48 protein-coding genes and 1 riboswitch (1 of these 49 only partly in view) are annotated in these 56,812 nt (G+C 67.0%); of the genes, 22 read left to right on the top strand and 26 right to left on the bottom strand.

The genetic code is table 11. From position 1 onward, the window contains the following. Positions 1-146: 146 nt before the first annotated feature. Positions 147-584 carry a GNAT family acetyltransferase gene (locus AC1RVY_RS19400; protein WP_492807831.1) on the bottom strand — a complete coding sequence of 146 codons (438 nt, stop codon included), beginning with the start codon at positions 582-584 and terminating at the stop codon, positions 147-149. A 34-nt stretch (positions 585-618) separates the two neighbouring features. Beyond that, complete coding sequence (locus AC1RVY_RS19405) at positions 619-3,342, bottom strand: DUF349 domain-containing protein (protein ID WP_492807765.1); 2,724 nt, start codon at positions 3,340-3,342, stop codon at positions 619-621. 945 nt (positions 3,343-4,287) lie between these two features. On the opposite strand from AC1RVY_RS19405, the gene AC1RVY_RS19410 reads away from it, so the two are divergent. From AC1RVY_RS19410 to AC1RVY_RS19425, 4 genes are all read left to right on the top strand, one after another. Beyond that, complete coding sequence (locus AC1RVY_RS19410) at positions 4,288-5,130, top strand: lytic transglycosylase domain-containing protein (protein ID WP_218297713.1); 843 nt, start codon at positions 4,288-4,290, stop codon at positions 5,128-5,130. Positions 5,131-5,226: 96 nt separating this feature from the next. After that, positions 5,227-5,382, top strand: a riboswitch (ZMP/ZTP riboswitch). 35 nt (positions 5,383-5,417) lie between these two features. After that, positions 5,418-6,662 carry a serine hydroxymethyltransferase gene (gene glyA, locus AC1RVY_RS19415; RefSeq protein WP_218297714.1) on the top strand — a complete coding sequence of 415 codons (1,245 nt, stop codon included), beginning with the start codon at positions 5,418-5,420 and terminating at the stop codon, positions 6,660-6,662. 21 nt (positions 6,663-6,683) lie between these two features. Then, entirely contained in the window at positions 6,684-7,133 is a 450-nt protein-coding gene (nrdR, locus tag AC1RVY_RS19420) for a transcriptional regulator NrdR (RefSeq protein WP_218297715.1), read from the top strand. Positions 7,134-7,329: 196 nt separating this feature from the next. Further along, complete coding sequence (locus AC1RVY_RS19425; RefSeq protein ID WP_218341573.1) at positions 7,330-8,232, top strand: DMT family transporter; 903 nt, start codon at positions 7,330-7,332, stop codon at positions 8,230-8,232. 10 nt (positions 8,233-8,242) lie between these two features. Here AC1RVY_RS19425 and AC1RVY_RS19430 read toward each other — a convergent pair whose 3' ends face one another. Continuing rightward, on the bottom strand, positions 8,243-10,069 hold the full coding sequence (locus tag AC1RVY_RS19430) for a bifunctional metallophosphatase/5'-nucleotidase (protein ID WP_492807768.1): 1,827 nt from the start codon (positions 10,067-10,069) through the stop codon (positions 8,243-8,245). Positions 10,070-10,179: 110 nt separating this feature from the next. After that, complete coding sequence (aroC, locus tag AC1RVY_RS19435) at positions 10,180-11,277, bottom strand: chorismate synthase (RefSeq protein ID WP_218297718.1); 1,098 nt, start codon at positions 11,275-11,277, stop codon at positions 10,180-10,182. 222 nt (positions 11,278-11,499) lie between these two features. On the opposite strand from aroC, the gene AC1RVY_RS19440 reads away from it, so the two are divergent. After that, positions 11,500-13,692, top strand: a complete 2,193-nt coding sequence (locus AC1RVY_RS19440; RefSeq protein ID WP_492807770.1) for a sensor domain-containing protein — start codon at positions 11,500-11,502, stop codon at positions 13,690-13,692. A 23-nt stretch (positions 13,693-13,715) separates the two neighbouring features. On the opposite strand, the gene AC1RVY_RS19445 is transcribed toward AC1RVY_RS19440, so the two are convergent. Further along, the gene (locus tag AC1RVY_RS19445; protein WP_218297720.1) at positions 13,716-14,168 is read right to left on the bottom strand and encodes a CBS domain-containing protein; all 453 of its coding nucleotides are present in this window, start codon (positions 14,166-14,168) and stop codon (positions 13,716-13,718) included. 111 nt (positions 14,169-14,279) lie between these two features. Here AC1RVY_RS19445 and AC1RVY_RS19450 point away from each other — a divergent pair, with 111 nt between their 5' ends. From AC1RVY_RS19450 to AC1RVY_RS19460, 3 genes are all read left to right on the top strand, one after another. Continuing rightward, the gene (locus AC1RVY_RS19450) at positions 14,280-15,587 is read left to right on the top strand and encodes an O-acetylhomoserine aminocarboxypropyltransferase (protein WP_492807833.1); all 1,308 of its coding nucleotides are present in this window, start codon (positions 14,280-14,282) and stop codon (positions 15,585-15,587) included. A 31-nt stretch (positions 15,588-15,618) separates the two neighbouring features. Beyond that, a complete protein-coding gene (locus AC1RVY_RS19455) occupies positions 15,619-17,127 on the top strand; it encodes a DUF4303 domain-containing protein (protein WP_492807772.1) in 1,509 nt (502 codons plus the stop codon). A 66-nt stretch (positions 17,128-17,193) separates the two neighbouring features. Further along, positions 17,194-18,012 (top strand): alpha/beta fold hydrolase, encoded by an 819-nt coding sequence (locus AC1RVY_RS19460; RefSeq protein ID WP_369642806.1) that lies wholly within the window; start codon positions 17,194-17,196, stop codon positions 18,010-18,012. A 60-nt stretch (positions 18,013-18,072) separates the two neighbouring features. Here AC1RVY_RS19460 and AC1RVY_RS19465 read toward each other — a convergent pair whose 3' ends face one another. Both AC1RVY_RS19465 and AC1RVY_RS19470 read right to left on the bottom strand, forming a co-directional pair. Further along, positions 18,073-19,320: a DUF418 domain-containing protein gene (locus AC1RVY_RS19465; RefSeq protein WP_492253508.1), complete on the bottom strand. Its 1,248-nt coding sequence runs from the start codon at positions 19,318-19,320 to the stop codon at positions 18,073-18,075. 20 nt (positions 19,321-19,340) lie between these two features. Further along, positions 19,341-19,940: a TetR/AcrR family transcriptional regulator gene (locus AC1RVY_RS19470; RefSeq protein WP_492253509.1), complete on the bottom strand. Its 600-nt coding sequence runs from the start codon at positions 19,938-19,940 to the stop codon at positions 19,341-19,343. 135 nt (positions 19,941-20,075) lie between these two features. Between AC1RVY_RS19470 and AC1RVY_RS19475 the strand changes: the two genes are divergently transcribed. Continuing rightward, positions 20,076-20,408: an Mpo1-like protein gene (locus AC1RVY_RS19475; RefSeq protein WP_218297726.1), complete on the top strand. Its 333-nt coding sequence runs from the start codon at positions 20,076-20,078 to the stop codon at positions 20,406-20,408. 98 nt (positions 20,409-20,506) lie between these two features. Here AC1RVY_RS19475 and AC1RVY_RS19480 read toward each other — a convergent pair whose 3' ends face one another. After that, positions 20,507-21,757, bottom strand: a complete 1,251-nt coding sequence (locus AC1RVY_RS19480; protein ID WP_218297727.1) for a YihY family inner membrane protein — start codon at positions 21,755-21,757, stop codon at positions 20,507-20,509. A gap of 21 nt (positions 21,758-21,778) precedes the next feature. Between AC1RVY_RS19480 and AC1RVY_RS19485 the strand changes: the two genes are divergently transcribed. The 5 genes from AC1RVY_RS19485 to AC1RVY_RS19505 all read left to right on the top strand — a co-directional run bounded on the left by AC1RVY_RS19485 (position 21,779) and on the right by AC1RVY_RS19505 (position 25,776). Next, positions 21,779-22,207 (top strand): DUF2069 domain-containing protein, encoded by a 429-nt coding sequence (locus AC1RVY_RS19485; protein WP_218297728.1) that lies wholly within the window; start codon positions 21,779-21,781, stop codon positions 22,205-22,207. Between the two features lie 55 nt (positions 22,208-22,262). Beyond that, positions 22,263-23,681 (top strand): FAD-binding oxidoreductase, encoded by a 1,419-nt coding sequence (locus AC1RVY_RS19490; protein WP_492807774.1) that lies wholly within the window; start codon positions 22,263-22,265, stop codon positions 23,679-23,681. Positions 23,682-23,711: 30 nt separating this feature from the next. Further along, complete coding sequence (locus AC1RVY_RS19495) at positions 23,712-24,179, top strand: GNAT family N-acetyltransferase (protein ID WP_369642809.1); 468 nt, start codon at positions 23,712-23,714, stop codon at positions 24,177-24,179. 183 nt (positions 24,180-24,362) lie between these two features. After that, positions 24,363-25,118 carry a DNA/RNA non-specific endonuclease gene (locus AC1RVY_RS19500; protein WP_492807835.1) on the top strand — a complete coding sequence of 252 codons (756 nt, stop codon included), beginning with the start codon at positions 24,363-24,365 and terminating at the stop codon, positions 25,116-25,118. Positions 25,119-25,182: 64 nt separating this feature from the next. Continuing rightward, complete coding sequence (locus AC1RVY_RS19505) at positions 25,183-25,776, top strand: GNAT family N-acetyltransferase (protein WP_492807775.1); 594 nt, start codon at positions 25,183-25,185, stop codon at positions 25,774-25,776. Between the two features lie 92 nt (positions 25,777-25,868). Here AC1RVY_RS19505 and AC1RVY_RS19510 read toward each other — a convergent pair whose 3' ends face one another. The 5 genes from AC1RVY_RS19510 to AC1RVY_RS19530 form a co-directional block, all read right to left on the bottom strand. Continuing rightward, positions 25,869-27,722 carry a methyl-accepting chemotaxis protein gene (locus AC1RVY_RS19510; RefSeq protein ID WP_492807777.1) on the bottom strand — a complete coding sequence of 618 codons (1,854 nt, stop codon included), beginning with the start codon at positions 27,720-27,722 and terminating at the stop codon, positions 25,869-25,871. A 212-nt stretch (positions 27,723-27,934) separates the two neighbouring features. Further along, positions 27,935-29,065 carry a 2-aminoethylphosphonate--pyruvate transaminase gene (locus AC1RVY_RS19515; protein ID WP_369642812.1) on the bottom strand — a complete coding sequence of 377 codons (1,131 nt, stop codon included), beginning with the start codon at positions 29,063-29,065 and terminating at the stop codon, positions 27,935-27,937. A gap of 46 nt (positions 29,066-29,111) precedes the next feature. Continuing rightward, positions 29,112-30,815, bottom strand: coding sequence for a putative 2-aminoethylphosphonate ABC transporter permease subunit (locus tag AC1RVY_RS19520; RefSeq protein ID WP_369642813.1), 1,704 nt, complete (start codon positions 30,813-30,815; stop codon positions 29,112-29,114). Positions 30,816-30,841: 26 nt separating this feature from the next. After that, a complete protein-coding gene (locus AC1RVY_RS19525; protein ID WP_492807779.1) occupies positions 30,842-31,978 on the bottom strand; it encodes a putative 2-aminoethylphosphonate ABC transporter ATP-binding protein in 1,137 nt (378 codons plus the stop codon). 74 nt (positions 31,979-32,052) lie between these two features. Then, positions 32,053-33,090 carry a putative 2-aminoethylphosphonate ABC transporter substrate-binding protein gene (locus tag AC1RVY_RS19530; RefSeq protein ID WP_369642815.1) on the bottom strand — a complete coding sequence of 346 codons (1,038 nt, stop codon included), beginning with the start codon at positions 33,088-33,090 and terminating at the stop codon, positions 32,053-32,055. 158 nt (positions 33,091-33,248) lie between these two features. Here AC1RVY_RS19530 and AC1RVY_RS19535 point away from each other — a divergent pair, with 158 nt between their 5' ends. The 6 genes from AC1RVY_RS19535 to AC1RVY_RS19560 all read left to right on the top strand — a co-directional run bounded on the left by AC1RVY_RS19535 (position 33,249) and on the right by AC1RVY_RS19560 (position 39,853). Next, positions 33,249-33,977, top strand: a complete 729-nt coding sequence (locus AC1RVY_RS19535; RefSeq protein WP_369642816.1) for a phosphonate utilization associated transcriptional regulator — start codon at positions 33,249-33,251, stop codon at positions 33,975-33,977. A gap of 1 nt (position 33,978) precedes the next feature. After that, on the top strand, positions 33,979-35,205 hold the full coding sequence (phnA, locus tag AC1RVY_RS19540) for a phosphonoacetate hydrolase (protein WP_492807781.1): 1,227 nt from the start codon (positions 33,979-33,981) through the stop codon (positions 35,203-35,205). A gap of 19 nt (positions 35,206-35,224) precedes the next feature. Beyond that, on the top strand, positions 35,225-36,673 hold the full coding sequence (gene phnY / locus AC1RVY_RS19545; RefSeq protein ID WP_492807783.1) for a phosphonoacetaldehyde dehydrogenase: 1,449 nt from the start codon (positions 35,225-35,227) through the stop codon (positions 36,671-36,673). 117 nt (positions 36,674-36,790) lie between these two features. After that, positions 36,791-37,819 carry a phosphate/phosphite/phosphonate ABC transporter substrate-binding protein gene (phnD, locus tag AC1RVY_RS19550; RefSeq protein ID WP_492807785.1) on the top strand — a complete coding sequence of 343 codons (1,029 nt, stop codon included), beginning with the start codon at positions 36,791-36,793 and terminating at the stop codon, positions 37,817-37,819. 67 nt (positions 37,820-37,886) lie between these two features. Next, positions 37,887-38,456, top strand: a complete 570-nt coding sequence (locus AC1RVY_RS19555; protein WP_369642820.1) for a phosphonate degradation HD-domain oxygenase — start codon at positions 37,887-37,889, stop codon at positions 38,454-38,456. A gap of 8 nt (positions 38,457-38,464) precedes the next feature. After that, positions 38,465-39,853 (top strand): FAD-dependent oxidoreductase, encoded by a 1,389-nt coding sequence (locus tag AC1RVY_RS19560; RefSeq protein ID WP_492807787.1) that lies wholly within the window; start codon positions 38,465-38,467, stop codon positions 39,851-39,853. A 37-nt stretch (positions 39,854-39,890) separates the two neighbouring features. Here the strand turns inward: AC1RVY_RS19560 and AC1RVY_RS19565 are convergent, their stop codons facing one another. The 13 genes from AC1RVY_RS19565 to AC1RVY_RS19625 all read right to left on the bottom strand — a co-directional run bounded on the left by AC1RVY_RS19565 (position 39,891) and on the right by AC1RVY_RS19625 (position 55,273). Next, positions 39,891-40,919, bottom strand: coding sequence for a carbohydrate kinase family protein (locus AC1RVY_RS19565; protein WP_492807788.1), 1,029 nt, complete (start codon positions 40,917-40,919; stop codon positions 39,891-39,893). Between the two features lie 34 nt (positions 40,920-40,953). Then, positions 40,954-42,426, bottom strand: coding sequence for a xylulokinase (gene xylB / locus AC1RVY_RS19570; RefSeq protein WP_492807789.1), 1,473 nt, complete (start codon positions 42,424-42,426; stop codon positions 40,954-40,956). Positions 42,427-42,458: 32 nt separating this feature from the next. Then, complete coding sequence (locus tag AC1RVY_RS19575) at positions 42,459-43,397, bottom strand: AraC family transcriptional regulator (RefSeq protein ID WP_492807790.1); 939 nt, start codon at positions 43,395-43,397, stop codon at positions 42,459-42,461. A 30-nt stretch (positions 43,398-43,427) separates the two neighbouring features. Next, positions 43,428-44,831 (bottom strand): D-arabinitol 4-dehydrogenase, encoded by a 1,404-nt coding sequence (gene dalD, locus AC1RVY_RS19580; RefSeq protein WP_218341562.1) that lies wholly within the window; start codon positions 44,829-44,831, stop codon positions 43,428-43,430. Between the two features lie 19 nt (positions 44,832-44,850). Continuing rightward, on the bottom strand, positions 44,851-45,585 hold the full coding sequence (locus AC1RVY_RS19585) for an SDR family oxidoreductase (protein ID WP_218341561.1): 735 nt from the start codon (positions 45,583-45,585) through the stop codon (positions 44,851-44,853). A 5-nt stretch (positions 45,586-45,590) separates the two neighbouring features. Continuing rightward, complete coding sequence (locus AC1RVY_RS19590; protein WP_369642825.1) at positions 45,591-46,634, bottom strand: ABC transporter ATP-binding protein; 1,044 nt, start codon at positions 46,632-46,634, stop codon at positions 45,591-45,593. 52 nt (positions 46,635-46,686) lie between these two features. Continuing rightward, positions 46,687-47,526, bottom strand: coding sequence for a carbohydrate ABC transporter permease (locus AC1RVY_RS19595; protein ID WP_492807791.1), 840 nt, complete (start codon positions 47,524-47,526; stop codon positions 46,687-46,689). Between the two features lie 13 nt (positions 47,527-47,539). Beyond that, the gene (locus AC1RVY_RS19600) at positions 47,540-48,403 is read right to left on the bottom strand and encodes a carbohydrate ABC transporter permease (protein ID WP_369642826.1); all 864 of its coding nucleotides are present in this window, start codon (positions 48,401-48,403) and stop codon (positions 47,540-47,542) included. Between the two features lie 114 nt (positions 48,404-48,517). After that, entirely contained in the window at positions 48,518-49,852 is a 1,335-nt protein-coding gene (locus AC1RVY_RS19605) for an ABC transporter substrate-binding protein (protein WP_492807793.1), read from the bottom strand. Positions 49,853-50,247: 395 nt separating this feature from the next. Next, positions 50,248-52,731, bottom strand: coding sequence for a TonB-dependent siderophore receptor (locus AC1RVY_RS19610; RefSeq protein WP_492807795.1), 2,484 nt, complete (start codon positions 52,729-52,731; stop codon positions 50,248-50,250). Between the two features lie 330 nt (positions 52,732-53,061). Further along, complete coding sequence (locus tag AC1RVY_RS19615) at positions 53,062-54,147, bottom strand: FecR domain-containing protein (RefSeq protein ID WP_492807796.1); 1,086 nt, start codon at positions 54,145-54,147, stop codon at positions 53,062-53,064. Next, positions 54,144-54,656, bottom strand: a complete 513-nt coding sequence (locus AC1RVY_RS19620) for a sigma-70 family RNA polymerase sigma factor (RefSeq protein ID WP_492253516.1) — start codon at positions 54,654-54,656, stop codon at positions 54,144-54,146. Before AC1RVY_RS19620 ends, AC1RVY_RS19615 begins: the two co-directional genes overlap by 4 nt. Before the next feature lie 95 nt (positions 54,657-54,751). Continuing rightward, a complete protein-coding gene (locus tag AC1RVY_RS19625) occupies positions 54,752-55,273 on the bottom strand; it encodes an Ivy family c-type lysozyme inhibitor (protein WP_218297743.1) in 522 nt (173 codons plus the stop codon). 110 nt (positions 55,274-55,383) lie between these two features. Between AC1RVY_RS19625 and AC1RVY_RS19630 the strand changes: the two genes are divergently transcribed. Both AC1RVY_RS19630 and AC1RVY_RS19635 read left to right on the top strand, forming a co-directional pair. Then, a complete protein-coding gene (locus AC1RVY_RS19630; protein WP_218297744.1) occupies positions 55,384-56,223 on the top strand; it encodes a thymidylate synthase in 840 nt (279 codons plus the stop codon). 106 nt (positions 56,224-56,329) lie between these two features. Beyond that, on the top strand, positions 56,330-56,812 hold the 5' portion of the coding sequence (locus tag AC1RVY_RS19635; RefSeq protein ID WP_218297745.1) for a DUF4337 domain-containing protein. It continues 129 nt past the right edge of the window; the window shows 483 of its 612 coding nt (coding positions 1-483); the start codon lies at positions 56,330-56,332; its stop codon lies beyond the right edge, outside the window.

Consider the following 56,812-nt stretch of genomic DNA (forward strand, 5'->3'; position numbering starts at 1 on the left):
GGGCACCAAACAATAAAAAAGCCGTTGCAACCGCAACGGCTTTTTTTATTCCTGCCCCGCCCTCGACAGGCGGGCAACGGGCGGCTCTTCGTGGCCATCAATGCCCTGCGCAGTCCACGCTCCGGACAAGCCCTCCCCGGCCCTGCTCAAAGATCAGGTATCAACCGCTTTCCCAGTGAAAACGCCTCGTCGCGCGCATAGCCGAGGGCATCGTAGAAATGCAGGACCCGGGCATTGCTGGTACGCACCAGCACATTGACCTTGGGACACCCGAGCCGCAGCAAGTGCAGCTCCACCTCCGCCATGAGACGGCGCCCCAGCGCCAGCCGCTGATGCCCCGGTGCCACCGCGAGGTAGTACACGGAGCCCCGGTGGCCGTCATAGCCCGCCATGGCGGTGCCCACGAGCCGTTCCGCCATGCCGTCTCGCGCCGGCACCACCGCCACCAGAAAAAGTTCTGGCTGCACCAGAAGCTTGCGGGCGATGTCCTTGTGAGGATCGTTCCAGGGGCGGACGAGCCCGCAGTCGTGCCACAGCGCCACCGCGGCAGCCTCATCGGCCGCCCCGAAAGGCCGGATGTGCACCGGCAACCCGCCAGCCATCGCTTCTTTGGCCCTCTTACTTGCGCAGCAGTGCCTTGAGCGCGTTCTGAAGGCGGCGCGCATTGGCCGCGTCGCTGGCGCTGGCCAGCACGCGGGCCGCGTCCTGCCCCCAGGTCTGCGCTGGCGCGGGATCGTTGCGGCGCGTGAGCAGTTGCAGCTGCAGCATGCGCCGGGCGGCGATGTGCTCCGCGGGCGTGGGCGCCTCTGCGGCCATCTCCAGGCGCAGCAGCGCTTCCGAGGCATCGCCCTTCGGCGCCGCCGACAGGGCCTGCGCCCAGGCGTTGCGCACCGATGCCGTCACACCCGCTCCGAGATCCTGCGTGCTGGGCACCAGGCCCGCGTCGCGCTTTTCCCACGCGGTCAGCAATTGCGTCAGTGCCTCGCCGTGGGCTTGCGCCGCCAGTTTTTTCAGGGCCAGCTGGGCATGCTCCATGGCTTCGCGCTGCGCGCGGAAAGCGGTGTCTCCCAGGCGCGGGCCCCGGTCTTCCTGCGCAGGACGGTCGCCGAAACGGCCACCCCGGTCATTGCGGTCGCCAAAACGGCCGTCTGGACGCGGGCCGCCACGGCCGGCATCACGGTCGCCAGGGCGGCCATCCCGGCGGTCGCCGGGGCGCGCACCACGGCCCGGCGCAGCAGGCGCATCCTTCTTCATGCCGGGCCGGTCGTCACCGCGCACGGCCACCACGGGCCGCGCCACGGGCTTGGGTGCCACCGGCTCCGCCTCCACACCCTCGGCCACCGGATCCGCCGAAGCTTCCGAAGCGGATTCAGCCGCCACGGTGGACTGGCTCTGCTCGTCCTTCTGCGCCGAGGCCACGGCCTGCGCGGCCTGCGCCTGACCGCGCAGCGCGGCCTCCAGCGCCTGCATGGCAGAGCGGATCTGCTGCGCATCCCCCGTCGCATTGGCGGCTTCCAGGGACTTGGAGGCCTCCAGCACCACGCGGTCGCGGGCGCTCAATTCGGTGACTGCGCGCTCACGGTCTGCGGACTTGCGGTTGAAAGCCTCGTCGATGGGCTTGCGGAACGCATCCCACAGCTTTTGCTCGTGCTTGCGGTCCAGCGGCACCGTCTGCGCCTCGGCCTGCCAGCGCTGCTGGAGCGCCTTGACCGCATCGATGCGCAGCGCGGGCGCAGCCCCCAATGCGGTGGCTTCGTCGATCATGGCGTGGCGACGCGCCAGGCTCTCCTTCTGGGCTGCTTCCAGCGGGGCCGCCGCCGAGGCGATGGCCTGCTTCCACAAGGGCTGCAGCTCGGCAAAGATCTTCTCGCCCACATGACCACCTTCGCGCCAGCGGTCGCCAAACTGGTGGAGCGCGCGGTTGATGGCCTTCCAGTCACCCGACGCCGCGTGCGCTTGCGACCATGCCTTGAGCTCCTCGATCAGTGCCAGGCGCTGCGCCTTGTGCTCGGCAGCCTCCGTGCGGATCTTGTCCAGCCAGGCCTCGACCACCTTGTGGGCCGCGTTGCAGGCTTCATCGAATTTTTTCCACAGCGCATGGTTGGGTGCGCCCCCCTGGTCCGCCTGCTTCCATTGGTCGCGCAGGTTGCGCAGGATTTCCTGCATCTTGCGGCCACCCAGGGCCTGGCCTTCAGGACGGTTGAGCAAGGCCTCGGCCTTGGCCACCAGGTCCTCGCGCACCTGGTCGGCACTCCAGCGCTGCCAGCCCTCCAGCTCGCCAGCCGCCACCAGGGCCGCGTGCACCTGCTGCTCCAGGGCATTGTCGATGTGCTTTCCATGCACCTTGAGCACGGCGCGCAGCGCGGCTGCAGCACCCGCGCTCGCCTTGCCATGGCCTTCGGCGGTTTCCTTTTCGAGGACGGCCAGGGCTTCGCGCACGCTTTGCGCGGCCTTCTCGATCACTTCAGGAGCCGCCTTGGGCTTGGCCGCACGCGCGGGCTTGGCCGCGGCCGCCGCAGCAGCGGCCTCCGTGGGCAGGCCGCGCGCGGCGCGCAGCTCGTCGGCCCATACGGGCACGGGCGGCAGTGCAGCGCTGGCATCGGCCGCGGCCGCCACGGCCTGGGCCACGGCGGGCTGGAAAGCCTCCCACACCACCAGCAACTGGGTGCGCGACGCATCGAGCAACGCAGGAAAGCGCGCTTCCACGCTCGCCCAGCTGGCATCGCTGGTGAGTTCCTGTGCCTGCTCCTGCCAGCGGGCCACATCGGCACGCAGGAGTTCAAGCGCCGCCTGCGCATCGCGCCAGGGCTTGGTGGAAAGCACTTCAATGCGCTGGGCCAGCAGCACGGCGGCCTCCCGCTGCACCTGCACGCGATGCTGCAGGTCTTCGATCACTTTCACACGGTCCGCGACCTGCACCTTGAGCAGCGACAACGGCTCGCGCGACAGCGGCGCACCGGCCTTGGCCGCATCGCGCTGCCAGGCCATGGCATCGGCGATATTGAGCTTGGGGGCCGCAAGAAGGGCCTGTGCCTTTTCCGCCCACTCGGCGGCGATGGCCTCCTGCCCCTTGGCGCGGCGGATTTCGTCAAGGCGCTCGCGCACCGCGCGGGCTGCGCCCTTGTCACGTCCGCTCAACTCCTTGAAGACCTCCTGCAACTGCTCCGGGGCAGGCTGCGTGGCCAGCCAGTCGCGGATGCGGGAGGCGCGCTCACCAGAGGTGGCGGCAGAAAAGGCGCCGCCGGTCAACGCATCAAGCGGATGCGGCTCATGGGTTTTGGCCGGGGCCGGATTCACTTCAGGTGCGTCGGACATTTTGCTGCGGGAAAAAAATGGAAACATGGATCCAATGGATAACAAAGGCTCCCCCAGGCGCATTGCCTGGAGGCCCGCCCTGGCAACCGCACTGCACGCGCGCCAAGGCAACAAGGAGACTATTTTCACCGGGTTCGGCCAACAGACCGCAGCATGGCGCTGCGCCAAACCCCGAGGGTGATCTGGCACAAGGCTTTGCCAGACGGGCTGACATGCTGCGACCCCCGCAAGGGGCATCGCCCGCGACTCCGGGCGAACTGTCGCCGCTCTAGGGAACAGCCCCCATTATCTATATATAAGCGCCGCTAGCCCAGACAGCCCGCCAGCACAAACAAGAAAGCCCGGCGGACAGTGCCTCAAGGCCTGCCTGCCGGGCTTGACGGCTGACACAACGGTCTTTGCCATCGGTCGCAAATGCGGAGATGAAGGTCCACACTGCGAGGAGGCAAGGTATTGCCTCCAGGGGGTGCCTTGGAATCCTCATCTGCTGCACCAGGGCACTGAATGCCTTTGGAGGGAGACTTGGTTTCGTCTGGCGATGCCTGAAATCAACAGGCAACTGAACCTTACCAAAGTAGTTGCCGCAGTTCAAACTGGATTCTCAATGGCGAAAAGTCCACCGATTGAATTTGACATGAGCTTGTAACAACCCGCCTGAGGCCACAGGCCCCAAACGTCCGCCGGCACCCCAAAAACTGTGATTTTTTACATGTTTTTTATAACTTATTAGTCTAATGATTTAATTCATTAGTATTGACTAAGCATTTAGTGACCTCCTAGAATCCGCCAGCCCCAAAAACAGGCTAGTAAAAACCCCAACCCGCTGCCGAACCCGGCTAAGTCAAACCAGGCCCAAAGCACCCCAGAGATGTGCGGCCCACTTGATGGCGTACCAATCCAGGCGACCCGCTGAGACGGGACAGTCACCGATGACTGCCCAGGCTCAGTGCGGCGCTTCAGAAAGGAAGAGCTATGACAGCGTCAGGAAAAATAGTCTCCGGCGTGCGGACCTTCGTGGCCGACGTGACCGAAGGTTTTCTTGAAATCACCCACAACAGCTTCGCCCTCATCGGCCTGGCTGTGGCCTTTGTCGTGATCACCCTCACGGCCCGCCCGGACCTGCGCCAGGCAGGCGAAGCGCAATTGATGAACTGGCTGCAGGCCCGCCAGGTGGAAGTGCTTGGCATGCCCATCGAGCCGGAGGCCAGCGAGCGCGCCACGGCGGGCAATCCCAAGGACCTGCCCAAGGAGCAGGCCGCCGTCGCGTTCTGGCTCAGCAAGAAGTACCGCGTTGCCCCCGAACCGCTGAGCGTGCTGGTGGCAGAGGCCTATGAAATTGGCGCGAAGTCCAAGATCGATCCCACGCTGATCCTGGCCATCATGGCCATCGAGTCGAGCTTCAACCCGTTTGCGCAAAGCGCGGTGGGCGCCCAGGGGCTGATGCAGGTGATGACCAACGTGCATACCGACAAGTACCAGAACTTCGGGGGGCACTTTGCGGCCTTCGATCCCGTGAGCAACCTGCGCGTGGGCGTGAAGGTCCTGCAGGAATGCATTTCGCGCGCGGGTTCCGTGGAAGGCGGGCTGCGCTTTTACGTGGGCGCCGGCAACCTGGCCGACGACGGCGGTTATGCCGCCAAGGTGATGGCCGAGCATTTCCGCCTGCGTCAGGTGGCCGGTGGCCGCTCCATGCCCACCGCGCCACCGCCCACGCTGTCCACCCAGGCACCCGCCCAGATCATCCCGGTGTCTGCGCCGCCCGCGACGCCAGCGGCGGTGGCGGCCGACAAGGTGGCCCTGCTGACGGGGCTCTGAGCCGATCCTGTGCCGCCGGCCGGGGCGCCATGACCCCGGGGCGCACGGCACTTCGCGCGATGCGACACAGGTTGCGCATGCCACGTCAGCTACACTAGCGGGGTACGCGACTGGCGATAGGCGCGGCATCCCGCACACAGGGTGCTGCCGCTGACGTGGAAACCAGCAAGGGCTTGCCCCTTGTGAACCACTGGGAAGCGTGCCGCACGGGGCTCATCCTTCTGCGTTCCGCCGTTCGCCTGGGCAGCCCTTGTTTCAAGGGACACAAGTTCATAGGACTGCCAATCATGTACGACCGCAATATTCTTGTCGAACAAACCGACCCCGAACTCTTTGCCGCCATCCAGGCTGAAAACGCCCGGCAAGAGCACCACATCGAGCTGATCGCCAGCGAGAACTACGCCTCCCCCGCGGTGATGTGGGCGCAGGGCACGCAGCTGACCAACAAGTACGCCGAAGGCTATCCCGGCAAGCGCTACTACGGTGGCTGCGAGCATGTGGACGTGGCCGAGCAGCTGGCCATCGACCGCGTCAAGCAGATCTTCGGTGCCGAGGCCGCCAACGTGCAGCCCCACTGCGGCGCATCCGCCAACGAGGCCGTGTTCCTCGCGTTCCTCAAGCCCGGCGACACCATCATGGGCATGAGCCTGGCCGAAGGCGGCCACCTCACGCACGGCATGCCGCTCAACATGTCGGGCAAGTGGTTCAACGTGGTCTCCTACGGCCTCGATGCCAACGAAGCTCTGGACTACGACGCCATGGAGAAGAAGGCGCACGAAACCCGCCCCAAGCTCATCATCGCCGGTGCCTCGGCCTACAGCCTGCACATCGACTTCGCACGCTTTGCCAAGGTGGCCAAGGACGTGGGCGCGATCTTCATGGTGGACATGGCCCACTACGCCGGCCTGATCGCCGCGGGTGTGTACCCCAACCCGGTGCCGCATGCCGACGTGGTCACCAGCACCACGCACAAGAGCCTGCGCGGCCCCCGTGGCGGCATCATCCTGATGAAGGCCGAGCACGAGAAGGCCATCAACAGCGCCATCTTCCCCGGCCTGCAAGGCGGCCCGCTGATGCACGTGATCGCTGCCAAGGCCGTGGCCTTCAAGGAAGCGCTGCAGCCCGAGTTCAAGGCCTACCAGGAGCAGGTGGCCAAGAACGCCAAGGTGGTGGCCGAGACGCTGACCGCGCGCGGCCTGCGCATCGTCTCCGGCGGCACGCAAAGCCACGTGATGCTGGTGGACCTGCGTGCCAAGGGCATCACGGGCAAGGAAGCCGAGGCTGTGCTGGGCGCCGCCCACATGACCATCAACAAGAACGCGATCCCCAACGACCCTGAAAAGCCGATGGTGACCAGCGGCGTGCGCATTGGCACCCCCGCCATGACCACGCGCGGCTTCAAGGAAGAAGAAGCCCGCATCACGGCCAACCTGATCGCCGATGTGCTGGACAACCCCCGCGACGAGGCCAACATCGCGGCGGTGCGTGCCAAGGTCAATGCGCTGACGGCCCGCTTCCCGGTCTACCGTTAACTTCACCGGTCAGCAGCCGCCATGAAGTGCCCCTTCTGCAGCAACCTGGAAACGCAAGTCGTCGAAACGCGGGTGTCTGAAGATGGGGTGTTCATCCGCCGCCGCCGCCAGTGCGGCGCGTGCGACAAGCGCTTTACCACCTACGAACGGCCGGAAGTGAGCTTCCCGGCCATCGTGAAGAAGGATGGCCGGCGCATCGAGTACGAACGCGCCAAGCTGCTCGCTTCCTTCAATCTGGCGCTGCGCAAGCGCCCGGTCAGCACGGACCAGATCGACAGCGCCATCGAGCGCATCGAGGAAAAGCTGCTCAACCTCGGCCAGCGCGAAGTGATCTCCAGCCGCATCGGCGAGCTGGTCATGCGCGAGCTCAAGAAGCTCGACAAGGTGGCCTACATCCGCTTTGCCAGCGTGTACCGCAGTTTCGAGGACATCGACGACTTCCGCGCGATGGTGGACGAAGTGCGCAAATAGCCGCCGCGGCGCCCACGGCCCGTTTGTTGCCGGGCTGGGCTGCCCACGCACCCGCCGCCAGCCAGCCAGGCCCAGCGGCCACCTTGGCGATACGCTATCAAAAATATAGCTATCGGCGCTTGAAGCAAAAGCGCCAGCGGCTATTTTCATGGGCAAAACACCCCCTGGTGCACAGAAACACCGCGGCTGCCCGACAATGCCTGCGGTGAAAACCCGCCACTTCCTGCAGCTGGTGCTGCTGTCGGCCCTCTGGGGCGCTTCGTTTCTCTTCATCCGCATCGCAAGCCCGCTGCTGGGGCCCAACGTGATGGCCGCCCTGCGCATCGGGCTGGGCACGCTGACCCTGGTCGCCATCATGCGGGCGGCCGGCGAGCCCTGGCCGTGGCGCCACTGGCGCGAGCTGTTCGGGCTGGGCACGCTCACCGTGGCGGTGCCGTTCCTGCTGTATGCCTGGGCCGCCTTGCACCTGCCGGCGGGCTACAGCTCATTGCTCAACACGATGGCCGTTCCCTTCAGCGTGCTCGCGGCCGCGTGGATGAAGGAGGACACGCTGAGCCAGCGCAAGTGGCTGGGCTGCCTGTGTGGCTTCGCGGGCGTGGCCCTGATCGTGCAGCTCGGCCCGGTGGAGCCCACGCCGTCCCTGCTGGTCGCGGCACTGGCCTGCATCATCGCGTCGGCCTGCTACGGGGTCTCCACCACCTGGATGAAGCGGGCCACCACGCGCATGTCACCCTTGTCGATCGCCGCGGGCATCCACGCCGCCGCGCTGGTGCTGCTGCTGCCGGGCGCCGCATGGAGCCTGCCCGAAGCCCGCTTCACCCCCGGGGCCGTGGCGGCGGTGGCGGTCATGGGCATCGCCACCTCGGGCCTGGCCTACTGGCTCAACCTGCGCGTGCTCGCCCAGGTATCCCCGGTGGCGGCGATGAGTTCCGCGTTCATGATCCCGCTGTTCGGGGTGGCCTGGGGGCATGTGTTCCTGGGCGAGGCCCTGGGCCCCGGCATGCTCTGGGGCGGCGCGCTCGTGCTGGTGGCCACCGGCCTGGTCACGGGCTTCAACCCGCTGCGCTGGCTGGCGGCACTGCGCCCGGGCAAGGAATAGCCGCCGCCGCTCAACGCGCGGCGCGCGCGACGGACGTGATGCGGTTGGTAGCAGGCACGGCCACCGGACTCTGCATGCGGAAGTAGGCCTCCAGCGCGTCCAGGTCCAGCCCGCCCACCAGGCGGTCGCGCCCTTCGGTCAGCACGGTGAAGTTGTCTCCGCCGCTGTCGAGGTAGCTGCTCATCACCACGCGCACCTGCATGTCGTCGCGCAGCGCAGCACCCTGCAGCACCATCTGGCTGACGCGCTCGCCCGCCGGCCGGGACAGGTCGAACTGGTAGGCAAAGCCCGATGAGACCGACAGCACGCGGGGCCGCTGCACGGTGTTGCTGCCGCTGGCGAACTGCTGCTCCAGCACCGCCCTGATCTGCGCACCCGTGAAGGTCTTGACGACCAGCTGGTTGCCAAAGGGCTGCACGGCAAACAGCTGCCCGTAGCGCACCAGGCCCTGCGCATCCGGCACCAGGTCGGCACGCAGCCCCCCCGGGTTCATGAAGGACAGCTGCGCCCCGCCCTGCTCCGGCGCGCGCGTGGCGTGGAGCTGCGCATCGGCGACCAGGTTGCCCAGGGCGCTCTCCAGCGAGGGCGTCAGCACGCGGCGCAGGGCCGACACAGCCTGCCCCACCGGGCGCTGCGCCAGCGGTATGGCCGCCGCGCGGTAGGTGTCGACGATCTTTTGCACCGCCGGATCGGCCGGGAAGGAAGGCACGGCCGAGGTCATGGGCACGTGTCCCTGGCTGCCGGTGAAGGCCTCTCCCTGCACGATGACGTTGCGCGCCGTCTTGCGCACCACGCGGCGCGTGCGGGTGTCCACACGCAGCTGGATGTCGGTGAGCAGCGTCCCATACTGGCCTGCACTGGTCAGGAGGAAGGGCCTGGCGGGATTCACACGGGCGTAGTCGCACACGTAGGCCTGGTGCGTGTGGCCGGAGACCACCACGTCCACCGCGGGGTCCAGGCGCTCCAGGATGGGGACGATGTCGCCGGAGAGGCCCGCGCAGCTGGTCTCCTGCACCCCGGCCGTGGTGCTGCCGCCTTCATGGATGACGACCGCGATCACGTCGGCGCCCTGCGCCTTGAGCTGGGGAATCAGGGCATTGGCCGTGGCCGCCTCGTCCTCGAAGCGCAGCCCGGCCACGCCCGAGGGGCTCACCATGGTGGGCGTGGCCTGGAGCGTGAGCCCGATGACGCCCAGCGTCACCGTGGTGCCACCCTGCGTGAAGCGCTTGAGCCCCGTCGCGGGCAGCAGTGTCCGCCCGTCCTCGACGCGCACCGTGTTCGCGGCCAGGAAGCCAAAGCGGGCGCCCTTGAATGGCTGGCTGATCTGGCAGGGCTGGCGCGCCGTGAACTTCTCGCAACCTCCCTGCTGCAGGCGCAGCAGCTCGCGCCAGCCGCGGTCGAACTCATGGTTGCCCACCGCGTTGAAGTCGATCTGCATCTCGTTGACGGCCTCGATGGTGGGCTCGTCCAGGAATAGCGAGGACACCAGCGGCGACGCACCGACCATGTCGCCGGCGGACACGACCGCGTGGTGCGGCCCCCGCGCCTTGAGGGCTGCGATGGCGCTCGCGAAGTACGCCATCCCGCCCGCAGGCACCGCCACCGGCCCTGCGGGGCTTGGGACGGCATGCGCCATGCGGGGCGGTTCCATGTTGCCATGCAGGTCGTTGAAGCCGATGAGCGTGATGTCGATGTGCGCGGGTGCCGGATCGCCGGCCCATCGCGTGGCCGTGCCACAACCCGCCAGCAGGCCCCCGAGGACGCCCGCCGCCGCGAGCACCGCGCCGCCGCGCGCCCATCCTGAACTACGGAATGCCTGTGCCAACAACCTGCGCATGGAGAGTGCCTTGTCCAGTCCAGTAAAAAGGGCGCGCATCCCTGCACGCCCCGCAAACTACGGCGGCGAAGCGCCCGGGCCGGGCCCGGTGCGCTCTGCCATGCCGATTCCTACAGAAACGATGCCTGGATGGGCGGCACCGGCGGCACCACATCGCCACACTGCGCGCGGTGGCGCAGGGCATGGTCCATGACGACCAGCGCCAGCAGCGCCTCGGCGATGGGCGCAGCGCGGATGCCCACGCAGGGGTCGTGGCGGCCCTTGGTGACGACCTCGGTGCTCTTGCCGTGCACATCGATCGATTCGCGCGGGCTGATGATGGAGCTGGTGGGCTTGATCGCGATGCTCACCTCCAGGTCCTGCCCGGTGCTGATGCCGCCCAGCACGCCGCCCGCGTTGTTCGTGCGAAAGCCCTGGGGCGTCATCGAATCGCCATGCATCGTGCCCCGGTGGGCCACGCTGGCAAAGCCCGCGCCGATCTCCACGCCCTTCACCGCGTTCAGGCCCATCATGGCGTGGGCGATGTCGGCATCGAGCTTGTCGTACAGCGGCTCGCCCAGCCCCACGGGCACGCCGGTGGCCTGCACGCGGATGCGGGCACCGCAGGAATCACCGGCCTTGCGCAGGGCGTCCATGTAATCTTCGTACTGCTGCACGTCGGCCACGGGGGCGAAGAAGGGATTGCTGCGCACGTGGTCCCAGCTCTCGAACGGGATGGACAGGTCGCCCAGCTGTGTCATGCAGGCGCGGAACTGCACGCCGTACCGCTGCGCAAGCCACTTCTTGGCCACGGCGCCAGCGGCCACCGTGGGCGCCGTCAGGCGGGCGGAAGACCGGCCTCCGCCGCGCGGGTCGCGGATGCCGTACTTGTGCCAGTAGGTGTAGTCGGCATGGCCGGGGCGAAAGCTCTCGGCGATGTTGCTGTAGTCCTTGCTGCGCTGGTCGGTGTTGCGGATCAGCAGCGCAATCGGCGTGCCGGTGGTCTTGCCTTCGTACACGCCCGACAGGATCTCCACCGCATCGGGCTCGTTGCGCTGGGTGACGTGGCGGCTGGTGCCGGGGCGGCGCCGGTCCAGGTCGGCCTGGATGTCGGCCTCGGCGAGCGCCATGCCGGGCGGACAGCCGTCGATCACGCAGCCAATGGCCGGGCCGTGGGATTCACCAAAGTTGGTGACTGCGAATAGGGATCCGAAAGTATTGCCGCTCATGGCGCGGGATTATCCCAGAGCGGCCGCACGGCCGCGCCTTGCCCCCGGGGTGATGGCCCGTGCCGTGCGCCAGGAGCCCGAAGGCGGGCCCTCCGTGCGGTGCGGATACCACGCGCCACCAACCTGCTTGGCATCGCGGGATGCGCTTGCTAGCATGGGTGGACGATCTTTGGGACAACCATGCCCGTTTCAGCTCCGCACCTTCCAGGCTCCCCCTCCCCTTTGGACCGCCCACCGACAGGCCTCCTGGCAGACGCCCCGCTGCGCAGGGCCCTGGATGCCAGCGACAACGCCATCGTGATGAGCAACAGCGCCAGGCTCGTCGTGTACATCAACGAGGGCTTCACCCGCCTGTTCGGCTTCAGGCCCCAGGAGGTGCTCGGGCGGCACCTGAGCGATGTGCTGCTGGGCCCGCACTCCGACCCGGGGCTGCTCGCCGACATCCGCAGCGGCATGCACACCGAGGGCAGTTTCCACACCGAGACCCTGCTGTACAGCCGGGCCGGCGCGCCGCGCTGGGTGTCGATGATGATCAATGCATCGGACGAGGCCTCGGGCGGGCCGGGCGGCAGCATCACCGTGCTGACGGACATCACGCTCACCAAGATGCACGAGGTGCTGCAAAAGCGGGTGCTCGAGGGCATGGTCAATGAACTGCCCCTGGCCGATCTGATGGCCCTCGTCTGCCACGAAGTGGAGCGCATCGCCCCCGAAGTCACCGCCTCCATCCTGGCCGTGGATGAGCAAGGCCTGCTGCGCCCCCTGGCGGCACCGGGGCTTCCTCCCGCCATCTGCCAGGCGCTCGACGGCCTGCCCATCGGCCCCCGTGCGGGGTCGTGCGGCACCGCGGCCTTCAGGGGCATCCCCGTGGCGGTCAACGACATCGCCACCGACCCCTTGTGGGACGACTACCGCGCGCTGTTCGCACCCAGCGGCGTGCGCGCCTGCTGGTCCAGCCCGATCTGCGACCACACGGGCAAGGTGGTGGGCACCTTTGCCTTCTACTTTCGCGAGCCGCGCGGCCCGGATGCGCTGCACTACCGGCTGGTGGGTGTATGCCTGCACCTGTGCGCGCTGGCCATCGAGCGCAATGCCACGCAGCAGCGCATTCACCGCCTCGCCTTTTTTGACGGGCTCACGGGCCTGCCCAACCGCGCGATGTTCCTCAGCAGCGCCGGGCGCACGCTGGCCGGCCTGCGGCAGGACGGCCGCCCCGGCGCGCTGCTGTTCATCGATCTGGACCGCTTCAAGCAGGTGAACGACACGCAGGGGCATGCCGCGGGCGACGCGCTGTTGTGCGAAGTGGCCAGGCGGCTGACGCAGTGCCTGCGAGCGCGGGACCTGATCGGCCGGCTGGCGGGCGACGAATTCGTGCTGCTGCTGTCCGAGTGCGCCACCGAGGAAGCGGTGCAGGCGGCGCACCGCATGCTGGAGGAAATATCCCGGCCCATGGACATCCATGGACAGGCCCATGTCTGCCACGCCAGCATCGGCATCGCGATGTTTCCCGACGACGGCGACGCCATCGAGACGCTGCTGCGCCATGCCGACCAGGCGATGGCACAGGCCAAGAGCGATCACCGGCACAGCCTGCAATTGTTCAGCGCGGAGATGAACCGGCGCGCGCAGGAACGTGCAGCGCTGGAGCGCGCATTGCGCCAGGCCCTGGCCGAACGCCGCCTGACGCTGCACTACCAGCCCCAGGTGCTCGGCGAAGCGCCCGGCACACTGCACGGCGTGGAAGCCCTCGCGCGGTGGCAGCACCCCGAATGGGGCATGGTGCCGCCCAGCCGGTTCATCCCCGTGGCCGAAGAGTCCGGCCTGATTCACGAGCTGACCCTGTGGCTGCTGGACGAGGCCTGTGCGCAGCTATCGGCATGGCGCGCGGCGGGCCACCACGTGCCCTGCGTGGCGGTCAACCTGTCAGGGCGCAGCTTCCACCAGGCAGACCTTGCGCAGCAGGTGTGCGATGCGCTGCGGCGCCACGGGCTGCGCGCGGACGACGTGCTTCTGGAAATCACCGAGAGCGTCATGATGGACGCGCGGCCCGTCACGCTGGCCAACATCGAGGCGCTGCACGGCAAGGGATTCCGGCTGTCGCTGGACGATTTCGGCACCGGCTATTCCAGCCTGAGCTACCTGCACCGCCTTCCCATTTCAGAGCTCAAGCTCGACATGGCCTTCGTGCAGGACCTCACCACCAGCCCCACCGCGCGGGCCCTCACGGTATCGGTGCTCAGCATCGCCCACAGCCTGGGCATGGTGGTGGTGGCCGAAGGGGTGGAAACCACGGGCCAGCAGCAGTGGCTGCAGGCGCATGGTTGTCCCGTCATGCAGGGCTATCTGTTTGGCAAGCCGCTGCCACCGGACGAACTGGAGGCCTGGCTCTGCGCGCAGGCAGCGCGCCCGCGCTGAGCGCCGCCAGGGCGCGGCCGTGGTCAGCCGCCGCGGGCGTCGTCTTCCGGCCAGTCGCGGATGTAGGCCTTGAGCATCTTGTTCTCGAAGTTCTGGCTGTCCACCACGGCCTTGGCCACGTCGTAGAAGCTGATCACGCCCATGAGCATCTTGCGGTCCATCACCGGCATGTAGCGCGCATGGCGGTCCAGCATCATGCGGCGCACCTCGTCCATGTCGGTTTCGAGCGTGCAGGTCAGGGGTGCATCGTCCATGGCCGAGCGAACCTGCAGGGTGCCCACGCTGCCGCCATTCCTCACCACGGCCTGGATCACTTCGCGAAACGTGAGCATGCCCACCAGATCGCCCAGCTCCATCACCACCAGCGAGCCGATGTCCCTGTCGGCCATCACATCCACGGCGCCCGCCAGCGGCTCGTCCGGCGTGACGGTGTAGAGGGTGTTCCCTTTGACGCGGAGGATGTCGCTGACTTTCATGGTTTCTGGGTCTCCAAGAGGGCGGGAAGAGCGCGGCAGGCGCTAGAGGCTGTTTCGCACCAAATATAGCCCACAATGCCCGGCTGAATTGACAACATGGGAGACACACAGATGCCCGGCTACTCCGACCCCGGCTTTGACACGCTGGCCCTGCACGCGGGTGCAAGCCCCGACCCCGCCACCGGCGCGCGCGCGGTGCCCATCCACCTGACCACCTCTTTCGTCTTCGAGTCGAGCGACCATGCCGCGTCGCTGTTCAACCTGGAGCGTGGCGGCCACGTGTACAGCCGCATCAGCAACCCCACCAACGCCGTGCTGGAGCAGCGCGTGGCGGCGCTGGAAGGCGGCGTCGGCGCCATTGCCACCGCCAGCGGCCAGGCCGCGCTGCACCTGGCCGTGGCCACGCTGATGGGTGCCGGCAGCCACATCGTGGCCAGCACCGCGCTGTATGGCGGCTCGCAGAACCTGCTGCACTACACGCTCTCGCGCTTCGGCATCGAGACCACCTTCGTCAAGCCCGGCGACATCGACGCCTGGCGCGCCGCCGTGCGGCCCAACACCAAGCTGTTCTTTGGCGAGACGGTGGGCAACCCGGGCCTGGACGTGCTGGACATCCCCACCGTGAGCGCGATTGCGCACGAGGCCGGTGTGCCTCTGCTGATGGACTCCACCCTGACCTCGCCCTGGCTCATCAGGCCGTTCGAGCATGGCGCCGATCTGGTCTACCACTCGGCCACCAAGTTCCTCTCGGGCCACGGCACCGTGGTGGGTGGCGTCGTGGTCGATGGCGGCAGCTTCGACTGGGACGGCCCCAGATCCGCCGGCAAGTTCGCCGAGCTGACCCGGCCCTACGACGGCTTTCACAACATGGTGTTCGCCGAAGAGAGCACCGTGGGCGCCTTCCTGCTGCGCGCGCGCCGCGAGGGCCTGCGCGACTTCGGCGCCTGCATGAGCCCGCACACGGCCTGGCTCATCCTGCAGGGCATCGAGACCCTGCCACTGCGCATGCAGCAGCACATGCGCAACACCGAAAAGGTGGTCGAATTTCTGGCCGCTCAGCCCTTCGTGTCACGCGTGGGCCACCCCATGCTCGCATCCCACCCCAGCCACGCGCTGGCGCAAAAGCTGCTGCCGCGCGGCGCGGGCTCGGTGTTCAGCTTCGACCTCAAGGGCAACCGCGAACAGGGCAAAAAGTTCATCGAAACCCTCAAGGTCTTCAGCCACCTGGCCAACGTGGGCGACTGCCGCAGCCTGGTGATCCACCCGGCCAGCACCACGCATTTCCGGATGAGCGACGAGGCCCTGGCGGGTGCCGGCATCACGCAGGGCACGATCCGCCTGTCCATCGGGCTGGAGGATGCCGACGACCTGATCGACGATTTGAAGCGCGCCCTCAAGGCCGCAGAGAAGGCCGCCTGAAGGCCTGGGCCCGACCACGCCAGCCACGCCGATGCAAGCCGCAGCCCCACAGCCCGTGTTTTCCTGGGACGCCTTCGAGCAGGCCTTCCTTGACGCCGCGCTCGCGGTGGCCAGCGCCGTGCTTGCCCGGCACCCGGAGCACCGCTTCTATGCGGTCGCCCTGGCCGGCATGGGCCGCGAGCTTGATGGCCCCCTCTTCCTGCCCGCGATCGCGCTGAACAGCGAACAGGCCTACGCCCAGGCCAAGGGTGGCGGCGATGACGGCGGGGGCGGCACGCTGTACAGCCTGCGCTGGAATCCGGCGGACTGGCGCTGGCCTGACCTGCCGGCCGACAGCCCAGCCCTGGCCCGGATGCAGCAGGAGCTGCAGGCACATGCCTGCCGCGGCGACGTGGCGCACTGGCGGCGCACCGAGCAGCAATGCCTGGAGGCCCTGGTGCGCGCATGCCGGCGCCTGCGCACCGCGCTGCGGGCCTCGCCCTGGTCGGACCGGCTCACGCCGGACTTCGCCGTGCTGCTGCATGAGGACAGCGACGAGGGCGTGCAGTGGGCCCGGCGCTGCCTGGGAGACGATGCCTTCGCCGCCCTGCTTCCCGGCCATGCGGCCGCCATCGCGGAGGCGCTGCGCGTGGAAGCGCTGCCCCCGGACCAGCAACTGCGCTATCACCTGGCATGCCTGCGCAATGAAGCCGCGCCCGAGCTGGGCCTGGGCCGCCAACAAGCCGTGGACCATGCCACGCAGGACACCGAACACGCGCTGCGGCGGCTCGGCCCCGTCGCGGTGCCCGCCTTGCTGGCGCTGCTGGAGCGCGCGGACACGCAGTCCATCGCGGCCAGGCTCCTGGGCGACATCGGATCCGCCAGCCCCGAGGTGCTGGACGCCCTGCGCCACCACCTGCTGCGGCCGGTCCCACGCGGCAGCCGGGCCCACCTTGGCCGCGCGGGCCGGCTCGGGTGCGCCTGCGCGCTGGGGCAGCTGGGGGATGGGCGGTGGCTGCTGTCGCAGGTGGGCACGCTGGCGGACGACCTGGTCGCCAGCGGCCTGGCCGCGCCGCTGGGGCCCTTTCGGGACCGGTGCCTTCAGCCCCGCCCGCTGGACTATGCCCCCCTGGAACACGCCGTCCTGCAGCATCCGGCCCTCCAGCTGGCCCTGCAGGGCAAGCTGGCTCCGGGGCGCGGCACCTGCACGCTGGGCCCGGCGGACGTGGACGAAGCCCTGCGCGGCCTGGGCTCGCCCACGCTGCTCGTGCGCCAGCACGCTGCCATGGCACTGGGAGACCGCGCCCTGGGCAGCGAACGGGCTCCGCGCATCGTGCCCGCGCTGGCGCGCGCCGCCACGGGCGATGCCGAGGAAACCGTGCGCTTCCTGGCCGTGCTGGGCCTGGGCTACTGGAAGCAGGATGCGGCCCACCTGCGCTCCCTGGCGCAAGCCACGGCGGCGCACGACCCGAGCGACCGCGTTCGCGATGCCGCGCTGCGCTGGCTGGAGGCGCTGGACACGCACCGCGCGATGGCCCCGACCGGACAGGCACCTGGGTAGGCGCCAGCCCCATGCCCCTTTTCCACCGAGACAATCCACACAAGAGAGCGAACACAGGAACACGCCATGCAACTTCAAGTCAACGAGAGCCCCGTCTACTGCTACACCGGGGGCAAGGCCTTCGATGCATCCAAGCCCACCGTGGTCTTCATCCATGGCGTGCTGAACGACCACAGTGTCTGGGCCCTGCAAAGCCGCTACATGGCCAACCACGGCTGGAACGTGCTGGCCATCGACCTGCCCGGCCACTGCAGAAGCGGCGGCGACGCGCCCGCCTCGGTGGAGCAGGGCGCCGACTTCATTGGCGCGCTGCTGGACGCGGCCGGCGTGCAGAGGGCGGCGCTGGTGGGGCACAGCTGGGGTTCGCTCATCGCCATGGAGGCGGCCGCGCGGCTCAAGGACCGCATCAGCCATCTGGTGCTGGTGGGCACGGCGTTTCCCATGAAGGTGTCGCCCGCGCTCATCGAGGCCTCGCAAAGCGATCCCGAGAAGGCCATGCGCATGGTCAACGTGTTTTCTCGCAGCACGCTGGCGGCGCCCCCTTCGGCCCTGGGCCCCGGCACCTGGGTGTTTGGCGCCGGCATGGCGCTCGGGCGCAAGGTGCTGCGCAGCAACCCCGCCGTCAACGTGTTTCACCGGGGTTTCGTCGCCTGCGACAGCTATGGCGGCGGCGAAGCGGCCATGGCCCAGCTCACCTGCCCCGTGCTGTTTGCACTGGGTGCGCAGGACCAGATGACCGCGCCCAAGGCCGCACAGGGCCTGGTCAACGCCGCGCGCACGGCGGGCAGGACAGTGCAGGTCGCGCCCCTGCCGGTGGGCCACAACCAGATGACCGAAGCGCCGGAAGAAACGCTGTTCGCGCTGCGGGACTTCCTGGCCCGCTGAACCAGCACGGCAGGGCGCGGCCGGCCCGCGTCCCCGCGTCCACCGTGCGCGCTCTCGCCGTCAGCGCGCGCGGCGGCGCCATGCCGGCCGCTGCCAGAGCGTGACGGCGCGCAGCAGCCACTCCACCGGGCCATAGGCGTGGGCGGCCATCCAGTGCCGGCTCAGCGCCAGCTGGGCACCGTACAGTACGAGCACGCCCAGCCCCACCAGGAGCGGCGCCACCTGGCCCACCAGCGCCCAGCCGTAGGCCGTGAACACCAGCGCCCCCACCAGCGACTGCAGCAGGTAGTTCGACAGCGCCATGCGCCCCGCCGGTTCCAGCACCGCGCCCAGCCGGCGGCCGGCGGGGCCGCTTTGCAGCAGCCAGAGCAGCGCCGCGACGTACCCGAAGGTAAGGAATGGCGCCGTGGCCAGATCGACCGCCAACGCGGCCAGCCCCAGGTGCTCGGGGTGGGTGACGCTGCTGGCCCCGGGCTGCACGGACGCGTAGAACCAGGCCCCCGCCGCGCCCACGGGCAGGCAGCACGCCATCCATCGGCGCAGCCGGGCCGGCTGCCGCGCCACCCTGGCCAGGTAGCCCGAGCGCCGAGCCGCCAGCCCCAGCAAAAACATGGCCAGCGCGCAGGGCCCCTGCACGAACACCAGCACGAACCACACGCCATCGGCCATGTCGCGGCCCCGCTGCGCGATCGCCTCTTGCACGCTGGCGCGGTAGGCCTGCGCGGCCTGCTGCGCCTTGGCGTGCAGTTCGGCCACGGGCAGGTCCAGCGGCGGGGCCAGCGCCACCAGCCAGGCGATCGCCCCCCAGCCCCAGGCCGTGATGCCCAGCAACCCCAGGGCCAGCGCCACGGCGGCCACGGGGCGCAGCCGGCCCAGCGCCAGCAGCACGAGGCCCAGGAGCGCATAGGTCACCAGGATGTCCCCCGCGAACAGCAGCCAGGCATGTGCCAGCCCCAGCAGCCCCAGCCCCAGAAGGCGCCGCAGGAAACGCGGCACGAACGCGCCGCCCGAGCGCTGGGCCGAGTCCATCTGCAGCGCAAAGCTGTAGCCGAACAGCAGCGAGAAAAGCAGATAGAACTTGGTCTCGAAGACCAGCGCCACGAACCAGCGCACGGCATGGTCCACGGGCCGCGAGAAGGCCGGGTCGGACACGCCCACCCCGAAGTAGGTGGACGCAAAGCTGCCCGCGTTGACCATGGCGATGCCCAGCAGGGCAAATCCCCGCAGCGCGTCGATGGCATGTTCGCGGTCCGCCGCCCCGGCGGGCTGGGCCGGGTTGCCGTCCGGGGGCGAGCGGTTGGTGTCCATGGCGGGGCAAGCCACGCGCGTCATGCGGCCGGCACCACCACCGCCGCGAGCGCGCCCAGCACCAGCGTGCGGCAGGCAACGGCGTCGAAGCGCTCTTCCACCATGGCCCGGCCAAAGGCGCCGTCCAGCAGCAGCAGGATCCAGTCCGCCGCCTGCGCCGGCGGCAGGGCGAGGCGGGCCTGCCCGCGCTCCACGGCCGCGCCGAGCAGATGCACCAGGGCCGCCTTGCGGCCCGCCTCGCTGCCGGCCACGCTCGCAAACACCAGCGGGTTGCGCACCGCTTCGGCCAGCACCTCCACGCCGATGCGCAGGTACACGGGGTCGGCCAGCTGGGCGATGCTCTCCTCCACGATGTCCTGGAGCGCCTGGTAGAGGTTCCGGGCGCGGGCCGCCGCGGCATAGCGCCCGGCGGTCTCGCGCTGGTCTTCCTCGACGATGGCGGCAACGATGGCCTCCTTGGTCGGGAAGTAATGGAACAGGTTGCCGGGGCTCATGCCCGCCTCGGCGCAGATCTCCGCCGTGCGCGTGGCATGGAACCCCTTGCGCATGAAGCAGGCCACCGCGGCCTCCAGGATCTGCTGCCGCCGCGCCTGGTGGCGCTCGGGGTTCACGGTCCGCATCGCACACCTCGCACGGTTATTAATAGATCGATTAGTCAATTAATTAAATACCACGCGGCGGCGCCTGTCAAACCCGGCACGCCATGGGGACGGGCTTGGGCGTATAAAGCGCTTGAAAACAACCAGGAGACAACGATGGACCTCAGCGCCGCCCCCACGACCGATCCGCGCGCCTTCAAGAGCTTCGCGGAGTTTTACCCCTTCTACCTGAGCGAGCACAGCAACCGCACCTGCCGCAGACTGCACTTCGCCGGCTCGACATTGACGCTGGTGTGCCTGGCGATGCTCATCGCCACGGGCAAGCCGCAGTACCTGCTGTACGGCCTGCTCTGCGGCTACGGTTTCGCGTGGGTGGGGCACTTCGGCTTCGAGAAGAACAAGCCGGCCAGCTTCAAGCGGCCCCTGTACAGCTTCATGGGCGACTGGGTGATGTACAAGGACATCTGGACGGGGAAGGTATCCCTGTGATTTCTGGCTCCAACAGGCCACGGCGCTTCACTGCAATGCGCGGATAGCTATAAAAATAATAGCAAACCAATGGAGCGGACCGCCTGGCCAGCCACGGCCTACTCTGCCTGCAGCACGTCGCGCACATGCAGGCCGCCCAGCCCCGCGCGCGCCCACAGGGGCTCCAGGCTCGTGGAGCGTTCCAGCAGGAGCTTGTGCACCAGGGGCTCCAGCGGCGTGTTCTGCGGGTCGATCAGCAGCACGTACCGGGACTCGGGCACGTCCGACACGCTCATCGCCGCATCGCTCACCTGCCCCACCCAGTCCAGGGCCGTCAGCGCCTCCAGCACCGGCTCCAGCTGCAGCATGTCCACGCGCAGCCGCTGCGCCAGCTGGCTCGGCCGCAGCCCCTTCATGGCGTGGAAGCGGGCCCGGTGCAGCTCCTGCAGCACCTCCACGGCCAGCTGGAACGTCCAGCCCGCCACGGTTCCACGCCGCGCCACCCCCGCGAGAAGGCTGGGCAGGTAGGCCGTGACCACCGCCCCCAGCAGCACGATGACCCAGGCCACGTAGATCCAGATGAGCAGGATGGGCAGCGTGGCGAACGCGCCGTACACCACCGAATAGGTGGGCACGTTGCCCAGGTACAGCGCCAGCACCTTCTTGGCCAGCTCCATGCACACGGCCACGAAGAGCCCGCCGGTCCACGCGTGGCGCCACTTCACCGGGGTGTTGGGCACATAGTGGTACAGCGACGCCATGCCCGCCGCCAGCACGAGGAACTGGATCGAATCGAACAGCAGCTGCACGCCGTCGGGCAGGCGCTTGACCAGCCCGCCGGACGCCGACATGACATACGAGGTGAGCGCCAGGCTCGCCCCCATGAGCAGCGGGCCCAGCGTTATGGCCGCCCAGTAGATCAGCACCCGCTGCCCCAGCGGCCGCAGGCGCTGCACGCGCCAGATGTCGTTGAGCGTGCGGTCGATCGTGAGGATCAGCGCCAGCGCCGTGGCCAGCAGGATGCTGAAACCCGCCACGCCCAGGCCGCTGGCCTTGGCCGCGAACTGGGTGAGGTAGCCCAGCACCTGGCGGGAGATGCTGTCGGGTACCAGGCTGTCCACCAGCCAGCGCTGCAACACGTCCTGCAGCTTTCCAAAGATGGGGAATGCCGTGAACACGGCCAGGGCGACGGCAAAAAACGGCACCAGCGCGAGGATGGTGGTGAAGGTCAGGCTGCTGGCGGTGAGTCCCAGATGGTCCTCGCGAAAGCGTTCACGCAGGGTCAGCGCGGTGGTTTTCCAGGGAAAGTGCGACAGTTCCGTGATCAGCGCCTCGAAGCGCGACGCTACTGTCTGTAAGGAAAAAGGCATGGCCGATATGATGCCACCCCAATGACCGCATCCCCCAGAGCCCCCGCCCTCCCTTCCAGCCCCGCCGACAGCGGCGTCCGTGCCACACGCTGGCTGGCCACCGGCAGCCTGCTGGCGCTCATCGTCCTGTGCCTGGCCTGGGAACTGGTGCTGGCGCCCCTGCGGCCCGGCGGGACCTGGCTCGCGCTCAAGGCGCTGCCGTTGTGCATCCCGCTGGCGGGCATCCTCAAGAACCGCATGTACACCTACCGCTGGGTCAGCCTGGTGATCTGGCTGTACTTCACCGAAGGCGTGGTGCGCGGCTGGAGCGACAGGCCGCCATCGCAATGGCTGGCCTGGGCCGAGGTCGCGCTGTGCCTGGCCCTGTTCGTGGCCTGCACACTGCACGTGCGGCTGCGCCAGCGCAACGCGAAGGCGGCGGCAGCCGCCGCGGCCACGCCGGCCTCTTGATGCCAGCCGCCCCGCGCGCCATCCCCCTCCCTCGAACTGAAGAAGACGCTTGTCCATGACCACCTTGCTCGACACCTTGCGCACCCTCGTCGGCCCTGCCCACGTGATCACCGAGGGCGACCTCACCGCCTGGGAACAGGACTGGCGCCGCCGCGTGCGCGGCAAGGCCCTGGCCGTGGTGCGCCCCGCCACCACGCAGGAGGTGGCCACCGTGGTCGCGGCCTGCGCGGCGGCGGGAACCACCATCGTGCCGCAGGGCGGCAACACCGGCCTGGCCGTGGGCTCGACACCCGATGATTCCGGCACGCAGATCGTGCTGAGCCTCACGCGCATGAACGCGGTGCGCAGCATCGACACCGACAACCTCACCATGACGGTGGAGGCCGGCTGCATCCTGCAGAACCTGCAGGACGTGGCGCGCAATGCGGGTGTGCTGTTCCCCCTCTCGCTGGCGGCCGAGGGCAGCTGCACCATCGGCGGCAACCTGGGCACCAATGCGGGCGGAACGCAGGTGGTGCGCTACGGCAATGCGCGCGACCTGTGCCTGGGCCTCGAGGTGGTCACCGCCCAGGGCGAGGTGTGGGACGGCCTCAAGGGCCTGCGCAAGGACAACACGGGCTACGACCTGCGCGACCTGTTCATCGGCAGCGAAGGCACGCTGGGCATCATCACCGCCGCCACGCTCAAGCTCTACCCCGAGCCCGCCGCCCGCCTCACGGCCTGGGCCGCCGTGCCGTCGATGGAACACGCCGTGGCCCTGCTGGGCCTGGCGCACAAGCAGCTGGGCGCTGGCCTCACGGGCTTTGAAGTGATGGGCCAGTTCGCGCTGAGCCTGGTGGGCAAACACATGCCGCAGCTGCGCGTGCCCTTCCTCGGCGACGAAAACGCTCCCTGGTGCGTGCTGCTCGAAAACTCCGACAGCGAATCCGAAGAACATGCCCGCGCGCGGTTTGAAGCGCTGCTGGAGACCGCGTTCGAGATGGGCTGCGTGACCGATGCCGTCGTGGCCGAGAACCTCACCCAGGCCAGCCAGCTCTGGCACATCCGCGAGAACATTCCGCTCGCGCAGGCCGAGGAGGGCCTGAACATCAAGCACGACATCTCCATCCAGATCTCGCGCATCCCCGCCTTCGTCGCGCACACCGACGCGGTGCTGCAGCGCGAGATCCCGGGCGTGCGCCTGGTCAACTTCGGCCACCTGGGCGACGGCAACCTGCACTACAACGTGCAGGCGCCTGTTGAAGGCGACCCCAAGGCCTTCCTGCGCGACCACGAGGAGCATGTGCACCAGCTGGTGTACGACGCGGTGGCCGAGTTCAGCGGCTCCTTCTCGGCCGAGCACGGCATTGGCGAACTCAAGGCCGACAAGCTCGAAAAGTACCAATCGCCCGTGGCCCTGTCGATGATGCGCGCCGTCAAGCAGGCGCTGGACCCGCAGGGCATCATGAACCCCGGGCGCGTGCTCAACCGATAAGCCACCTTCCGTTCGCAGAGGAGTTCCAGCATGGCCGCTTCAGTGACCGTCCGCCCTGTCGCAAAAGAGGACTACGCCGCCTGGCGCCCGCTCTGGGACGGCTACAACGCCTTCTACGGGCGCTTTGGCGCCACCGCCCTGCCCGAGCACATCACCGAGAGCACCTGGCAGCGCTTCCTGGACCCCTCCGAGCCGGTGCACTGCCTGGTGGCGCAGGAGGAAGGCACCGGCGCGCTGCTGGGCCTGACCCACTACCTGTTCCACCGCAGCATGACCCGTATCGAGCCGGTCTGCTACCTCAGCGACCTGTTCACCCGCGAGGCCGTGCGCGGCCGGGGCGTCGGTCGCATGCTGATCGAAGCCGTGTACGAGCAGGCCCGTGCGGCCGGCTCGTCGCGCGTGTACTGGCAGACGCAGGAGACCAATGCGGCAGGTCGCGTGCTGTACGACAAGGTGGCCAAACACCATGGGTTCATCGTCTACGCGAAAGAGCTGTGACGGGGTCGATTTCCAGCCTCCAAACGTAAGCACTGCAAGCAGCAGAAAAACCTTGCAGCACTGCAGCCCGTAAGGCCAAAACAGGCCCACAGGGGCGGTCCAATCAGCGCCCTTTCGCTGCTTTCACACCCTGTTTTGAATCTGCTTTTTTCCTGGCCCCGCGCCGCGCGTGGGGCCACGGCCCTGGCGCTGGTCCTCGGCGCCGCCGCTCCCTCTTTCGCCCGCACTCCCTCCACTTTTCTTGACCGCATCGCCGGCCTGCGCAGCACGCAGCCCACGGGCTTCGTGCAGTGCCCGCAGTTCTTCGTGGGCGGCAAGCCGCCGCCGGTGCCGCGCCGCGCCCTGCAGCGCGAACTGTGCTACGAGGCCTTTGCCGTGCTGCACAGCGGCGAGACCCGCACGCCCGTCTACGTGGCCCAGCGCCTGAACCGCCAAGTGCTGGAAGGCGCCGACGAGAAGCGCTCCAACAAGTTCTTTGCCGATGCCCGCCTGCCCCGCGGCGAGCGCGCCGAACTCGACGACTACAAACGCTCGGGCTACAGCCGCGGGCACATGGCCCCGGCGGCGGACATGTCCACCCCCACGGCCATGGCGCAGAGCTTCTCGCTGGCCAACATGGTTCCGCAGGATCCCAAGCAGAATGGCGGCCCCTGGGCCCGCATCGAGCAGGACACGCGGCGCTACGTGCTGCGGGCACGCGGCGATGTGTACGTCATCACCGGCCCGGTCTTCACGGCCGGCAGCCCCGCCATCGGGGCCAACCAGGTGCGCGTGCCCGCTTACCTGTTCAAGCTGGTGTACGACGCCAGCACCCAGCGCGCATGGGTGCACTGGCAGGCGAACCGCGAGGACGAAAGGGCGGGCCCGCCGATCAGCTACCAGGAGCTGGTGAAGAGGACGGGCATCGAGTTCCTGCCCCAGGTGGAGCCGCAGCATTGATACCGGCAATCTGCTAACTTCCACGCCCATGCCTTCCTCTGTCCTTCACCCTTCAGTCCCCGCCTTGGCCGCATCGCTGGCCGACGACCCCTTTTACCTGGCCATCACGGCTGACTTCGCGCCCGATGCGCAGGGGCGCCGGGCGGTGCTGTCGCAGTACCTGGACTATTCGCTGCTCGAGGCACAGCGCAGCGGCCAGTGCACACTGCTGCAGGACGAGCGCCTGGGCGCCGCGCTGTGGACCCTGCCCCGCCCGGCCGAAGCCGAAGCGACCGACGCACAGGCCAAGGTGGACGACCTGCAGACCGTGCTGGGTCCGCGCGGCATGGACAACTACCGCCAGATCATCGCCTTCATGGGAGCGCGCGCCAGCGGTGTCGGGCTGGGGGGTGCCTGGTACCTGTCCATCCTGGGCATCGACCCCGCATCGCAGGGCCAGGGCCTCGGTGCCCGGCTGCTGGCGCCCACGTTGGCCGCGGCGGACCAGGCGGGCGTGGCTTGCTACCTGGAGACCTTTTCCGCGCGCAACGAGAGCTTCTATGCCCGCGCAGGGTTCAGCGCCATCGCCTCACACCTGGAGCCGGTGACGGGAGCGCCGTACACGATCATGGTGCGCCGAGGGGTCGGCAAAGCGGCACAACGGTCTGCTGGAGTCTGAGTCGGCATTGCGGGACCTGCGGCTCACAGCAGTGATGGCTCTGGTGGACGACAAACACCTGCCCCTGCTCGACTTGCCGTCCGAGACCATCGTCAAGAGCGACGCCCCGGCGCAACCAGGCGCGGCGCTGAATACGCCGTGTCCGTGGACAGGCGAAAGGTACCCACTACCTCGGACAGGCGCTCCGACTGGTCCTTGAGGCTTTGCGCTGCGGCGGCGCTTTGCTCCACCAGGGCGGCATTTTGCTGGGTCATCTGGTCCAGATGGGCCACGGCTTGACCGACCTCACCGATGCTGGTGCTTTGTTCGTTGGTCGACGCTGTGATCTCGGCCATGATGTCCGCTACGCGCTGGACCGAGGTGACGATGTCGACCATGGTGGTACCTGCATCGTGCACCAGCCGCGAACCGTTCTCGACCTGCTCCACAGAAGAATTGATCAGCCCCTTGATCTCGCGCGCCGCATCTGCGCTGCGCTGTGCAAGGCTGCGCACCTCGCCAGCCACCACGGCAAACCCCCGACCTTGCTCACCAGCCCTCGCTGCCTCAACGGCCGCATTGAGCGCGAGGATGTTGGTCTGGAATGCGATGCCATCGATCACCCCGATGATGTCGTTGATCTTTTTGGAGGCTGCATTGATCTGCTCCATGGTGGTCACAACGCGGCCCACCACGGTGCCGCCGCGCTGGGCCACATCGGAGGCCTGGGCCACGAGCTGGTTGGCTTGGCGGGCGGCATCGGCGTTCTGGCGTACGGTCTCGGTGAGTTGCTGCATGGAGGCCGATGTCTCCTGCAGGCTGGCGGCCGACAGCTCGGTGCGTCCGCTCAGGTCGTGGTTGCCGGTGGCGATCTCCTGTGCCGCCACGCGTACCGAGCTGCTGGTCTCGCGGATCTGGGCCAGCACTCCCGAGAGCTTGCCAGCGAAGTTGTTGAAACTCGATGCGATTTGGGCCAGCTCATCGGCACCATGCGCATCGATGCGGCGCGACAGATCCCCGCTGCCTTCGCCCACCTCCTGCATTGCATCGCGCACTTGGGTGAGCCTGCGCAGCCGCTGCGTCAGCACAGCCGCCAGCAACGCAACCGCGACTGCCAACACCACTATGCTCGACAGGACGGAAGTCGTCAGCATGGCGCGCATGGGCTCCAGCGCCTCGCGCTCGTCGAGAGCCACCACCAGCATCCAGGTCGTGCCCCTGATGGGAACCACCGTGAGCAACCGGGTGCGGCCGTCAATCTCCACCGGCAGCACGCTATGGGCATTGGCCGCAGCAGACAAGCGTTCCGAACTCAACTCATTGGAGAGATCCGTCAGCGGCTTCAAGACCAGCGCTGCATCAGGGTGGGCAATGATCTTGCCGTCGCCTGACGCCATGAATCCAAAGCTCTGCGGTGTGGGCTTGATCGACGCCACCGTGTCCACCACGGTTTCCATGGAGACATCCCCTGCAGCGACCCCTTTGATAGTCCCCTCTGCGCGTACTGGCAAGACAAACGAGACGACCAGCTTTCCATCCGTTGTCCTGTAGGGCGCAGTGATTGCCGGGCCACCGGCCGCGACTGCATGCCTGTACCAAGGCCGGGCGGTGGGATCGTAGCTGGCCGGGTAGTTGCGCGTTTCCGAAAAAACGTACCTCTTGTCGGAAAAGCCGAAATAGACCGTGGAGAACTTTCCAGCATCGCGCAGGAACGCCAGGGTCTTGGCAGGCTCCGGGTCTTCGAAGGCGGCCACTGCGGTCCCGACGACCAACGCCTTGGCCTGCCCCCATTCTTCGATGGTTTGCACATGGCTCTTGGCAGTGGCCAAGCTCTGCGCAATCAGGCTGCCCCGGGCCTGGCTGCGCGCCATCAGGACATTCGCCACGGTCAGTACCAACAGCGCGATGACCAGGCAGGCCGAGGACAGTGCCAGGATCTGGATCTTGAGCGTCTTGAAATGCGACATGGGCTGCCTGTGGGAACTTCACTGTCAATACATCGGGCCAAATAATCAGCCCAGGAGCCTGCGCGGCAAAAGGAGCACCGGCTGCAACGCCCGGTCTCGTCAGGTACGGCCTCCTGCGCGCAGGGGCCCGCCCTGGGCTTGTCGCAGCACCCAACGCGCCTCGGGTTTCGAGCGTTTCGCTTCGATGCCTTCTGCTGCGCAGCCCCCGGAGTTCAGGCTTTCTCCAAGACGGATACCTGGCGTACGCCCATTGATTCGAGCGCATCGGCTACAGCCGCCACGGCACCGGGAATCCCCGCATCGCCGAAGTGACCGATGCAGCCTACGCGGAATGTTTCAAGCTGCGTGAGTTTGCCGGGATAGAGGATGTAGCCACGCTTTTTGACCTCCTGGTAGAACGCCTTGAACTCGTAAGCCGGGTCGGCCGGCGCATGGAAGGTGACGATGATCGGTGCCTGGATGGCAGGATCGAGAAACGGGCGAAAACCCAATTCCGCCATTCCGTCGATCAGTGCCTTGCAGTTGCGCGCGTAGCGTCCGCCACGCGCCGGGAGGCCACCCTCCTCCAGGTACTGGGTGATCGCCGAGTCAAGCGCCGCCACGACATGCGTCGGCGGCGTGAAGCGCCATTGCGTGGTCTTTTCCATGTAGACCCATTGGTCGTAGAGGTCCATGCTCAGAGAGTGGCAGTTGCCTTCGCAGGCCTCAAGAACACCGCGGTTGACGATGACGAAGCCCATGCCGGGAACGCCTTCGAGGCATTTCCCGGATGCGGCGATGACCGCATCGAATGGTGTCTGGCGGGCATCGATCTCCAATGCACCAAAGGAGCTCATCGCATCGATGATCAGTCCACGACCATGCTTGGCGACCACCACAGCGATTTCGTGCAGGGGATTGAGAACGCCGGTTCCGGTTTCGCAATGCACCACCGCCACGTGGGTGATGCTCTGGTCGGCAGCCAGTGCGCGGTCCACATCGGCGGGCGACACTCGCCTGTCTTCCGTGTAGTCGATGGTGCTGACCTTGCGGCCGATGACCTTGCAGATTTTGGCCAGGCGCTGGCAATACGCACCGTTGTTCGGTACGAGCACATGGCCGTTGCGCGCAACGATGGTGCCGATGGCGGCCTCCACTGAAAAAGTTCCACTTCCCTGCAGGGGGACGCACTCGTGCGTGCCTGTGCCATGCACGATCTCCAACACGTTCTTACGAATGCGCGCGGTGATCTGGTTGAAGTCCGTGTCCCATGACCCCCAGTCGCGCAGCATGGCCTGGCGCGTGCGGTCAGAGGTGGTGAGAGGGCCGGGGGTCAGCAGGATGGGGGTGGGGTTTTGGCTCATGGTTTGTCTCCAGGCGGGGGAAGGGAACCGGGTTGGGAGGTGAAGGTCAGCTGCGGGCCAGGTTGCGCCAGGCCTGGGTGCGTGACAACAGCACACGCGTGAGCAGTGAGTAGGCAATGCACACCAGCGTCGAGGTGATCACGATCAGGCTGGCCAGTGCAGACGCGGGCCCGATGTCACCGGCATCGTCCAGGTGCATGATCGCTACCGAGGCGAGGATGGTCTCGGGCGTGTAGAGAAAGATCGCGCACGACAGGCTGGCCATCGACACCACAAAGAAATAGCGCCCGATATCGAGAATGGCCGGCAGGCACACGGGCACGGTGACCCGCATGAAGGTCTTGAAGAAGGGGACCTTGAGGGACGCGGATACGGCCTCGAACTCGTTGTCCAGCTGCTTGAGCGCCGTGATGGCGGTGAGGTGGCTGGAGGTGTAGTAATGGATGACCATCGAGATGATCAGGATCGCCATCGTCTGGTACAGAAAGTTCAGCGGATTCGCGGGATGGTTGAAGAACATCACGTAACCCAGCCCGAGCACCAGGCCCGGCACCGCCATGGACAGCACGGCCATCAGGTGCATGGCCGGCCGCATCAGGCCGAGGTTGCGCGTCTTCTCGATGAGGTAGGCCCCCACGAACACGATCAGCGAACCCGCCACTGCGGTGACCATGGCGACGAGCAGGCTGTTGCCGTAGGCAGCCGCCATGTCACTCTCGATCAGCACGAAGTGGTAGTGCTTCAGCGTGAACGAAAGGTCATAGGGCCACAGGGAGATCAGCGAGGTGTAGATAGCCATGCCGATGGTGGCCAGAAGCAGGCCACAGACCACCGTGCAGAAGAGCGTGAGCAGCGCATCGGCGACCTTGCGCCGCTTGGGGACGTAAGGCACCGAGCGGGCCGTGAGCTGTGCCTTCAGCTTGCGCCGCACCACGTAGTCGATCACGAAGGAAATGACCGACGGAATCAGCAGCAGCATGCCGACAACGGCGCCGATGGAGAAATTGTGCTGCCCCACGACCTGCTTGAAAACGTCCACCGACAGCACGTTGAAGTTGCCCCCGATCACCTTGGGCGCACCGAAATCGCTGATCACATAGGTGAAGACCACGGTGGCCGCGCTGATGAGGCCGTACTTGCACGATGGCAGCGTGATGGTCATGAACTGGCGAACCGGCCGCGTGCGCAGCGCAGTGGCCGCCTCGTACAGCCGGCCGTCGGCGAGCGACAGGGCCGTGACCAGAATCATCAGGGCATGCGGGAAGGTGTTGTACACCTCGGCGAGGATGATTCCCGGCGCCCCGTAGATCGACATGCCGCCCAGCAGGAACTTGAGTGCGCCCTGGTTTCCAAACCACTGCACGAACGATATGGCGGACAGCAGTGAAGGCGCCAGCAAAGGGATCAGCGCGATCAGCCGAAAGACCGCCTTAAGTGGCATCGGTATGCTGCTGCGGGTCAGCGCATAGGCGAACACGAAGGCCAGAGGCACGGAGATCGCCACCACGGCGGCAGACACCCAGATCGAATTCCACGCCGCGCCCAGAAGGCTGGGGGTCTTGAAGTAGGTGATGAAGTGCGTGAGGCCGACGAAACGGCCGCTCTTGTCCTGTACGGCCTGCGCCAGGATGGTCAGCAGTGGTGCCACCAGAAAGACCAGCAGCATGGCCATCACGGCCAGCAGAATGGCCCGTGCGATGGTCTCGTCACGGCTCCAGCGCAGCATGGGCCGCAGTGGGGTTGCCGTCATGGCAGCGGAGGGGCGGGACAGTGCGGTCATGGCCCGGGCCTGCGCGCAGAAAAGGCACGGATGCGGTTGGCCCGCAGGGCAATGTCGATGGTATTGCCTTCTCGGATGCCGAGGTCATGGAGCTGATTGAGGGAAAAGTGCAGTCCCAGCGTTTGCCCATGCAGCGCATCGGCCGTCACCTCGGCAATGCACAGCCCGCCCAGGAACTCGACCTTGGTGACCAGCACTTGCAGCCGGTTGGCGGTGCTGTGGTCCAGGTTCTCGACCGCACGGTCCTCGGGTCGCAGATAGAGATTCACGTCTTCGCCGGGCTCGAACCGCCCATCGCAGGCGCTGCACTCCAGCTCCATGTCCCCCACCTGAAAACGCTGATTCCCCAGCGCCACGGAGCGCAGCACGTTGACCTTGCCGACGAAATCCGCCACGAACGGCGTGGCGGGCCGTTCGTAGATATCCATGGGGGTCCCGACCTGCTCGATCACCCCATGGTTCATGACCACGATGCGGTCCGCCATGGACAGTGCTTCTTCCTGGTCGTGCGTGACCATGATGGTGGTGATGCCCACCTGCTTTTGCAGCCGGCGAATCTCTCCGCGCAGCCGGATGCGCTCCAGCGCGTCGAGTGCGGACAGCGGCTCATCGAGCAGCAAAAGGCCGGGGCGTGTGGCCAGGGCCCGGGCCAGCGCCACGCGCTGCTGTTGTCCGCCGGACAGCTGGCTGGGATACTTGTGGCCGGAGGTCGGCAGGCCGACGAGCTTCAGCAACTCCTCGACGCGCGCCTTGATTTCCGCCTTCCTGGCGCGGCTGTTGACCAGCCCATAGCCCACGTTCTCGGCAATCGAAAGATTGGGAAAGAGGGCATAGGACTGGAAGACGATCCCATAGTCCCGCCCATCCGGGGGCAGCCAGGAGACGTCCTTGCCGTCTTGCAGGATCTGCCCGGACGTCTGTGTTTCTAGGCCTGCGATGATGCGCAGCAGCGTCGTCTTGCCGCAGCCCGAGGGGCCGAGGAAGCACAGCATTTCGCCCTTGTTGACCCGCAGGTGCACGTCGCGCAGCGCGCTGAAGGTCTCAAAGTCTTTGCGGACGCCCACAATCTCGAGCGCAGCAGGGGGCGCGGCCGGTATCTGGCCGGCGATGAATCGGGTATCGGTCATGTCCATGTTTCGCACTCGTGGTTGTGGGGCTGCAGACTGCGTCCCCCGTGGGTTCTTCTGATGGGACGCCGCCGGGCTTCCTACTTGGGCTCTGCCTTGCCTTCGTAGCGCTTGCTCCACTCGGCCAATATGCGTTCGCGGTTCTTCGCGGCCCAGTTGATGTCGTTCTTGGCGAGCAGCTTCTCGTAGTTGTCCGGGATGCCCTCCAGCTTCGATACCAGGCCCGGATAGGCCACGACGGCCCACCAGCGCGACGAGATCTGGTTGGCCTCCTTGGTGGCCATCCAGTCGGCGAACCGCTTGCCCTGCTCCAGCTTGGTACTGGTCTTCATCAGGCTGGTGGCTTCGATGTCCCAGCCAAGGCCTTCCTTGGGGAAGATGAGATCGACAGGCGCACCGGATTTCTTGACCTGGTGGGCCCGGAACTCAAAGGAAATGCCGATCGGAAATTCGCCGGCACCGGCCTGCTTGCAGGGCTTGGACCCCGAGTGCACATACTGCGCGATGTTCTGGTGCAGGGCGTCCATGAACTTCCAGCCTTCGGCATCGCCCCACATCTGCAGCCAGGAGGAGACATCCAGGTAGCCCGTACCACTGGATGCTGGATGGGGCATGGAGATGGTGCCCTTGTAGATGGGCTTGGTCAGATCCTTCCAGCTTTCAGGCTTGGGCAGGCCCAGCTTCTGGGCCTCCACCCGGTTGAAGCAGATCGTGGCGGCCCAAACGTCCATCCCGACCCATGCAGGGGGTCTTGCGGTATCGGAGTAGGCAGGATTGAGCTCCTTGAACCCCTTGGGCTCATAAGGAAGCAGCATGCCCTCCTGCTGCAGTAGCGCGAGGCTGCTGGCCGCCAGGCCCGCCACGACGTCGGCCTGTGGATTGGCCTTTTCGGCGAGCAGCTTGGCAGTGACGATTCCGGTGGAATCGCGCACCCACTTCACCTCGATGTCTGGATTCGCTTTCTCGAAAGCGTCCTTGTAGAGCTTCATGGCGTCGGTCTCCAGCGCGGTGTAGACCAGAAGCGGAGTCCTCTGTGCCCAGGCAGCGCTGCCGGCGACAAGGCCGATCGCAGCGAGACATAGGGCTGCGAGACGGCGCGTGCTTGCTTTCATCGTCATCTGTTTCTCCTGATAAGGCTTGCTATCCCCTGAACGGGTGAGTGGCGGGCTCCGGCACATGCTGCTCCATGCTCGGTGAATGAAATGTAAATTGCCAACTGAAGACTGTCAATAGTAAATTGTTGACAGTCTTCAATATCGGCGTAAGATTGCGATCCATGACATCAAGCAATCACTCCGCCGCCCTCGCATTTCTTCAGACCAGCTCGCTGCCCATGCTGATGCAGGAAGAGATAGAGCGTTTGATCATGACCGGGGAGCTGCCCGTCGGCAGCCGCATCAATGAGAGCGAGCTCTCCCAGCGCTTCAACACCAGCCGCGGCCCGATCCGTGAGGCACTGCGCGCATTGGAAGAGGCAGGGCTGGTGCGCAACGAGAAGAACCGTGGCGTGTTCGTCAGGGAGATCGCCTTCGAGGAGGCGGACGAAATTTATGAGCTGCGCGAGGCACTGGAAGAAATCATCGGACGGCGCGTGGCCGTTGCCATCCAGCCCGATGCCGTCGAACGCCTTCGCGCCATGCTGGAAGCCATGCGCTCTGCGGCCCTGGCGCAGGACGTGGAGCAGTACGCGCAGCTGAACCTTCAGTTCCACGAGATCCTGCTCGACACAGCGGGCAGCCGCAAGCTCACGGAAACCTACAAGCGCCTGGTCAAGGAGCTGCACCTCTTTCGCATGCGCGCGCTGGACAGCGGCGGCGGCCTGAGGGTCTCCGCAGATGAGCACAGCCACATTGTCGAAGCCATTGCCAGCGGCAACCCCGATGCCGCCGGGCTCGCGCTTCGCCAGCACGTTGCCGACAGCCGCGCCCGCATGCACAAGGCGTTTGGCCGCACCGACACGCCCACCGCCGCCCTCACCTCTCAACCCCATCAAAAGGAAGTCTGAAATGACACAGGAGACACTGCAAGTCAACGCCCGCAGCTACCGCTGGATGCTGCGCCCGATCGTCATCGTTTGCGTGGACGGCTGCGAGCCCGCCTATCTGGATGCGGCCATTGCCGCAGGCGTGGCGCCCTATCTGGCACGCATGCGCAAAACCGGTGCAGACCTGCTGGCCGACTGCGTGGTTCCATCGTTCACCAACCCGAACAACCTGTCGATCGTCACGGGTGCTCCGCCCTCGGTCCATGGCATCTGTGGCAACTACTTCTTCGACCGCGAACTCGGCCAGGAAGTGATGATGAACGACCCCAAGTACCTGCGCGCAGGCACCATCCTGGCCGCGTTTGCCGATGAGGGCGCCAAGGTGGCGGTGGTCACCGCCAAGGACAAGCTGCGCAAGCTCCTGGGCCACAAGATGAAGGGCATCTGCTTCTCCTCCGAGAAGTCCGACGAGGCGACCATTGAAGAGAACGGGATCGACGACGTGGTGAACATGGTGGGCATGCCGGTTCCGTCGGTCTACAGCGCGGAGCTGTCGGAGTTCGTCTTCGCGGCAGGCGTCAAGCTGATGGAGTCCAGCCGCCCGCACCTGATGTACCTTTCGACCACCGACTATGTCCAGCACAAGGCGGCTCCCGGCAGCCCCGCAGCGAACGCCTTCTACGCCATGATGGATGGCTACCTGGCACAGCTTGACGCGCTCGGCGCCACCATCGTGCTGACGGCCGACCACGGCATGAACGACAAGCATGGTGCCGACGGCTCGCCCAACGTCATCTATCTGCAGGACGTGCTCGACGAATGGTACGGCCCCGAGAAGGCTCGGGTGATCCTGCCCATCACCGACCCCTACGTGGTGCACCACGGCGCACTCGGCTCCTTTGCCACCGTCTATGCGCCCGACGAGTTCACCGCCGCGCAGTGGATCGAGCGCATCAAGCAGGTGCCGGGCATGGAATCCGTCCTGTCGCGGGCCGAGGCGGCCAAGCGTTTCGAACTGCCCCCCGACCGCATCGGCGACATCGTCGTCGTCAGCAATCGCGACACGGTGATCGGCACCTCGGCCAGCCGCCACGACCTGTCGGCGCTGGAGGTCCCGCTGCGCTCCCATGGCGGTGTCTCCGAGCAGCGCGTGCCGTTGATCTGCAACCGCCCCGTCACAGGCATCGCATCCAGCCGCCGGCTGCGCAACTTCGATGCCATCGACATCGCACTGAACCACGCCCAGTAAACGCATTGCGGAGCACTCCATGAGCCAACCCAGTCTGAAGCCCGCGCCCATCCACCGCGAGGCCTTGCGCATTGCCGGTGAGCGGGTCTACTGCGACCGCAGTATCGAGGTCACCTACCCCTACACCGGTGAAGTGATTGCCACCGTGCCGAAAGCCACGCTGGACGATGTGAGGCGGGCCTACCGCATCGCCCGGGACTACAAACCCACGCTGACCCGCTACGAGCGCTACAAGATACTGATGCGGGCGGGCGAGATCATCGCCTCGCGCCTGGACGAAATCTCCCGCACCATCACGCTCGAATCGGGCCTGTGCCGCAAGGACTCGCTGTATGAAGTGGGCCGCGCCTCCGATGTGCTGCTGTTCGCAGCCAACCAGGCGCTGGTCGATGACGGACAGGTGTTCTCCTGCGACCTCACGCACCACGGCAAGAGCCGCAAGGTCTACACCCTGAAAGAGCCGCTGCTGGGCGCGATCACGGCCATCACGCCGTTCAACCACCCGCTGAACCAGGTCATCCACAAGGTCGCGCCCTCCATCGCCACCAACAACCGCATGGTCCTCAAGCCCAGCGAAAAGACACCGCTCACCGCCTTCATCCTGGCCGACATCCTGTACGAGGCGGGCCTGCCGTCTCCCATGCTGTCGGTCATCACCGGCGACCCGCGCGAGATCGCCGACGAGATGCTGACCAGCCCGGATGTCGATCTGGTGACCTTCACCGGCGGCGTGGCCATCGGCAAGTACATCGCCGGCAAAGCCGCCTACAAGCGGCAGATTCTCGAACTCGGCGGCAACGACCCCATCATCGTGATGGACGATGCCGACATCGAAGAGGCGGCAACGCTCGCTGCCAGCGGCTCCTACAAGAACTCGGGCCAGCGCTGCACCGCGGTCAAGCGCATGCTGGTGCATGAGGCCGTTGCCGACCAGTTCGTTGAATTGCTGGTCGCAAAGACCAAGGCGTTGAAGTACGGCGATCCGATGGATCCAAAGACCGACATGGGCACGGTGATCGACGAAGCGGCGGCAAAGCACTTCGAGTCGGTGGTCAACGAAGCCATCGCGGCCGGCGCGAAGCTGCTGTGCGGCCACGAGCGCCAGGGTGCGCTCTACGCGCCGACGGTGCTCGACCGCGTGGATCCCGAGATGACCGTCGCCAAGCAGGAGACCTTTGGGCCCGTGTCTCCGGTGATCCGCTTCAAGGACATCGACGACGCGATCCGCATCTCGAACGGCACCGCCTATGGCCTCTCGTCATCGGTATGCACCAACCGGCTGGACCACATCACCCGTTTCATCCGCGAGTTGAATGTGGGCAGCGTGAACGTGCGCGAAGTGCCGGGCTACCGGCTGGAGTTGACGCCCTTCGGCGGCATCAAGGACTCCGGCCTGGGCTACAAGGAAGGTGTGCTGGAAGCGATGAAGAGCTTCACCAACACCAAGACCTATTCACTGCCCTGGTAGTGCCCCCGCGCCATCGGTCACCACCGCTGCGGGTGGCCGCACGGCGCCGCGAGGTGCCCTGCAGAGGGCCCTGAAGCAGTTCAGGTTGGCCTTGTTCGAGACCAAGGATGTATTTCCATGAATGCCGATGAACGACCTCGCCGCACAGTACATGCCCGCCAGCGCCTGGGGTGGGCTCTGGCGTCGCTTGCCTTGCTGACCACCCTCGCTGCCAGCGCGGCCGACAAAGACCCCACGCTGACCGTCGGGCTGATTGTTGCGGGAAGCGTCGAGAAGGTCGTCGAAGACTGGAGACCTTTCACAGACGCTCTCGCGAAAGAGCTGCAGATTCCAGTCAAGGTGCTTGCCTCCAAAAACTACGCAGACATCTCCGGCGCGCTCATGGAGGGACGCGTTCAGCTTGCATGGATCAACAACCGGCTGGCGATTGATCTGGTGGAAAGCGATCGCGCGACCGTCTTCGCACAAATGGTCCGGCTGGACGGTTCCCGCGGCTATCGCTCGGTTCTCTTCGCCCGAAAAGATGGCCCCATCCAGTCTCTGGCCGATGTGCTTGGCCGCCCTGGCGTCTACAGCTTCGGGTCAGGTGACAAGAAGTCCACCTCCGGCTACCTGGTGCCCAACTACTACGTTTTCGCCAAGAACAAGATAGAGCCGCAAAAGCACTTCAAGCAGATCATGCATGCGAACCACCTGGACAATTTCCTGGCCGTTGCCGACGGACGGGTGGACCTTGCCACGAACAATACGGAAGAGCTTCCCCGCTACCAGGCCGATTTTCCAGACAAGCTGGCGCGCATCCGTGTGGTCTGGGAGTCGCCGTTGATTCCCAACGATCCCATCCTCTACCGCAAAGACCTTCCCGCCGCTACGCAGCAGCGCATCCGGAAATTCTTCACTGCCTATGGACGCACCGACGCGGAGAAAGCCACCTTGAAAGCCATCAATGGCCTTTCGGGATTCCGTGCCTCCTCCAACTACCAGTTGCGCCCCGTCGTGGACCTGGAACTCTTTCAGATGCTGACCACCGCCATGGACGGCAAGGCGAATTCGCCGGAGCGCTTCCAGTCCGTGATGGATGGATTGACGAAGCGCGCTGCGCGGCTGGACACCGTGCTCAATGCAACGCGCCTGGACGGCCCGTGATGCAGTCCCGCCAGAGCGCCAGACGAAGAAATGCATCCACCTGAACCGCACCCACGAACACCCCACCATGAGTCTCACCATCCCGGACATCACCGGTCTTTTCCTGTCCAAGGGCCATGCCCAGTATGACGGCGAGCCCGTGACGCAACTCGAACATGCGCTGCAGTCGGCCCACCTGGCCGAGCAGGCTGGCGCCGGCAGTGCCCTGATAGCGGCCGCGCTGCTGCATGACCTGGGGCACCTGCTGCACGAATGGGGCGGCACGCCCACCCAGGACGGCCTGGACGACGTGCACCAGTACCGTTGCATGCCGTTTCTGCGCGCGCTTTTCGGTCCGGGGACGCTGGAGCCTATCCGGCTGCACGTGGATGCCAAGCGCTTCCTGTGCGCGCGCGAGTCGGGCTACCTCGCGCAGCTGTCGCCCGACTCCAGGCGCAGCCTGGCGCTGCAGGGCGGTGTCTTCGATGAGGCGCAAGCCACGGCCTTCGAGGCATTGCCCCATGCGATGGACGCGGTCCGTTTGCGGCGCTGGGACGACATGGCCAAATCGGCCACTGCGGACACCCCTTCGCTGGAGCACTTCGTGCGCCATCTCGAAATCAGCGCGGCAGAACATGGCCAGCCCCTGGCCTCCTGAGGAATCCCATGCGTCCCTTCTGGATCGAACAAGCGCTTTTCAACGACGGCGACCTGGCCCCCGCCCTGCAGGGTGAACACAGCGCCGATGTATGCATCGTCGGCGGTGGTTTCACGGGCCTGTGGACGGCCATCCAGACCAAGCTGCAGGCCCCCGAACTCGATATCGTGATACTCGAGAGCGACCTTTGCGGCGCCGGCGCAAGCGGGCGCAACGGCGGATGCCTGCTCACCTGGTCCGCCAAGTTCCTGACGCTGCACCGGTTGTTCGGTGAAGACGAGGCGGTGCGCCTGGTCAAGGCATCGGAGGCCGCGGTAGGGCACATCGGCGACTTCTGCAGGGCGCACGGCATCGACGCGGAGTTTCGGCAGGACGGCACGCTGTACACCGCCACCTCCCAGGCCCAGATCGGCACGCTCGATCCGATGATGCAGGCGCTGGAGGCACGCGGCATCCACTCCTACCAAAGCCTGCCTGCGCACGAGGTAGCCTCGCGGTCCGGCTCGGCCCGCAACCTGGCCGGCGTGTTCTCGCCGATTGCGGCCACCGTGCATCCGGGCAAGCTGGTGCGCGGGCTGCGGCGCGTGGCGCTGGCCATGGGCATTCGCATCCATGAACGCACACCGATGCTGGACTTCAGCGCCGATCAACCCGCAATGGTGCGCACGCCGAGCGGCACGGTCAGGGCGAAGAAGCTGGTCCTGGCGATGAATGCATGGATGGCCAGCGCCTTTGCGCAGTTCGAGCGCACCATCGCCATCGTATCGAGCGACATGATCATCACCGAGAAATGCCCGGATCTGCTCAAGACCATCGGGCTCGACAACGGCGTCTCGGTCCTCGACTCCCGCACCTTCGTGTACTACTACCGCAGCACCGTGGATGGCCGCCTCATGCTGGGCAAGGGCGGCAACACCTTCGCCTGGGGCGGGCGCATGGCGCGGGTGTTCGACGAGCGCTCTCCCTACGAGGCCGAATTGACGCGCGCCCTGCATTCGTTCTTTCCGGCCCTGGGCAACACGCCGATCACGGCCAGTTGGAACGGGCCATCCGACCGCTCGGTGACGGGGTTTCCGTTCTTTGGCCGCTTCAACGGTGCGCCGCATATCTACTACGGTTTCGGCTATTCGGGCAATGGCGTCGGCCCCACCTACATGGGGGGACAGATCCTGTCGTCCCTGGTGCTGGACCAGGACAATGCGTGGACGCGCAGCAAGCTGACGAGCGGCCCGCTGGGCCATTTCCCCCCGGAGCCACTGCGCTTCATGGGATCCATCGTGGTACGCAACGCCATCCGCCGCAAGGAGCTGGCGGAGGACGAAGACCGCCAGCCCTGGCTGGCAGACCGCATGCTCAGCAAGCTGGCCAGCGCTGCCGGCAAAGCCGACAAGGCCTGACGACCCGCTTGCCAAGAATTGCGGCTGAAAGCCCCGCTCAGGGCCGTTGATCCAGCGCTGGGTGCTGCACCGCCCAGTCCTGCGCTGCCTGCCAGCTCGGCGGCACGCAGCCACGCTCCTGCACGCACAGGCTGGCGCTGGCCAGGGCGTGGCGCAGGGCCTGCTGGTACGCGGCGGCAGGCAGGGCCGCAATGAAGTCCGCCATGCCCGCAGGCGCCGAGGTGTGCTGTTGCGCATGTGCGCGCAGCAGGTACGCCAGCAGCCCCGCCAGAAAGCTGTCGCCAGCGCCCACGGTGTCCACCACGGCCAGGGGCTGGGCCTCCCTGGCGAACCACTGCGCGCCACTGCCCTGTTGCAGCAGCCACGCGCCCTCGCCGCCCAGGGTCAGGGCCATGAGGCGGGCACGCGGGTTGACCGCGAGCAGGTGGCGGGCGCGGGCCAGGGCATCGGTGCCGGGCACCTGCAGGTGGTCCAGGTCTTCGTCGCTGGCCTTGATGATGTCGGCCTCGCCCAGGACCGCGTGCACCTGGGTGCGGTAGGCCGGCAGGTCGGGCATGATGGAGGGGCGCAGATTGCTGTCCACCACCACGCAGCGGCCCGCCGCGCGCTGGGCCTGCAGCCAGGGCAGGTAGATGGCGGCGTCGCGCGCGTCCAGCGCCAGGGCGCCAGTGCAGACCACCTGCAGCGCGCTGCCGTGGACGGCGCAGGCGGCGATGAGCCCCGCAGCGGTCACGGTGCGGTCGGCCACACCTTCGCGGTAGAAGGCGTAGTCGGGGTGCCCATGCTCGGTAAGGTTGACCACGGCCAGCGAGGTGACCTCGCCCACGGGCGTGGGCAGGGCCAGTTGCACACCGTCTGCCGCCAATTGCGCAGCCAGTTCGCGGCCCCAGCGATCGCGTGACAAGGGGTTGAGGTACTGCGTGCCCACGCCCTGGCGTGCCAGTGCCCGGCACAGGTTGTACAGCGCGCCACCCAGGCAGGGCTCGTAGCTGCCGTCGGCACGGCCGATGAGGTCAATCAGCGCTTCGCCGGCAATGGCGACCTGGACAGGAGAGGAAGTGGACATGGACGTGGTCAAGAAACGAGGGAGCGACTGTCAGTTAGAAATGGGGCAGCAGCGCAGGGTACAGCGCCTGAAAGCGCGCATGGCGTTCCTGCAGCAGGGCCTGCTGCGCGGGTTGGGGCGCAAAGCGCGCCTCGGCCGGCAGGCTCTGGCACCACAGGGCCTCGTCTCCACCGCAGGCCATGGCGGCCAGGCGCGCGGCGCCCAGGGCTGCGGCGGCGTGGGCGCCCTCCGGGCGCTCCAGCGGGCAGCCCAGGCCGCTGGCCAGCAATTGGGCCCAGGCATCGCTGCGCGCACCGCCGCCCACCAGCGCCAGAGGAGCTGTGGCCGATGCGCCGCCCTCGCCCGCCGCGGCCTGCATGGCTTGCAGCCCATCCATCAGGCCGAAGCCCACGCCTTCCATCACGGCACAGGCCATGTCGGCTGCATCGTGCTCGGCGCGCAGGCCCAAGAAGACGCCGGTGGCAGCAGCATTGTTGTGCGGTGTGCGCTCGCCGCTCAGGTAGGGCAGAAAGACCGGTGCCTGTGCATGGCGCTTGAGGTCCATGCCCTGTACGGCCGAGGAAAGTTGCGCCTCGGCCCGCCCGGTGATACGGGCCAGCCAGCCAAAGGCGCTGGCGGCACTGAGCATGACGGACATCTGGTGCCAGCGCCCGGGCAGCGCATGGGCAAAGGCGTGCACGGCGCGCTCGGTTGCCGGGGCGAACCGGTCGGCCACGCGGAAAACCACGCCGGACGTGCCCAGCGACACGAAGCCCTGGCCGGCCTGGCGCGCCCCCACGCCCACAGCGCTGGCGCCGTTGTCGCCGGCACCGGCAGCCACCACCACGCCGGGCGGCAGGCCCCAGCGCGCAGCGACCTCAGGGAGCAACACGCCCGTGGCTTCGCTGCCCTCGGCCAGGCGGGGCATCTGCGCGCGGGCCAGGCCGCAGGCGGCAAGCAGGGTGTCGCTCCAGTCGCGGCGGGCCACATCGAGCCACAGGGTGCCCGAGGCATCGGACATGTCGCTCACCGCATCGCCCGTGAGCTGCAGGCGCAGCCAGTCCTTGGGCAGCAGCACGCTGCGGATGCGCGCAAACACGTCGGGCTCGTGCGTTCGCAGCCACAGGAGCTTGGGCGCGGTAAAGCCCGGCATGGCGAGGTTGCCCGTGATCTGGCGCGAGTCCGGCACGGCCTGCTCCAGTGCCGTGCATTCGGCGGCAGCGCGCCCGTCGTTCCAGAGGATGGCAGGGCGCAGCACCTCGCCCTGCGCGCCGAGCACCACGGCGCCATGCATATGGCCCGACAGGCCTACGCCGCGCACCTGGGCCCAGGCGGCGGGAGCCTGCGCGCGCAGCTGGGCCACGGCGGCCTCGGTGGCGGCCAGCCAGTCGGCGGGGTGCTGCTCGCTCCAGGTAGGCTGAGGGCGGTGCTGCGGCACCGGGGCGTCCGCTACGGCGTGCACCTGCTGGTCTTGCCCAAGCAACAGCAGCTTGGCACCCGAGGTGCCCAGATCAATACCGAGGTACATGCGCTATTCCTGAACCAGCGGAAGGAACGCTGTCATGCCTTGGTCCCGAAACGGCCCACGCCCTGTTTGCGGTACTCGCTGGGCGTCATGCCCTTGATGTCCAGAAAGCGGCGGTTGAAGTTGGCCATGTTGTTGAAGCCCACGTCGTAGGCGATGTGGGTGATGTAGCGCTCGGTCTCCATCAGAAGCTGGCACGCGCGGTTCACGCGCACCAGGTTCACGAAGTCGGTGAAGGTGTTGCCCGTGGCACGGCGAAAGAAGCGGGAAAACCGGCTCTCCGTCATGCCCAGCTCCTGTGCCAGGTCGGCAGCCGACAACGGGTCGGCCAGATGGTCGGTGATGCGGCTCACGATGGCGTTGATCTGGTCGAGCTGGGTGTCGTTGTCCTCGCTTTGCAGCTGGGTGCTCGACAGCAGTCGAAAGTCGGTGCAGCGGGCCAGGTCGCTCAGGAATTCACAGAACGCGCCAAACCGGGCCAGGCCCTGGCGCGCCTTGATGCGGTGCCAGTGTTCCTGCGCCTGGGCCTCCATGCCAAAGAATTCGATGCCATGGCGTGCGCGCTCCAGCAGGGGCAACACCTCGCGCAGCTCGGGGATGCTCTCGCTGCTGGCGACCAGCGGCGCGTGCGAGAACTGGATCACCAGGTCGCGCAGCGGCACGCCGCCTTCGGGCAGGTCCATGCTGATCCAGTTGTGCGGCAGGCGCGGCCCGGTCAACACCAGATGGCCGGGCTGGAACTGCCCGATCCAGTCGCCCACGAACACCTTGCCCGAGGTGGCGGTGATGAGGTGCAGCTCATACTCGTCGTGGTAGTGCCAGCGCGCCAGCGGCGTGGGAAACCCATGCGACAGGCACCGGATGAAACCTGCGGCCTCGGGCGACTCGTACCCGAGCTCGGGAAAGCGCACGTAGTCGTGCTCCAGCTCGGGCTTGGTCTGGCGCGGAGAGACAGGCGTCGTCTTCACGGTCATGGCGTCATTCCTGTGGTCGGGCCGCTCAACTTACACCAACCCCTGGCGTTCCGCACGCCCGGCCACGAAGGCCTGCACGCGGGCAAAGGCGTTGCGCAGCGTGGCAACCAGCCGCGGGTTTGAGGCCATTTCGCCCCACAGGGTGGTATCCGCGGCATAGGCGGCGACCAGGTCCGGCGCATCGCAGATCGCATGCGCCACGGCCGGGTCCATGGCCTGGTCCTGGTAGGTGTAGGGGATCTGCCCGGCATGCCAGCGCTGCAGGTAGGCCAGGAACAGCGCGGGCAGCACGGCCACGCTGTCGAACGAGCCATCGCGGGCCAGCTGGTCCCGGATGGTGGGCGCGATCATGCCGGGGATCTTGGAGAACGCATCCATGGCCACGCGCTGGTTGGTGTCCGCAATCGCAGGGTTGCCAAACCGGTCCAGCACCACGTCGCGGTAGGCCTCCAGGTCGATGGGGCACGGCAGCAGCACCGGGATCGCGTCGTCGGTCACGTAGTCGTAGGCCATCTGGCGGATGGCGGCATCGTGCGTGCCTTCGTGGATGTACTGGTAGCCCGCCAGCGTGCCCGCCCAGGCAATGCAGCTGTGGGTGGCGTTGAGCAGTCGAATCTTGGCTTCTTCGTACGCCTGCACCGAATCGACCATCTCGACTCCGACCCTTTCCCACGCGGGGCGGCCTGCGATGAAGTCGTCTTCGATCACCCACTGGATGAAGCTCTCGCCCATCAACGCGGCCTGGTCGTCCCAGCCGGTGGCGGCCTTCACGCGCTCGGCCACGTCCGGCGTGGGGCGTGGCGTGATGCGGTCGACCATGGCGTTGGGGCTGCTCGTGTGCTCCTGCACCCAGGCCTTGAGCGCGGCATCGCCCAGCGCGTCGATGAACTGCAGCAGGCCCCCGCGCGAGCGGTCGCCGTTGTGGCGCAGGTTGTCGCAGTTCATCAGCGTCACGGGGCCGGCACCGGCGGCCCTGCGCGCGCGCAGGATGCTCACCAGGCCGCCATAGAGGGTGTGGCCCGCCTGGCCCGCCTTGACGGCGGCGAGGTCGGCGCGCAGGTCGGCAAAGCTGGGCCAGTCGAGCTGGTCTTGCGCATCGAGGTAGTAACCCGCCTCGGTCACCGTGAACGAGATGATGCGCGTGGCGGGGTCGGCACCTGCGGCGATCAGCGGGGCCAGGTCGTCCTGGTAGGGGATCACGCGCTGGATCGATTCAATGACGGTGTAGCTGCGCTCGCCCTGGGGCGTGACGGTCTCCAGCGTGTAGCGGCCGCCCTGGGCCTGCAGCGCGGCGATGGTGTCGGCCATGTCGGCGCGCAGGTTGCCGCCCGCAATGGCCCAGCCGGTGTCTCCCTGCTGGCGCAATGCGTGGACGTAAACGGCCTGGTGGGCGCGGTGGAACGAGCCCAGGCCCAGGTGCAGGATGAAATTCATGGTGCGTGAATGCAGGTGTTTAAAGATCGAAGTTCGTGGGCATCATCACCACGTCGCGGATGGTCATGCCACGGGGGCGCGTGAGCATGAACAGCACCACGCTGGCCACTTCGGCCGCTTCGATGAGACTGCCGCTCGCCTTGGCCTCTTCCAGCTTCTCGGCCGGCCAGTCGGCGAGCAGCGAGGTGATGACCGGCCCGGGCGAGATGGAGCCCACGCGGATGCCGTGCTTGAACACCTGGCGGCGCACGGTCTGCACGAAGCAGTTCACCGCCCACTTGGACGATGCGTAGACCGGCTCCCATGGCGTGGGGAAATGCGCGGCCAGCGAGCTGGTGACGATGATGTCGCCCGTGCCGCGTTCGATCATGTGGGGCAGCACGTTGTGCACGTTCTTCATCACCACGTTGACGTTGAGGTTCAGCATGCGGTCGATGGCGTCGGGGTCGGCGTCCACCAGATCGCCGCCGACGTAAAGCCCGGCATTGGCGTGGAAGATGTCGAGCTGGCCGGCGAGGGCCAGCGTGCGCGCCAGCAGGCTGGCGCACTGCTTGGCGTCCAGCAAGTCCAGTACCAACGGCAATGCGCTGGCACCGATCGCAGCGCAGGCCTTGGCCAGCGCGGCTTCGTCGCGGTCGATCAGCACCACGCGCGCACCCGCGTCGGCCATGGCTTGGGCACTGGCGAAGCCAATGCCCGATGCAGCGCCGGTGATGGCCGCCACCTTGCCTTGCAGTTCTTGTCCGAGGGTCATGGTGGTCATGCGGTCTGGCGGACCACCACGCGGCCTGCGGGGTCGAACCAATGGGCTTGCGATGCGTCGATGTCCAGGCTGACCGCATCACCGGCGCGCAGGCTGGTGCGGTCGTTCTGGCGGGCCACGAACTGTGCGCCCCCTGGTGTGCTCACATAGATCAGCGTCTCGGCACCCAGCGCTTCGACCAGGTCTACCTGGCCGCCCACCGGCGTCACGCCGGTGTTGCGCACGGTGATGTTCTCGGGGCGCAGGCCGATGGCACCGCCCTCGGCGCCCGCAGGTGCCTGCTGCTGCACCGGTGGCGGCAGCTGCGGCAGGGGCACCACGTTCATCTGCGGCGTGCCGATGAACTGGGCCACGAACTGGTTGGCGGGTTGGTCGTACAGCTCGAGCGGCGTGCCCACCTGCTCGATGACGCCGTCGCGCAGCACCACCACGCGGTCGGCCAGGGTCATGGCCTCCACCTGGTCGTGCGTCACGTAGATGGTGGTGGCGCCCAGGTCGCGGTGCAGCTTGGCGATCTCCACGCGGGTCTGGCCGCGCAGGGCCGCGTCGAGGTTGGACAGCGGCTCGTCGAACAGAAACACCTTGGGCGCGCGCACGATGGCACGGCCGATGGCCACGCGCTGGCGCTGGCCGCCGGAGAGTTCCTTGGGCGTGCGCTCCAGGTAGGTGGTGAGGTTCAGGATGGCAGCGGCGCGCTCGACCTTCTCGCGCACGATGGCCGGATCGACCTTGGCCAGCTTGAGCGCGAAGCTCATGTTCTCGTACACGCTCATGTGCGGGTACAGCGCATAGCTCTGGAACACCATGGCCAGGTCGCGCTTGCTCGAAGGCTGGTCGGTGATGTCGCGGCCGTCGAGCATGAGCGAGCCACCGTCGATGGCTTCGAGCCCCGCGATCAGGCGCAGCAGCGTGGACTTGCCACAGCCCGAGGGGCCGACGAAGACGATGAACTCGCCTTGCTGGATGGTGAGGTCGATGCCCTTGATGGCGCGGTGCTCACCGAAGAATTTCTCGATGCCGCGCAGTTGAAGGTAAGCCATGGAATCGGGTTCCTGAAAACTTGAAAAACTGTGGGGAAGACAGGCTGCGGATTTACTTCACCGCGCCGAACGTGAGACCCTGCACCAACTGCTTCTGGCTGAACCAGCCGAACACCACGATGGGCGCAATGGCCATCAGCGACGCGGCGGACAGCTTGGCCCAGAACAAGCCTTCGGGGCTGGAGTAGGACGCGATCAGCGTGGCCAGCGTGCCGGCCTTGGCGGCGCTGAGGTTCAGGCTCCAGAAGGCTTCGTTCCACGACAGCACCAGGCACAACAGGCCGGTGGATGCCAGGCCACCCATGCCCAGCGGCAGCAGCACCAGGCGCACTTCCTGCCACAGGGTGGCGCCGTCCATGCGAGCGGCCTCCAGGATCTCGCGCGGGATGTCCTTGAAGTGCGAGTACAGCATCCACACCATGATGGGCAGGTTGGACAGCGCGAACACGATGATGAGCGCGAGCTGCGTGTCGAGCAGGTGGCTCTTTTGCGCCAGCACGTAGATGGGCACCAGCGCGCCCACGGCGGGCATCATCTTGGTGGAGAGCATCCACATCAGGATGTCCTTGGTGTACTTGCCCTTGAAGAAGGCCATGGCATACGCCGCGGGCGCTGCCAGCATCAGCCCCACCAGGGTGGACAGCACGCTGGTGATGACCGAGTTCCTGGCGTACAGCAGGTAGTCGCTGCGCTCCTGCACCTCGTGAAAATTCTCGAGCGTGGGGATGAAGAACAGCTGCGGCGGCACGGCGATGGCCTGCAGCTCGGTCTTGAACGCGGTCAGCAGCAGCCAGGCCAGCGGGAAGAACAGCAGCAGGGCCACGCCCCAGGCAGCCACGGTGCGCATGGCCAGCAGGCCCAGCGGATAGTTGGAACGGCGTCGAGCAGTCATGGTGGTGCTTCGGTTATTTGTCGAGGTTCTTGCCGACCATGCGGATCAGGAACACGGCCGCGATGTTGGCCAGCACCACCGCGAACAGCGCGCCGGCCGAGGCCACGCCCGCATCGAAGTTGAGCAGCGCCTGCTTGAAGATCAGGAAGGTGACGTTGGTGCTCGCATCGCCCGGGCCGCCGCCCGTGGTGGTGTAGATCTCGGCAAAGATGCTGAGCAGGAAGATGAGTTCGATCATCACCACCACCGCCACAGAGCGCGCCAGGTGCGGCACGTACAGGTAGCGCAGCTGCTGCAGGTAGTTGGCGCCGTCCATGCGCGAGGCCTCGAGCTGCTCATGGTTCATGCTTTGCAGCGCGGTCATGAAGATCAGCGTGGCAAAGGGCAGCCACTGCCAGGAGACCATGACGATCACCGAGAACAGCGGGTGGTCGGTGAGCCAGTCCACCGGCTGCGCGCCGAAGAACATCCACACCTGGGCGAGCACGCCGTAGATGGGGTTCATCATCATGTTCTTCCACATCAGCGCGTTCACCGTGGGCATGACGAAGAACGGCGAGATCAGCAGCACCCGCACGATGCCCCGGCCCGCGAACGGCTCGTTGATGAGCAGCGCGATGGCGATGCCGAACACCACCGTGATGAGGATCACGCTGCCGAGCAGCAGCAGCGTGTTGACCACCGCCGTGCCGAACGAGGGGTCGGTGACGAAGTACTCGAAATTCTCCAGCCCGGCAAAGCCGGTCTGATCCGGCTGCATCAGGTTGTAGCGGATGAGCGAGAAGTAGATCGTCATCACCAGCGGCACGATCATCCACAGGAAGAGCGTGGCCATGGCTGGCGTGAGCAGCAGGCGGGGGAGCAGGCGGCGGTTCATGGTGTTTCCGAAAGGGCGACGGGGCCGCCATGGTGAATGGCGAGCCCCAGGATCAGCACTGGTCAATCCACGGATGGGCAGTGGGCGGCGGAGCCTCGGTGGCCCCGCCAGCCTTTACTTGTAGTAACCAGCCTTCTTCATTTCCCGGTCCGCAGACACCTGGCTGGCCTTCAGCGCCGCGTCCACCGTGGTCTTGCCTGCCAGCGCCGCGCTCATCTGCTGGCCCACCGCGATGCCGATGGCCTGGAACTCCGGAATCGCTGCGAACTGCACACCCACGTAGGGGCTCTTGGGCAGGGTCGAATCGGTCGGGTTGGCCGAGTCGATCGCGACCTTCTCGGCGGCGGCGAAGCGGGCGGCCTTCTGGAACTCAGGCGATGCGTAGGTGCTCTTGCGCGTGCCGGTGGGCACGTTGGCCCAGCCGTTGGTCTTGGCGACCAGCTGGATGTAGTCCTTGCTGGTGGACCAGGTGATGAACTTCTGCGCGGCGTCCACCTTTTTCGAACCGGCCGGGATGGCCAGGTTCCACGACCACAGCCAGTTGGCGCCCTTGGGCGTGTTCATGGTGGGCGCCTGGGCAAAGGCCATCTGGTCGGCGACCTTGGACTGCTTGGGATCGCTCACGAAGGATGCGGCGATGGTCGCATCGATCCACATGCCGCACTTGCCCGAGTTGGTCAGCGCCAGGATCTCGTTGAAGCTGTTGGCCGACGAGCCGGGCGGGCCGTAGTTCTTGAGCAGGTCCACGTAGAAGGTGATCGCGTCCTTCCAGGGCTTGGATTCGAGCTGCGGCTTCCACTGCATGTCGAACCACTGGCCGCCGAAGGTGTTGACCAGCGTGGTCAGGAACGCCATGTTGTCGCCCCAGCCCGGCTTGCCGCGCAGGCAGATGCCGTACACGCCGTTCTTGGGGTCGTGCATCTTGGCGGCCAGGTCCTTGATCTGCGGCCAGGTGGGACGCTCGGGCACCTGCACGCCGGCCTTGTCGGCCAGGTCCTTGCGGTACATGAGCATGGAGCTTTCGCCGTAGAACGGCGCGGCGAACAACTTGCCGTCGATGGACAGGCCGCCCCGCACGGCGGGCAGCAGGTCGTCCACGTCGTAGGCGGCGTCGGTCTTCAGCTCCTGCAGCCAGCCCTTCTTGCCCCAGATGGGCGCCTCGTACATGCCGATGGTCATCACGTCGAACTGGCCGCCCTTGGTGGCGATGTCGGTGGTGACGCGCTGGCGCAGCACGCCTTCTTCGAGCGTGACCCACTTGAGCTTGATGTCGGGGTTCGCCTGCTCGAAGTTCTTGCTGAGCTTCTGCATCTCGATCATGTGGCCGTTGTTCACGGTGGCGATCACGAGCTCGGTCTGCGCGCTGGCGGCGCCGCACAGCGACGTCAAGGCCAGCGCAACGGCGACGGCCAGGCGCTGGGGCATGGTGACAGGGGTGGAATGTGGCATCGGAAAAGTCTCCTCGGTCGTTGGTATGGGAATCTGCCTTTCAACACCGGCGCAAGGCATGCAGGCATTGACGGACTGAACGATACCGATGCTGCGATGCTCGATTGGTACTCCAGACGCCTACACAAATACTAATTTGCACCAGATACTCAGGATTTATACCTAGATGCGTCAACAGGGTATCTAACTGACTGCGAAAAGGCGGCTATCCCGTTGCAGCGTTGGTGTAGCGGATGCCCCGGATCACTATGAAATCAATAGCTGCTAGCGCTTGCCTATCCAGCGGCAGAGGCCAATTCAGTCCACATTTTCTTGCACCAAGGCCCACTGGGGTTGACGCCCACACCCCCCAACTCCCTCCATGTGCCCCTCTGCCCAGGGGAGCCTGCTCCGCGTCAGAAATCCACCGTGGCAGAGAGAGTCACTGTGCGGGGACTTCCCACATACAGCCAGTTGCCGGAGCCACTGGACCAGTAGTTGCGGTTGAACAGGTTGTCCACGCCCGCGCGCAGCACCAGCGGCCGGCCCCACGCCTGGGTCTTGTAGCGGGCACCGATGTCCCAGCGCGTCCAGCCCGGAATGCGCCGCAGGTTGGCGGCGTCCACCTGCTGCGCGCTGCTGGCGATCATGCGGGCCGACAGCGTCAGCCCCGGAACGGCAGCCACGTCGTGGTCGCTGCCCAGGTTGAGTTGCCAGCGCGACACATTGGGCGCGGCGTTGCCGTTGTAGGTGCCGCCTTCGGTTCGGGTCAGCCGGGCATCGTTGAAGGTCACGCCGCCCAGCAGGCGCGTGCCCCGGGCCACCTCGCCAAAGACATTGAGCTCGACCCCGCGGTTGCGCTGCTCTGCACCGACCTGGTAGGTGAACGTGCCGTCGCCGTTGGAGGCCACGAGCCCGCTCGGCTTCTGGATGTGGAACAGGCTCGCCGTGGTGCTGAAGCGGCCCCAGTCGGCCTTCACGCCCACCTCCCGCTGCTTCGTGCGGACCGGCGCAAACACCTGCCCGGCGTTGGTGGTGCCCAGCGGTGCTGAATCGCCCTGGACCAGCCCTTCGATGTAATTGCCGTAGACCGATACGTTCGGCTGTAGCTTGAACACCGCGGCCAGCGCCGGCGTCACCGCGTGCTCGTCGTACGCGGCGCTGCCGGCCCCGGTGGTGGTGTCGTACTTGACGACCTTCACGCGCTGGTAGCGGGCGCCCAGGGTGACGGACAGGCGGTCTTGCCACAGCGAGACGGTGTCGGACAGCGCCACGGACGGCAACTGCAAGGAATCGGTCTGTGGCGGCCGCGATGAGAAACCGTCGATGGACGGACGCGCGGTGGCCGCGGGTGCGTACATGTTCGTGGCGAAGCTGTCGAAGCCGTAGTACTGCGCCGTGAAGCCGCTGTCCTTCTTCAGGTACGACGCATGCAGGTGAATGCGGTGCGTAAGCTCGCCGGCGCGCACCGTGCCCTGCAGGCCGCCTTGCACGGTGCGGTAGTTCGTCCAGTTGGGCCAGAAGTACGTGGTGGCCTGCGCATCGCCCTGCATGCTGGTCACGAACACGTCCGTGGCGAGGTAGCGGGACCTTGTGTGGCTGCCACCCGCGGCTGCAGAGAGCGTCCAGTCGGGGGTGAGGTCGTACTCGGCTTTGGCCAGGAGGTAGTTGCTGCGCGACCTGGCGAACTCCCAGTCCTGCGCGATGCGATGGCTGGCCCGGGGCGGCCTGGGGATGGCAATGCCGTCGTCGATGCCGAAGCCCGCGGCGCCTTGCGGCGCTTCGTTGTTCATCGTCTGGTGGCCGGCATCCACCGAGGCCCGCAACTGACTGCCCCGGTAGTCCACGGCCAGCGCCGCAGCGCCCAGCTCGACGGACTGGCCCTGGGTAGCGGTCTTTCCGTCACGGTAGATGCCGTTGAAGCGCACACCCCACTGGTGGTCGTCGCCGAACCGGCGGCCCACGTCCAGGTGGCCGCCCAGGTTGCCTCTGGACAGGTACGTGGTGGTCAGGCGTGTCAGCGGCACATCGCCCGCGCGCTTGGGCACCAGGTTGATGGCGCCGCCCACCGCGCCGCCCGCCCCGGGCGCCATGCCGTTGAGCAACGCGTTGGGGCCCTTGAGCACCTCGACGCGCTCGGCCGCTTCGACCGCCACGGCACGGTTGGTGGCGATGCCGCCGATGCCGTCGAACAGCACCGAGTCCTGCACCGAGAAGCCGCGGATCAGAAAGATGTCGCCCCCCGCAGCAGCGTTCGTCAGGCTGTACGACACCGTGCGCACGGACGGGTCGTTGGCCAGCACATCGGCCACGGTGATCGCCTGCTGGTCCTGCATGAGTTCGGCCGTGTAGCTGGTGATGTGAAACGGCGTGTCCATCAGGCTCTGCGGACCCAGCAGGCCGACCCGGCTGCCCGTGGCAACTTGGCCGCCGGCATGGGCGGGCGGCAAATCGCCGGGCGCTGCCTCGGCGCTGGCCGTCACGGTGACGGCCCCCAGGGTGGCGGCATCGCTGAGCCGGGGTGCCTGCGCTGCAGGGCGCGATGCCTCGCGCAGCGTGAAGACGCCGCCCGTGGTCTGCCGCAGCTCCAGCCCCGAACCTGCCAGCGCGCGGCGCAGTGCCTCGGGCGCATCGAAGCGGCCCCGCACGGGCGCCGCGTTGCGGCCTTCCACCAGCTGCGCATCGGCGGTGAGGGCCAGGCCCGCGTCACGCGCGATGCGGTTGAGGGCTGCTCCCAGCGGCCCGGCGGGCAGGTCGTAGTCGCGCACTGCTGCAGCGTTGGCCGTGGCCGCGGGGGCCTCTGCCGTGGCTGGCTGTGCGGTCACGGCAGAGGCCCCCAACGCGAGCAGCAGCGCCGCGGCGCAAGGGTTCAGCGGAAAGGGGAAAACAGCAGAGGGCATGGGTCAGGCTCCGAAACGGTCACGTCAGAAAAGGGGGGCAACCGCGCCGATGCACGGTCTCAATCTGATTGCCGAACGGGTGCCGAAAAGTGAGAGGGGGCCGGGGCGATTTCTTTTTTGGGCCGGCATCGCAGGTGGTGGGAGGCCAGCTTGCAGCGGCGACCTGCACCGACCGGCGGTTGTCGAACCGGCAGAACAGGTTGGGCTGGTTGATCTGGACTGAACTGACTGGAACCGTCGATCAGTTGCACCAAATCACTCATCTTTTGATAGCTACCAGCGCTTTCCCATCAAGCGGTAGTGGCCGATTTTCCTTATATTTTTTCATCCTCAGGGCTCAGCACGCGGCTTGAGCGTGACCCACCAGCGCGTGGTCCAGACCACATCGACCGGCACGGCCGCGGTCAGCGCCAACAGGGCCTGGTCGGTGTCCGCCAGGGGCAGAGTGCCCGTCACGCGCAACCCGGCCACGCGGGGGTCGACACCCAGGTGGCCGACCCGGTGCCGCGCGAGCGTTGCCACCACCTCGCCCAAGGGTTGGTTGTCCACGACCAGCATGCCGTCCTTCCAGGCGTCGGCATCGGGCGGGGCTGCCCACGGGTCCACCCGCCCGCCCTCCAGCCGCGCGCCCTGCCCGGCCGACACGATGCGCTCGGCAGCGCACGGCTCGGACGCTGCTGCCGCACAGGTCGCCGGGCGGGCCGCGACGGCCGACTCGGTGACGGCGACCTCGGTGGCGGGCGCGCCACGGCCCTGCGCTTCACCGATACCAGCGGCGTGCGCCTGTGGCCAGCGGCGCACGGTGAAGCGGGTGCCCAGGGCGCGCAGGCTGCCGTCCTCGGTCAGCACGACGAACGGGCGCCGCTCAGCCGGGTCGGCATGGCTGGTTTCTACCGCGACCTCGCCCGTGCGAAGGTGGATGGCGCGCTGGTCTTGGCTGAACACGACATCCACAGCGCTGCGGGTGTTCAGGTGCAGCACGGTCTGGTCGGGCAGCACGATGGTGCGGCGCTCGCCGGTGGCGGTGCGGTGGTCGGCCAGCAGTTGGCCCACGGGCTGGTGGCGGTCCAGCACCAGCACGCCGCAGGCCACCGCCAACGCCAGGCCCAGCACGGCGCCCACCACACGGGCAGGACGGCGCCGGCGCGGTGGCAGCAGCAAGGCCGCGCGGGCTCCAGGCCCTGCGGCGGCACGGGCCAGGTGCTGGTCGATGTCGCCCAGCTGGCGCCAGGCGCGGGCATGGTCGGGGTGTGCCGCCAGCCAGTCGTTCAGGGCTTGGGCGTCCGCCGGCGACGTGGCGCCCTCGCCCTGGCGCAGTTGCCAGCCGATGGCGGCCTCCAGCACGGCAGGCGGCACGGGGTGGTCGTCGCCTGCGCCGCCAGGCAAGCCGCCCGTTGTCCAGCCCGCGCTGCTCACGCCGCGCCGCCAAAACGCAGGTGGTAGGCGTGGCGCATGGCGTTGGCCAGGTACTGGCGCACGCGGGGCACCGACACCTGCAGCTGCTCGGCGATCTCTGCGTGCGTGAGACCGTCGAGCCGGTTCATGAGCCATGCCGCGCGCGTCTTGGGCGTCAGGCCCTGCAGCAGTGTATCGACCGCGTGGAGCATCTGCACGGCGGCCAGGCGCTCTTCGGGGGATGGCTGCAGCACCTGGGGCTGCAGGGCCAGGTCTGCCAGGTAGGCGCGCTCCAGTTCGCCCCGGCGCCAGAAGTCCACCAGCAGCCCGCGTGCCACCGTGGTCAGGTAGGCGCGCGGCTCGCGCATCGCGTCGGGGGCGATGGCGGCCGGGCGGGCGAGCAGGCGCACGAAGGTGTCCTGCGCCAGATCGGCCGCATCGTCGGCACAACCGAGCCGCCGGCGCAGCCAGGACTGCAGCCACCCGTGGTGGTGGCTGTACAGCGCGTGCAGGGGGTGAGCGGCAGACATGGCGTGACGGCCTTTTTGAGAATGATTCTTGATTATAGAAACACATTCCCGCCCAGCCCCTGGGCACGCCGCCATCCGGCAGACCGGCTGCGCGCTCAGCGCCGCGCGTTTTCCATCATCGTGGCAACGTGGGCCGGCAGGGTCTTCGGGGTCCCCAGGTCCTGCACGTCCCATTCCTCCCCGCCGGTCAGCAGCCATACGCGTACCGAGTCGGTGGCGGCGTGGACCACGATGGCGGCAGCCTCCGTGTCGCCTGCGTCCGGCCGGTTACCGGTGATGTAGAGCATGGAGCCGTCTTGCCGCAGCGGCCCACTCACCTGCAGGTTGTCCAGCAGCACGTTGTAGTTGGCGAGACCGAGCAGCCCACGCAGCCGCTCGGCCAGCGGGCCGGCACGCAGGAAGTCTGAGCCCCCGACCGGATAGTTGCCTACCTGGGTTTGCAGGTTCGCCCAGGGATTGGCGGGCGCGGCAGGTACCTCGTTGGGCACAGGACGCGCGACCTTGCGCGGCGCCGTGGGCGCCGTGGGTACCGTGCCCACGCAACCCGGCAGCAGCACAGCCAACGCAAGAGCGGCCAGCACGGCGCTTGACAAAGGGGCTGGAGAGATAGGGCGCATGATCGGGGGCTTCTTTCTAAAAAGGGCAGCTGGGCGAAAAGGTCTGCGAGCTTAGCCGGTTCCTGCCGGCAGCCGCCCCCTAAAATCGCGTCTTTCGCCTTCCAACCGCCATGACCGAACACGCCCGCCCCGTCCGCTCGCAATACGAAGACTTCATGCGCCACGTGTTCACCCACGGCGTGGAAAAATCCGACCGCACGGGCACCGGCACCCGCAGCGTTTTCGGCCACCAGATGCGTTTCGACCTGAAGGAAGGCTTTCCGCTCGTCACCACCAAGAAGGTGCACCTGCGGTCCATCATCCAGGAGCTGCTGTGGTTCCTCACGGGGTCGAGCAACAACAACTGGCTGAAAGAACGCGGCGTCACCATCTGGGACGAATGGGCGCGCGAGGACGGCGACCTGGGGCCGGTGTACGGCGTGCAGTGGCGCAGTTGGCCCACGCCGGACGGCGGGCACATTGATCAGATCAGCGATGTGGTCAGGACGCTCAAGACCAACCCCGATTCGCGGCGCATCATCGTGAGCGCCTGGAACGTGGCCGAGCTCGGCAAGATGGCGCTCATGCCCTGCCACGCTTTCTTCCAGTTCTACGTGGCGCCAGCACAGGAGCCCGGCGGACGCGGCACGCTCTCCTGCCAGCTGTACCAGCGCAGTGCGGACATCTTCCTGGGCGTGCCGTTCAACATCGCGAGCTATGCCCTGCTCACCCACATGGTGGCGCAGCAGTGCGACCTGGATGTGGGTGATTTCATCTGGACGGGCGGCGACTGCCACATCTACAGCAACCACCACGAGCAAGTGCAAACGCAGCTGGCGCGCACGCCCTATCCCTACCCGGTGCTGAACATCAAGCGCCGCCCCGGCAGCATCTTCGACTACCAGTACGAGGACTTCGAAGTGGTGGACTACCAGTGCCACCCGGCGATCAAGGCCCCCGTGGCCGTGTGATCACGCACCAGCCCTCCTTGAGACCCCACACCTCCTGAGCCCCAGGGCCAGGTGCAGCAGCGCCCAGCCCGCATCCACCCACAACCACCACCACGAGCTTTCATCCATGTCTTCCGGCGGATTTCACGTACACGGCCCCCACGACCACGCGGTGGAGCATGCCACCCACGGCCACCATGACGACGCCACGGCCAGCCACGGCAACGACGGCAATGGCTCGTCCATGAACAAAATCGCGATGTTCACCGCCATCGTGGCCACGGTGGGCGCGATCTTCTCGTACATGGGCGGCGCCACGCAGGCCAACGCCGGGCTGCTCAAGAACGACGCGGCCATCAAGAAGACCGAGGCCTCCAACCAGTGGAACTACTTCCAGTCCAAGAGCACCAAGCAATCCCTGGCCGAACTGGCCCGCGACCTGGCACCCGATGACCGCAAGGCCGGCTACCAGACCAAGGTGGAGCGCTACGAAACCGAGAAGAACGAGATCAAGGTGGCCGCCGAGAAGCTCGAGGCCGATGCCCACGAATTCGACCGCAAGAGCGAAGCCCAGATGCACCAGCACCACCGCTGGGCCCAGGCCACCACG

The organism is Acidovorax sp. GW821-FHT11A03 (assembly GCF_058809075.1).

What these genes read in the sequence shown, in the direction of transcription:
- AC1RVY_RS19565 (WP_492807788.1), bottom strand. Translation starts at nt 40,919, where the DNA reads ATGTCCACTTCCTCTCCTGTCCAGGTCGCCATTGCCGGCGAAGCGCTG.
- phnA (WP_492807781.1), top strand. Translation starts at nt 33,979, where the DNA reads ATGACACAGGAGACACTGCAAGTCAACGCCCGCAGCTACCGCTGGATG.
- AC1RVY_RS19490 (WP_492807774.1), top strand. Translation starts at nt 22,263, where the DNA reads ATGACCACCTTGCTCGACACCTTGCGCACCCTCGTCGGCCCTGCCCAC.
- AC1RVY_RS19620 (WP_492253516.1), bottom strand. Translation starts at nt 54,656, where the DNA reads ATGTCTGCCGCTCACCCCCTGCACGCGCTGTACAGCCACCACCACGGG.
- AC1RVY_RS19590 (WP_369642825.1), bottom strand. Translation starts at nt 46,634, where the DNA reads ATGGCTTACCTTCAACTGCGCGGCATCGAGAAATTCTTCGGTGAGCAC.
- xylB (WP_492807789.1), bottom strand. Translation starts at nt 42,426, where the DNA reads ATGTACCTCGGTATTGATCTGGGCACCTCGGGTGCCAAGCTGCTGTTG.
- AC1RVY_RS19475 (WP_218297726.1), top strand. Translation starts at nt 20,076, where the DNA reads ATGGACCTCAGCGCCGCCCCCACGACCGATCCGCGCGCCTTCAAGAGC.
- AC1RVY_RS19525 (WP_492807779.1), bottom strand. Translation starts at nt 31,978, where the DNA reads ATGGACATGACCGATACCCGATTCATCGCCGGCCAGATACCGGCCGCG.
- AC1RVY_RS19625 (WP_218297743.1), bottom strand. Translation starts at nt 55,273, where the DNA reads ATGCGCCCTATCTCTCCAGCCCCTTTGTCAAGCGCCGTGCTGGCCGCT.
- phnD (WP_492807785.1), top strand. Translation starts at nt 36,791, where the DNA reads ATGAATGCCGATGAACGACCTCGCCGCACAGTACATGCCCGCCAGCGC.
- AC1RVY_RS19535 (WP_369642816.1), top strand. Translation starts at nt 33,249, where the DNA reads ATGACATCAAGCAATCACTCCGCCGCCCTCGCATTTCTTCAGACCAGC.
- dalD (WP_218341562.1), bottom strand. Translation starts at nt 44,831, where the DNA reads ATGAATTTCATCCTGCACCTGGGCCTGGGCTCGTTCCACCGCGCCCAC.
- AC1RVY_RS19600 (WP_369642826.1), bottom strand. Translation starts at nt 48,403, where the DNA reads ATGAACCGCCGCCTGCTCCCCCGCCTGCTGCTCACGCCAGCCATGGCC.
- AC1RVY_RS19510 (WP_492807777.1), bottom strand. Translation starts at nt 27,722, where the DNA reads ATGTCGCATTTCAAGACGCTCAAGATCCAGATCCTGGCACTGTCCTCG.
- AC1RVY_RS19530 (WP_369642815.1), bottom strand. Translation starts at nt 33,090, where the DNA reads ATGACGATGAAAGCAAGCACGCGCCGTCTCGCAGCCCTATGTCTCGCT.
- AC1RVY_RS19515 (WP_369642812.1), bottom strand. Translation starts at nt 29,065, where the DNA reads ATGAGCCAAAACCCCACCCCCATCCTGCTGACCCCCGGCCCTCTCACC.
- AC1RVY_RS19410 (WP_218297713.1), top strand. Translation starts at nt 4,288, where the DNA reads ATGACAGCGTCAGGAAAAATAGTCTCCGGCGTGCGGACCTTCGTGGCC.
- AC1RVY_RS19595 (WP_492807791.1), bottom strand. Translation starts at nt 47,526, where the DNA reads ATGACTGCTCGACGCCGTTCCAACTATCCGCTGGGCCTGCTGGCCATG.
- AC1RVY_RS19485 (WP_218297728.1), top strand. Translation starts at nt 21,779, where the DNA reads ATGACCGCATCCCCCAGAGCCCCCGCCCTCCCTTCCAGCCCCGCCGAC.
- AC1RVY_RS19495 (WP_369642809.1), top strand. Translation starts at nt 23,712, where the DNA reads ATGGCCGCTTCAGTGACCGTCCGCCCTGTCGCAAAAGAGGACTACGCC.
- AC1RVY_RS19450 (WP_492807833.1), top strand. Translation starts at nt 14,280, where the DNA reads ATGCCCGGCTACTCCGACCCCGGCTTTGACACGCTGGCCCTGCACGCG.
- AC1RVY_RS19555 (WP_369642820.1), top strand. Translation starts at nt 37,887, where the DNA reads ATGAGTCTCACCATCCCGGACATCACCGGTCTTTTCCTGTCCAAGGGC.
- AC1RVY_RS19405 (WP_492807765.1), bottom strand. Translation starts at nt 3,342, where the DNA reads ATGTTTCCATTTTTTTCCCGCAGCAAAATGTCCGACGCACCTGAAGTG.
- glyA (WP_218297714.1), top strand. Translation starts at nt 5,418, where the DNA reads ATGTACGACCGCAATATTCTTGTCGAACAAACCGACCCCGAACTCTTT.
- AC1RVY_RS19470 (WP_492253509.1), bottom strand. Translation starts at nt 19,940, where the DNA reads ATGCGGACCGTGAACCCCGAGCGCCACCAGGCGCGGCGGCAGCAGATC.
- AC1RVY_RS19585 (WP_218341561.1), bottom strand. Translation starts at nt 45,585, where the DNA reads ATGACCCTCGGACAAGAACTGCAAGGCAAGGTGGCGGCCATCACCGGC.
- phnY (WP_492807783.1), top strand. Translation starts at nt 35,225, where the DNA reads ATGAGCCAACCCAGTCTGAAGCCCGCGCCCATCCACCGCGAGGCCTTG.
- AC1RVY_RS19520 (WP_369642813.1), bottom strand. Translation starts at nt 30,815, where the DNA reads ATGACGGCAACCCCACTGCGGCCCATGCTGCGCTGGAGCCGTGACGAG.
- AC1RVY_RS19445 (WP_218297720.1), bottom strand. Translation starts at nt 14,168, where the DNA reads ATGAAAGTCAGCGACATCCTCCGCGTCAAAGGGAACACCCTCTACACC.
- AC1RVY_RS19575 (WP_492807790.1), bottom strand. Translation starts at nt 43,397, where the DNA reads ATGACCGTGAAGACGACGCCTGTCTCTCCGCGCCAGACCAAGCCCGAG.
- AC1RVY_RS19425 (WP_218341573.1), top strand. Translation starts at nt 7,330, where the DNA reads ATGCCTGCGGTGAAAACCCGCCACTTCCTGCAGCTGGTGCTGCTGTCG.
- AC1RVY_RS19610 (WP_492807795.1), bottom strand. Translation starts at nt 52,731, where the DNA reads ATGCCCTCTGCTGTTTTCCCCTTTCCGCTGAACCCTTGCGCCGCGGCG.
- AC1RVY_RS19430 (WP_492807768.1), bottom strand. Translation starts at nt 10,069, where the DNA reads ATGCGCAGGTTGTTGGCACAGGCATTCCGTAGTTCAGGATGGGCGCGC.
- aroC (WP_218297718.1), bottom strand. Translation starts at nt 11,277, where the DNA reads ATGAGCGGCAATACTTTCGGATCCCTATTCGCAGTCACCAACTTTGGT.
- AC1RVY_RS19560 (WP_492807787.1), top strand. Translation starts at nt 38,465, where the DNA reads ATGCGTCCCTTCTGGATCGAACAAGCGCTTTTCAACGACGGCGACCTG.
- AC1RVY_RS19460 (WP_369642806.1), top strand. Translation starts at nt 17,194, where the DNA reads ATGCAACTTCAAGTCAACGAGAGCCCCGTCTACTGCTACACCGGGGGC.
- AC1RVY_RS19605 (WP_492807793.1), bottom strand. Translation starts at nt 49,852, where the DNA reads ATGCCACATTCCACCCCTGTCACCATGCCCCAGCGCCTGGCCGTCGCC.
- AC1RVY_RS19465 (WP_492253508.1), bottom strand. Translation starts at nt 19,320, where the DNA reads ATGGACACCAACCGCTCGCCCCCGGACGGCAACCCGGCCCAGCCCGCC.
- AC1RVY_RS19480 (WP_218297727.1), bottom strand. Translation starts at nt 21,757, where the DNA reads ATGCCTTTTTCCTTACAGACAGTAGCGTCGCGCTTCGAGGCGCTGATC.
- AC1RVY_RS19455 (WP_492807772.1), top strand. Translation starts at nt 15,619, where the DNA reads ATGCAAGCCGCAGCCCCACAGCCCGTGTTTTCCTGGGACGCCTTCGAG.
- nrdR (WP_218297715.1), top strand. Translation starts at nt 6,684, where the DNA reads ATGAAGTGCCCCTTCTGCAGCAACCTGGAAACGCAAGTCGTCGAAACG.
- AC1RVY_RS19630 (WP_218297744.1), top strand. Translation starts at nt 55,384, where the DNA reads ATGACCGAACACGCCCGCCCCGTCCGCTCGCAATACGAAGACTTCATG.